Source organism: Geobacter hydrogenophilus (assembly GCF_018501225.1).
GTDB classification, from domain to species: domain Bacteria; phylum Desulfobacterota; class Desulfuromonadia; order Geobacterales; family Geobacteraceae; genus Geobacter; species Geobacter hydrogenophilus.
The window spans coordinates 170,690-228,360 of sequence record NZ_JAHCZI010000003.1 but is presented as its reverse complement, the minus strand read 5'-3'; the positions used below and the strand labels follow the sequence as shown (position 1 = coordinate 228,360).

General features: G+C 58.8%; 47 protein-coding genes, 3 tRNA genes and 1 pseudogene (2 of these 51 running past the window's edge). 39 read left to right on the top strand and 12 right to left on the bottom strand.

Going from position 1 to position 57,671, the window contains the following annotated elements:
* From KI811_RS07000 to KI811_RS06955, 10 genes are all read left to right on the top strand, one after another.
* Nucleotides 1-763, top strand: the 3' portion of a protein-coding gene (locus KI811_RS07000; protein WP_214185755.1) for an FG-GAP-like repeat-containing protein. 770 nt of this gene lie to the left of the window's left edge; 763 of the gene's 1,533 nt are visible here — the last part of the coding sequence; its start codon lies beyond the left edge, outside the window; its stop codon occupies nucleotides 761-763.
* Complete coding sequence (gene mntA / locus KI811_RS06995) at nucleotides 760-1,188, top strand: type VII toxin-antitoxin system MntA family adenylyltransferase antitoxin (protein WP_281874882.1); 429 nt, start codon at nucleotides 760-762, stop codon at nucleotides 1,186-1,188. The genes KI811_RS07000 and mntA overlap by 4 nt, the downstream gene beginning before the upstream one ends.
* The gene (gene hepT, locus KI811_RS06990; protein ID WP_214185754.1) at nucleotides 1,181-1,603 is read left to right on the top strand and encodes a type VII toxin-antitoxin system HepT family RNase toxin; all 423 of its coding nucleotides are present in this window, start codon (nucleotides 1,181-1,183) and stop codon (nucleotides 1,601-1,603) included. The genes mntA and hepT overlap by 8 nt, the downstream gene beginning before the upstream one ends.
* A 129-nt stretch (nucleotides 1,604-1,732) precedes the next feature.
* The gene (locus KI811_RS06985; RefSeq protein ID WP_214185753.1) at nucleotides 1,733-3,037 is read left to right on the top strand and encodes an ATP phosphoribosyltransferase regulatory subunit; all 1,305 of its coding nucleotides are present in this window, start codon (nucleotides 1,733-1,735) and stop codon (nucleotides 3,035-3,037) included.
* A gap of 13 nt (nucleotides 3,038-3,050) precedes the next feature.
* Nucleotides 3,051-4,343 (top strand): adenylosuccinate synthase, encoded by a 1,293-nt coding sequence (locus KI811_RS06980; protein ID WP_214185752.1) that lies wholly within the window; start codon nucleotides 3,051-3,053, stop codon nucleotides 4,341-4,343.
* Between the two features lie 71 nt (nucleotides 4,344-4,414).
* Nucleotides 4,415-4,490: transfer RNA gene (locus KI811_RS06975), tRNA-Lys, on the top strand.
* 50 nt (nucleotides 4,491-4,540) lie between these two features.
* Nucleotides 4,541-4,618 (top strand) — tRNA-Glu (locus KI811_RS06970).
* Between the two features lie 179 nt (nucleotides 4,619-4,797).
* Nucleotides 4,798-6,036 carry a tyrosine-type recombinase/integrase gene (locus KI811_RS06965; protein ID WP_214185751.1) on the top strand — a complete coding sequence of 413 codons (1,239 nt, stop codon included), beginning with the start codon at nucleotides 4,798-4,800 and terminating at the stop codon, nucleotides 6,034-6,036.
* Nucleotides 6,033-6,494 (top strand): hypothetical protein, encoded by a 462-nt coding sequence (locus tag KI811_RS06960; RefSeq protein ID WP_214185750.1) that lies wholly within the window; start codon nucleotides 6,033-6,035, stop codon nucleotides 6,492-6,494. The genes KI811_RS06965 and KI811_RS06960 overlap by 4 nt, the downstream gene beginning before the upstream one ends.
* A gap of 98 nt (nucleotides 6,495-6,592) precedes the next feature.
* Nucleotides 6,593-6,781: a helix-turn-helix transcriptional regulator gene (locus tag KI811_RS06955; protein WP_214185749.1), complete on the top strand. Its 189-nt coding sequence runs from the start codon at nucleotides 6,593-6,595 to the stop codon at nucleotides 6,779-6,781.
* A 1,305-nt stretch (nucleotides 6,782-8,086) separates the two neighbouring features.
* On the opposite strand, the gene KI811_RS06950 is transcribed toward KI811_RS06955, so the two are convergent.
* The 4 genes from KI811_RS06950 to KI811_RS06935 form a co-directional block, all read right to left on the bottom strand.
* Nucleotides 8,087-8,803 (bottom strand): HD domain-containing protein, encoded by a 717-nt coding sequence (locus KI811_RS06950; protein WP_214185748.1) that lies wholly within the window; start codon nucleotides 8,801-8,803, stop codon nucleotides 8,087-8,089.
* Nucleotides 8,804-9,325: a hypothetical protein gene (locus KI811_RS06945; RefSeq protein WP_214185747.1), complete on the bottom strand. Its 522-nt coding sequence runs from the start codon at nucleotides 9,323-9,325 to the stop codon at nucleotides 8,804-8,806. It abuts the gene before it with no gap.
* A gap of 50 nt (nucleotides 9,326-9,375) precedes the next feature.
* Nucleotides 9,376-10,194 (bottom strand): DUF932 domain-containing protein, encoded by an 819-nt coding sequence (locus KI811_RS06940; RefSeq protein WP_214185746.1) that lies wholly within the window; start codon nucleotides 10,192-10,194, stop codon nucleotides 9,376-9,378.
* 335 nt (nucleotides 10,195-10,529) lie between these two features.
* Nucleotides 10,530-10,871 (bottom strand): helix-turn-helix domain-containing protein, encoded by a 342-nt coding sequence (locus tag KI811_RS06935; protein WP_214185745.1) that lies wholly within the window; start codon nucleotides 10,869-10,871, stop codon nucleotides 10,530-10,532.
* A gap of 221 nt (nucleotides 10,872-11,092) precedes the next feature.
* On the opposite strand from KI811_RS06935, the pseudogene KI811_RS18965 reads away from it, so the two are divergent.
* The 4 genes and pseudogenes from KI811_RS18965 to KI811_RS06915 form a co-directional block, all read left to right on the top strand.
* Nucleotides 11,093-12,646 (top strand): annotated as a pseudogene (locus KI811_RS18965) (SNF2-related protein); the annotation flags it as partial.
* 1,276 nt (nucleotides 12,647-13,922) lie between these two features.
* On the top strand, nucleotides 13,923-17,192 hold the full coding sequence (locus KI811_RS06925; RefSeq protein ID WP_214185743.1) for a site-specific DNA-methyltransferase: 3,270 nt from the start codon (nucleotides 13,923-13,925) through the stop codon (nucleotides 17,190-17,192).
* A 4-nt stretch (nucleotides 17,193-17,196) separates the two neighbouring features.
* A complete protein-coding gene (locus KI811_RS06920; protein WP_214185742.1) occupies nucleotides 17,197-20,487 on the top strand; it encodes a DEAD/DEAH box helicase family protein in 3,291 nt (1,096 codons plus the stop codon).
* A 124-nt stretch (nucleotides 20,488-20,611) separates the two neighbouring features.
* Nucleotides 20,612-20,965, top strand: a complete 354-nt coding sequence (locus KI811_RS06915; protein WP_214185741.1) for a hypothetical protein — start codon at nucleotides 20,612-20,614, stop codon at nucleotides 20,963-20,965.
* A 494-nt stretch (nucleotides 20,966-21,459) separates the two neighbouring features.
* On the opposite strand, the gene KI811_RS06910 is transcribed toward KI811_RS06915, so the two are convergent.
* From KI811_RS06910 to KI811_RS06900, 3 genes are all read right to left on the bottom strand, one after another.
* Nucleotides 21,460-22,254 (bottom strand): sterol desaturase family protein, encoded by a 795-nt coding sequence (locus tag KI811_RS06910; protein WP_214185740.1) that lies wholly within the window; start codon nucleotides 22,252-22,254, stop codon nucleotides 21,460-21,462.
* 119 nt (nucleotides 22,255-22,373) lie between these two features.
* Nucleotides 22,374-23,153 (bottom strand): lytic transglycosylase domain-containing protein, encoded by a 780-nt coding sequence (locus KI811_RS06905; RefSeq protein ID WP_214185739.1) that lies wholly within the window; start codon nucleotides 23,151-23,153, stop codon nucleotides 22,374-22,376.
* 9 nt (nucleotides 23,154-23,162) lie between these two features.
* Complete coding sequence (locus KI811_RS06900; protein ID WP_214185738.1) at nucleotides 23,163-24,557, bottom strand: sigma-54-dependent transcriptional regulator; 1,395 nt, start codon at nucleotides 24,555-24,557, stop codon at nucleotides 23,163-23,165.
* Between the two features lie 457 nt (nucleotides 24,558-25,014).
* Here KI811_RS06900 and KI811_RS06895 point away from each other — a divergent pair, with 457 nt between their 5' ends.
* The 5 genes from KI811_RS06895 to KI811_RS06875 are packed head-to-tail and all read left to right on the top strand — an operon-like array spanning nucleotide 25,015 to nucleotide 30,223.
* On the top strand, nucleotides 25,015-25,509 hold the full coding sequence (locus tag KI811_RS06895; RefSeq protein WP_214185737.1) for a chemotaxis protein CheW: 495 nt from the start codon (nucleotides 25,015-25,017) through the stop codon (nucleotides 25,507-25,509).
* A 35-nt stretch (nucleotides 25,510-25,544) separates the two neighbouring features.
* Nucleotides 25,545-27,353, top strand: coding sequence for a chemotaxis protein CheA (locus tag KI811_RS06890; protein ID WP_214185736.1), 1,809 nt, complete (start codon nucleotides 25,545-25,547; stop codon nucleotides 27,351-27,353).
* Between the two features lie 44 nt (nucleotides 27,354-27,397).
* On the top strand, nucleotides 27,398-28,231 hold the full coding sequence (locus KI811_RS06885; protein WP_214185735.1) for a CheR family methyltransferase: 834 nt from the start codon (nucleotides 27,398-27,400) through the stop codon (nucleotides 28,229-28,231).
* Nucleotides 28,232-28,248: 17 nt separating this feature from the next.
* The gene (locus KI811_RS06880; protein ID WP_214185734.1) at nucleotides 28,249-29,142 is read left to right on the top strand and encodes an HDOD domain-containing protein; all 894 of its coding nucleotides are present in this window, start codon (nucleotides 28,249-28,251) and stop codon (nucleotides 29,140-29,142) included.
* Between the two features lie 7 nt (nucleotides 29,143-29,149).
* Entirely contained in the window at nucleotides 29,150-30,223 is a 1,074-nt protein-coding gene (locus KI811_RS06875) for a protein-glutamate methylesterase/protein-glutamine glutaminase (RefSeq protein ID WP_214185733.1), read from the top strand.
* Here KI811_RS06875 and KI811_RS06870 read toward each other — a convergent pair.
* The gene (locus KI811_RS06870; RefSeq protein WP_214185732.1) at nucleotides 30,220-30,552 is read right to left on the bottom strand and encodes a hypothetical protein; all 333 of its coding nucleotides are present in this window, start codon (nucleotides 30,550-30,552) and stop codon (nucleotides 30,220-30,222) included. The two genes, KI811_RS06875 and KI811_RS06870, sit on opposite strands and share 4 nt — an antisense overlap.
* A gap of 82 nt (nucleotides 30,553-30,634) precedes the next feature.
* Here KI811_RS06870 and KI811_RS06865 point away from each other — a divergent pair, with 82 nt between their 5' ends.
* Complete coding sequence (locus tag KI811_RS06865; RefSeq protein ID WP_214185731.1) at nucleotides 30,635-31,726, top strand: class I SAM-dependent methyltransferase; 1,092 nt, start codon at nucleotides 30,635-30,637, stop codon at nucleotides 31,724-31,726.
* On the opposite strand, the gene KI811_RS06860 is transcribed toward KI811_RS06865, so the two are convergent.
* Nucleotides 31,713-32,693, bottom strand: a complete 981-nt coding sequence (locus KI811_RS06860) for a beta-ketoacyl-ACP synthase III (RefSeq protein ID WP_214185730.1) — start codon at nucleotides 32,691-32,693, stop codon at nucleotides 31,713-31,715. The genes KI811_RS06865 and KI811_RS06860 overlap by 14 nt on opposite strands.
* A 117-nt stretch (nucleotides 32,694-32,810) precedes the next feature.
* Nucleotides 32,811-33,119: a hypothetical protein gene (locus KI811_RS06855; RefSeq protein ID WP_343213594.1), complete on the bottom strand. Its 309-nt coding sequence runs from the start codon at nucleotides 33,117-33,119 to the stop codon at nucleotides 32,811-32,813.
* Between the two features lie 193 nt (nucleotides 33,120-33,312).
* On the opposite strand from KI811_RS06855, the gene KI811_RS06850 reads away from it, so the two are divergent.
* A complete protein-coding gene (locus tag KI811_RS06850) occupies nucleotides 33,313-33,897 on the top strand; it encodes a HEAT repeat domain-containing protein (RefSeq protein WP_214185728.1) in 585 nt (194 codons plus the stop codon).
* 22 nt (nucleotides 33,898-33,919) lie between these two features.
* Here the strand turns inward: KI811_RS06850 and KI811_RS06845 are convergent, their stop codons facing one another.
* Nucleotides 33,920-35,266 (bottom strand): HD-GYP domain-containing protein, encoded by a 1,347-nt coding sequence (locus KI811_RS06845; protein WP_214185727.1) that lies wholly within the window; start codon nucleotides 35,264-35,266, stop codon nucleotides 33,920-33,922.
* Nucleotides 35,259-36,926 (bottom strand): HEAT repeat domain-containing protein, encoded by a 1,668-nt coding sequence (locus KI811_RS06840; protein ID WP_214185726.1) that lies wholly within the window; start codon nucleotides 36,924-36,926, stop codon nucleotides 35,259-35,261. The genes KI811_RS06845 and KI811_RS06840 overlap by 8 nt, the downstream gene beginning before the upstream one ends.
* A gap of 168 nt (nucleotides 36,927-37,094) precedes the next feature.
* Here KI811_RS06840 and radA point away from each other — a divergent pair, with 168 nt between their 5' ends.
* From radA to KI811_RS06750, 18 genes are all read left to right on the top strand, one after another.
* Entirely contained in the window at nucleotides 37,095-38,444 is a 1,350-nt protein-coding gene (radA, locus tag KI811_RS06835; protein WP_214185725.1) for a DNA repair protein RadA, read from the top strand.
* A gap of 101 nt (nucleotides 38,445-38,545) precedes the next feature.
* Complete coding sequence (dksA, locus tag KI811_RS06830; RefSeq protein WP_214185724.1) at nucleotides 38,546-38,902, top strand: RNA polymerase-binding protein DksA; 357 nt, start codon at nucleotides 38,546-38,548, stop codon at nucleotides 38,900-38,902.
* Between the two features lie 55 nt (nucleotides 38,903-38,957).
* A complete protein-coding gene (locus KI811_RS06825) occupies nucleotides 38,958-40,784 on the top strand; it encodes a GAF domain-containing sensor histidine kinase (RefSeq protein ID WP_214185723.1) in 1,827 nt (608 codons plus the stop codon).
* Nucleotides 40,785-40,866: 82 nt separating this feature from the next.
* Nucleotides 40,867-40,942, top strand: a tRNA-Ala gene (locus KI811_RS06820).
* Between the two features lie 284 nt (nucleotides 40,943-41,226).
* A complete protein-coding gene (locus KI811_RS06815; RefSeq protein ID WP_214185722.1) occupies nucleotides 41,227-43,203 on the top strand; it encodes a sigma 54-interacting transcriptional regulator in 1,977 nt (658 codons plus the stop codon).
* 383 nt (nucleotides 43,204-43,586) lie between these two features.
* On the top strand, nucleotides 43,587-44,381 hold the full coding sequence (locus KI811_RS06810) for an acyl-CoA dehydratase activase (RefSeq protein WP_214185721.1): 795 nt from the start codon (nucleotides 43,587-43,589) through the stop codon (nucleotides 44,379-44,381).
* Complete coding sequence (locus KI811_RS06805) at nucleotides 44,381-45,628, top strand: 2-hydroxyacyl-CoA dehydratase subunit D (RefSeq protein ID WP_214185720.1); 1,248 nt, start codon at nucleotides 44,381-44,383, stop codon at nucleotides 45,626-45,628. The genes KI811_RS06810 and KI811_RS06805 overlap by 1 nt, the downstream gene beginning before the upstream one ends.
* A 1-nt stretch (nucleotide 45,629) precedes the next feature.
* Complete coding sequence (locus tag KI811_RS06800) at nucleotides 45,630-47,720, top strand: acetate--CoA ligase family protein (RefSeq protein ID WP_214185719.1); 2,091 nt, start codon at nucleotides 45,630-45,632, stop codon at nucleotides 47,718-47,720.
* 65 nt (nucleotides 47,721-47,785) lie between these two features.
* Nucleotides 47,786-48,976, top strand: a complete 1,191-nt coding sequence (locus KI811_RS06795) for a thiolase family protein (RefSeq protein ID WP_214185718.1) — start codon at nucleotides 47,786-47,788, stop codon at nucleotides 48,974-48,976.
* Nucleotides 48,977-49,009: 33 nt separating this feature from the next.
* Nucleotides 49,010-49,792, top strand: a complete 783-nt coding sequence (locus KI811_RS06790; protein WP_214185717.1) for an enoyl-CoA hydratase/isomerase family protein — start codon at nucleotides 49,010-49,012, stop codon at nucleotides 49,790-49,792.
* A 30-nt stretch (nucleotides 49,793-49,822) separates the two neighbouring features.
* The gene (locus KI811_RS06785; protein WP_214185716.1) at nucleotides 49,823-50,689 is read left to right on the top strand and encodes a 3-hydroxyacyl-CoA dehydrogenase family protein; all 867 of its coding nucleotides are present in this window, start codon (nucleotides 49,823-49,825) and stop codon (nucleotides 50,687-50,689) included.
* Between the two features lie 35 nt (nucleotides 50,690-50,724).
* A complete protein-coding gene (locus tag KI811_RS06780; RefSeq protein WP_214185715.1) occupies nucleotides 50,725-52,068 on the top strand; it encodes an acetyl-CoA hydrolase/transferase family protein in 1,344 nt (447 codons plus the stop codon).
* A 90-nt stretch (nucleotides 52,069-52,158) separates the two neighbouring features.
* A complete protein-coding gene (gene iorA / locus KI811_RS06775) occupies nucleotides 52,159-53,904 on the top strand; it encodes an indolepyruvate ferredoxin oxidoreductase subunit alpha (RefSeq protein ID WP_214185714.1) in 1,746 nt (581 codons plus the stop codon).
* A 15-nt stretch (nucleotides 53,905-53,919) separates the two neighbouring features.
* Nucleotides 53,920-54,495, top strand: coding sequence for an indolepyruvate oxidoreductase subunit beta (locus tag KI811_RS06770; protein ID WP_214185713.1), 576 nt, complete (start codon nucleotides 53,920-53,922; stop codon nucleotides 54,493-54,495).
* A gap of 46 nt (nucleotides 54,496-54,541) precedes the next feature.
* Nucleotides 54,542-54,994: an ACT domain-containing protein gene (locus KI811_RS06765; protein WP_214185712.1), complete on the top strand. Its 453-nt coding sequence runs from the start codon at nucleotides 54,542-54,544 to the stop codon at nucleotides 54,992-54,994.
* 36 nt (nucleotides 54,995-55,030) lie between these two features.
* Nucleotides 55,031-55,972, top strand: a complete 942-nt coding sequence (locus tag KI811_RS06760) for a ketopantoate reductase family protein (protein WP_214185711.1) — start codon at nucleotides 55,031-55,033, stop codon at nucleotides 55,970-55,972.
* Nucleotides 55,973-56,080: 108 nt separating this feature from the next.
* Complete coding sequence (locus KI811_RS06755) at nucleotides 56,081-56,404, top strand: DUF485 domain-containing protein (RefSeq protein WP_214185710.1); 324 nt, start codon at nucleotides 56,081-56,083, stop codon at nucleotides 56,402-56,404.
* Nucleotides 56,401-57,671, top strand: the 5' portion of a protein-coding gene (locus KI811_RS06750; RefSeq protein ID WP_214185709.1) for a solute symporter family protein. 703 nt of this gene lie beyond the right edge of the window; 1,271 of the gene's 1,974 nt are visible here — the first part of the coding sequence; the start codon lies at nucleotides 56,401-56,403; its stop codon lies beyond the right edge, outside the window. Before KI811_RS06755 ends, KI811_RS06750 begins: the two co-directional genes overlap by 4 nt.

Sequence of the window (57,671 nt, the reverse complement as noted above, 5' to 3'; positions counted from 1 at the left end):
CGGCGACGGGACCCCCGAGGCCTACCTGACCGTTCTCAGCGGCGATTCGCTCGCTTCCCAGGTCTGGGTGGCGGAAAAAGACTCCCTCAAGCGGGTTGCGGCCAAGCTCCCCTATTACTTCCGCGGAATCGCCCTGAACGGCAAAGACTATAAGATTTACGCCCAGCAGATGAGCACCGACAAGGATTTCTACGGCGACGTGTACGAGGTGGTCAAAAACGGTGACCGCTTTGATCTGAAAAACCCCATCAAGCTCCCCCGCTTCGGCTATCTGTACAACTTCAACCAGTTCCGTGACGCGTCCGGGAGCGTCTGCACCGTGGTGCTCAATGATGACGGGTATCTCATCGTCTATTCCGCCGCCGGCGAAGAGCTGTGGCGGAGCAGCGACAAGTTCGGCGGTTCGGAGACCTACTTCAAGCGCGAGGATCTGGCCAACGTCCGCACGACCGGCGACCCCTTCCGGTGGGTCTTCCTGGAGCAGCGGATTACGGTTTCCCCCGCCGGCGAGGTGATCGTACCGAAGAACGAGGGCATGTTCGTCATCGGCAACAACCGCGCCTTCAAGAAGAGCAGCGTCTATGCCTTCACCTGGAACGGATCGTCCATGGACGAGGTCTGGCACACCAAGCAGAGCCAGAGCTACCTGGCCGATTATCTCTATGACAGTACCCGCAAGGAGCTTGTGGCCCTGGAAGTGGTGAAGAAGGAAGGGCTCCTGGACAAAGGAGCCAGCATGATGGTGGTGAAGAGGGTGGAGTGAGGGAACCGATGCCCGTGAACGATGCCATGATCGAAACAATCCGGGCGTTCTTCGCCGGCGACGAGACGGTGACGGCAGTCTACCTCTTCGGCTCACAGGCCACGGGGAAGGCCACGGCGAAGAGCGATATCGATCTGGCGGTCCTTCTCCGGGAAAAACCCGCGTATGACTACCGCCTGAGGGCGATGTCCGAACTTGCAAGCCTCCTGAAAACGGAGGTGGATGTACTGGTGCTGGACCAGTGCGGAATTCTCATGCAGCGACAGGTACTGAAGCACGGCATTGTCCTTTATGAACGGGACAGAAGGGCGCGCCAGGCATTCGAAATCCGTTCCCGCAAGATGTATTTCGATTTTCTCCCGGCCCACCGGCTCTTTGTGAGAAGGATGGAGGAGAGGCTTCTCAAGGGAGATTGCAATGGTTGACCGGGACGTTATGGAACGGCTGCTGGGGCTCCTGGAGGAATACCTGAACGACCTTGAGTCCGTGCGGGGGATCTCCCTTGATTTTTATGAATCGGACAAGAAGACGAGACGATATGTGGAGCGGACCTTACAGATAGCCATAGAAGCCTGTCTGGATATGGGGTGGCACATCATCGCCGACGAAGGGCTGCCGGAAGCGGAGAGCAATAGGGATGTTTTTTCCGTTCTAGCCGCGGCCGGCATTATCGAACCGGGTATCGTTTCGACTCTCAAGGAGATGGCATCTTTCAGAAACCTTATCGTGCATGACTATGGCAAGATCAACGACGAGATTGTGTACAGAATTCTCACGGAGAGACTCGGTGATTTCAGGGACTACGCACGGATGATCGTTGAGCATCTTCGGCGCCAATGACCACGAAGCATCTCCAACGGACGTGCCGTGGGGGGATTTGTCGTTGACATCAGCACCCTATACTGCTAGGATTTTCCGCGTTTTGCGCGTTTTTTCACTATCTTCCGCCATACCATACAGAGACAGCCGTTGACAAATCCCGCTCCCATAGAAGCGCCCCTCCCCAAGGGGGTAACCGACTTTCTCCCCGAAAAGGCCGACAAGATCGGCTACATCGAAGGGAAGATCCGCAGGGTGTTCGAACTCTGGGGCTTCCGGCGGATCATCACCCCGCTCCTGGAGTTCCAGGACGTCATGGCCGCGGGTCTCGGCGAGGATCTCAAGGAGCGGACCTTCCGCTTCGATGACCGCCAGACCGGCAAGCTCCTGGCCATTCCCTCGGACATCACCCCGCAGGTGGCCCGTATCGTCGCAACCCGCATGCGGGGCGGCCCCCTTCCCCACCGCCTTTACTATATCGGCCGGGTGCTCAGGCACGTGGAGCTCCAGTCGGGCCGGAGCCGCGAGACGTTTCAGGCCGGGGTCGAGCTGATCGGGCTCGATTCCCCCGAGGCCGATGCCGAGATGGTTGCCATGGCGGTGGAAATCCTGAAGGGTCTCGGGTTCGCAGAATTCAAGGTGGATCTGGGACATGCGGGGTTCATCCGCGGGGTCATTGCGGCTTCGGGGCTCGGCGACGATGCGCGCCGGCGGCTCCAGGAGGCAGTGGGGAAGAAGGACTCGTCGGCGGTCAAGGCAATCCTCGAAACCGAGCCCGTCGCGGACCGGATCAAGGAAGAGCTCGCCGCGCTGCCGCGCCTGTTCGGCGGGCGCGAGGTGCTGGCCGAGGCGGCACGGGTTGCGACCTCCGATTCATCCCGCCGGGCACTGGACAACATCGCACAAGTGCTGGACATTCTGGATATCCACGGCGTTTCCGACCACCTGACCCTTGACCTGGGGGAGATCCGGGGCCTCGATTACCACAGCGGCCTCACGTTCGAGGGGTTCGTGACGGGAATCGGCGAGGCGGTCTGCAGCGGCGGGCGCTACGACAACCTGACACAGCGCTACGGGTATCCGGCCCCGGCCACCGGCTTCGCCTTCAATATACTGGCCCTACTGAACGCACTTGAAAAGCGGCCCGATGTGGAGGCGAGCAAGACCCGCGATCTCCTCATCTTCAACCTCAAGGACGACCGCCGGGAGGCCCTCGAAATCGCCCAGCACCTGCGGGCTCTGGGTTACTCCACCGCCCGCGACATCATCCACAGGGATTTCAACGACTCCCTCGATTACGCCCGGCGGATGAATATCCTCAGAATGATGGTGATCGGCGGCGACTACTGCGCAGCCGATGAAGCATACGTTGTACGGGTGGCAGACAAACAGGGGACGGTCGTGAAGAAGGCCGATCTCATGCGGAACGATTTTTCGCTCAATACCCTTCCCTGACAAGGAGAAGAACATGGCAAACGTGGTAGTGGTTGGCGCCCAGTGGGGCGATGAAGGAAAAGGCAAGGTTGTCGATATCTACACCGAGCATGCGGACGACGTGGTCCGTTACCAGGGCGGAAACAACGCCGGCCATACGCTGGTCGTAAACGGCGAGAAGACCGTCCTCCACCTTATTCCGTCGGGGATTCTCCACAAGGGGAAGCGGTGCATCATCGGTAACGGCGTGGTGCTCGACCCCGAGGTCTTCATCATGGAGATAAACCGGCTGAAGGAAAAGGGTCGCCTCCAGGACGACAGCGCCCTTCTGGTCAGCGAATCGGTCCACATCATCATGCCGTATCACAAGCAGATCGACCTGGCCCGCGAAGCCAAGAGCGGCGACAAGAAGATCGGCACCACCGGTCGGGGGATTGGACCCACCTACGAGGACAAGATCGGCCGCCGGGGGATCCGCCTCATGGATCTGCTCGATCCCGAAATATTCGCCCGCAAGCTCCGCGAGAACCTGGAGGAGAAGAACTTCATCCTCGAAAAGCTCCTGGGCGAAAAGCCCCTCTCTTATGACGAAATCTACAAGACCTTCAGCGGATACGCGGAGACTCTCCGGAAGTATGTAGCCAACACTTCCCTGATCCTTTACAAGGACATCACAGCGGGGAAGAAGCTCCTCTTCGAAGGTGCCCAGGGGACCCTTCTCGACGTGGACCACGGCACCTATCCGTTCGTGACCTCCTCGTCCACCTGCGCGGGGGGCGCAGCCACGGGAACAGGTGTGAGCCCCCGGGATATCCACGAAATTATCGGCATTTCCAAGGCGTACGTGACGCGTGTCGGCAGCGGCCCCTTCCCCACGGAGCTCCTCGATGCCGACGGGGAGAAGCTCCGCCAGACCGGCGGCGAGTTCGGCGCCACCACCGGCCGCCCCCGGCGCTGCGGCTGGTTCGACGCCATGGTGGTCCGCTTCGCCGTGCGGGTCAACGGCCTTACCGGCGTGGCGCTCACCAAGCTGGACGTGCTGAACGATTTCGACACCATCAAGATATGCACCGGCTACACCTACGAGGGGAAACCAGTTGAGGACCTGCCGGCCAACCTGGCGGTATTCGAGAAGTGCCAGCCGGTCTACGAGGAAATGCCCGGCTGGAAGTGCGACATCCGCGGCGTCAGCCGGTTCGAGGATCTTCCGGAGAAGGCCCGGCACTATGTCAATCGGCTCCAGGAGCTGATCGGCTGCCCCATTGTCCTTGTTTCGATCGGTCCCGGTCGCGACGAAACCATAACGATCAGAAACCCGTTTGCGTAAAAAAGTGGGCGATTCGGGATTTTTTTCTTGACGCACCGCATCAAGCCTGATAAAAGTTGTCTTCTCTTTGAGAGCCGCTAGCTCAGCTGGTAGAGCACCTGACTTTTAATCAGGTGGTCGTTGGTTCGATCCCAACGCGGCTCACCATTCAAAATCAAACGACCCGGTCGGATGCCTGACCGGGTCGTTTTCCCTTCGTCCCCTTCGTCTAGCCCGGCCCAGGACACCGCCCTTTCACGGCGGCGACGCCGGTTCAAATCCGGCAGGGGACGCCAATTCCATATCCGGCACCGTCCGGAACCATCCAAAAGGCCCTGAGAAATCAGGGCTTTTTCTTTTTCAGTTGTCCAATTACATCCAAGTTGGTATGGTCAAATCCAAGACATTTGGGGGCAGATTTGGGGACCAGCCCCCAACCCCTGGATTGGCAAGCCCCCAAAAGGAGGTAAAGCCCATGCCAAAGCGGATTCAACCACTCACCGAACTCAAAATCAAAAATGCGAAACCAGCCCCCAAAGACTATAAACTCTTTGACGGTGGCGGTCTTTTCTTATTGGTGACACCCGCCGGCGGCAAGCTATGGCACCTCAAGTACCGCTTTGCCGGCAAAGAACAGAAACTCACTTTTGGCCCCTACCCTACAACCTCACTTGCCGATGCACGACAACACCGAGAAGATGCAAAGAAACTCCTCGCCAGCGGAGTAGACCCCGGCGAGATCAAGAAGGCCAAGAAGGAAGAACTTGCAGCTGAGCAGAGGACCTTTGAAAGGGTTGCCCGTGAGTGGTTCACCAAGAACGAACCAGCATGGAGCGCCAGTCATTGCTCCACCGTCATGAGCCGCCTGGAGCGCGACATTTTCCCAGTTATCGGCAGCCGACCGATTACTGAAGTCAAGCGGGTTGAAATTATCTCTCTCCTTAAGGGGATCGAGGCGCGGGGTAAAATCGAGACGGCCAAACGAATCAAGATTTACTGCGGTCAGATATTCCGCTATGCCCTGAACCATGAATGGGTGGAGAGCAACCCCACTGCCGACCTGAAGATTGGAGATATCCTCACCAAGGCCGTAGAGAAGCACCACGCAGCGATAACCGAGCCGAAACAAGTTGCCGAACTGCTCAGGGCAATTGATGCTTACACTGGCACTTTCGTCGTCAAGTGCGCTCTTCAACTTGCCCCGCTCGTCTTCGTCCGCCCTGGCGAACTGCAGAAAGCCGAATGGTCGGAATTCGACCTCGACACGGCAGAATGGAACATCCCCGCATCCAGGATGAAATCTAAGCAACCTCATCTGGTACCCTTGGCAAAGCAAGCGATTACCATTCTTCGTGAGCTTCACAAACTGACAGGTGATGGAAAGTATCTCTTCCCTTCTCTACGCTCCCACAAGCGCCCCATGTCCAACGTCGCTATGCTTGCAGCCTTTCGCCGTATGGGATACGACAAGGAAGAGATGACCACTCACGGTTTCCGAGCCATGGCGCGGACGATCCTAGATGAAGTACTGCAGATTCGGCCTGACTTCATCGAACACCAACTTGCCCATGCGGTAAGAGATCCGCTTGGTCGCGCATACAACCGAACCTCCCACCTTGCCGAGCGAAAGAAGATGATGCAGCTATGGGCGGATTATCTGGACGGCCTCAAGGCTGGGGCGAAAGTGATAACGCTTACAAGGACAGCGTTGTGAATTCATTGGAAGAATTTCAACGCCACCGAATTGCATTATTAATACTTTCCGGTAAAAAACTCACCCAGCTTGAGCGAGAAAAAGCTGCCGAATGGATCGTCGGCAAACCAATCAAACACTCGCCTAAGCAAGTAAAAAAAAGGGGCAGACCCCCAAAAAGTATAGAGGCTGAGACGTTTGCGATAATTGAGCTATATCGTGAGATTAGGCCGAGACATAAGACAGACTCTGACGCTTTTCGAGAAATTCATGCAAGCTTGAGGCTCAGGGCGAAAAACGGGTCAAAAGATTTTGAAGACTGCAAGAGTCGTATTTGGCATGCAATAAATGACAATAAACAGGCGGTTGAAGAGATAGAGAAAAGTTACTGGGAAAGGTTTGACGAAGTCAGCAAATGGGTAAATGAGCGCCAAAGGTCGCGCAAGAAAAGCGCAGAAGGCAATATAGAGGAAAATTAACAATACCCCGAACGAATTAATCTCTAACGACAACATAAGCCTCCATTGTTAGTCTGACTGCATACGGTGCGGTACAGATTAGTTCTTGGAGGTTTTTTATGTCCGACAAACTCCTACGCTTGAACCAGTTCATTCCCGATATGCTGCCCATATCAAAAAGTCAGTGGTGGGAAGGTGTCAAATCCGGAAAGTTCCCGCAACCCGTCAAACTCGGGCCACGCACAACCTGTTGGCGCAAGTCAGATATCGAGCGACTTGTGGCGCTTGGTAATACGGATACGCAATAACAGGGGGCCTTATGATGACAAGTTCACGAGTATTCACAACAGAAAGCATAGACTTGGCTGCCTTTCTTGTCGCGACGATGCATGAAGTCACAGTGCTCCTGGCAGCCGGTGGCCGACGAGTATTATTCGAGTTCTCCGACACTGAAGAGCTCCGGAATGCGATAATTTCCTACGAGCTAAACGCGATATTACCTGCGAAGAGACTGCTCAACTCTCGCTCCTACCTTTTCCGGGAGGCATCGCGGGTGGTACGCTCACATACTCCACCCACAAAGGGGTGAATCGTGGGGAAAAAGCGAAAGTCTGGCAGAACAGGGCCAAAGTTTTCAATGGTAATGATGGACATGCAAAAATCTCCGGCTTTCAGGAGTCTTGCGCCATCGAGCCTGAGGCTCCTTATCTATCTGATTTGGCGGAACTCATTTACCGCTGCAACGCGAGACGATCGCGAAAAAGGAATGCGACCGTCTTTTAAGTGTACAAACGCCGAGGCAAAGTCAGAACTCGAAATGGGCGCGCAAACATTCACGAATGCCAAAGCTGAACTAGAGCGCAAAGGTTTTATCACAATCATTAAGCGAGGGGGCCTCAAAGGCTGTAATGGCGTCGCATCACAGTTTGCAATGTCAGGTGAATGGAAGCAATGGACTCCTCCGACACGAAGTCGTCACGCTGCTATGAACCATCCTATCAGTCAAAACAAGTAGCAAGTCCAGCGGGCTGGATTGGTACTGGTCCAGCCCGCTGGACAGCTCGCATCATTTCACGCATCCAACCAATCCACCTCGCTGGACAGGTTAAGTCGAAAAACCAATCCAGTGGGGTGGATACATTTATATTGTACCATCACTACCAATCGAACAGCAGAAGAGGGAGAAGCTGCGACTGCATAGCATTGTATGTCTGACCTAGATGAAGCCGCGCCGTATTTGTGCTCCAGCGTGCTGAATCGCGAATTTTCTGACGCATAATAAAGAAGAAACACGAATTTTCCGACGCAGTATTAAAGGAATCATACGGAGCCAAGAACGGAAATGCTCACCATCTGACAGACCCCAAAAGTCTCTTCTTTGCAGGAGATAAGCGAGCCATGCGAACAGGAAGTAAGCGTGCTCCGGAATAAGCAACTGAAATTGAAAAAAAATCAACAGAGAAATAGCCGAGAAGATGCACGAAAATAAGGACTATGCAAACTCTCTACTGCATCGCTGCAACCACCTAAAATGTAAACATAAAGTAGATATTGCACACCCGTCGCACACCCATGCACGCGTGCGCAATCAGAAGGCCGGGCCTGTGCATTCGTCAATACTGGGCATCGAATACTTTGTTAACCATGCACTCGAAATCCCGAAATAGCCTCGTCTTCACAAATAGCTCATGTCTAAAACTCTCCACCAGTCCCCAGTAATACCATGACTGATCTTCTCTGCCAGCCTTGAAACGACGCCATAGACCATCTCCCAGCATTTCATAGTCTCTGGATATGGCGGTGATATTATGCAACTTATCCGCACAAGACACGAATCGGATCTGCCGTGGCGCCGCGCTGAGATAGGAGATAGTGTGTTCCTTGCGCTCGCGCCAAGGTCTGTCCTTGAAGGGTTCCGAGCATCCCTCGACTATCGCTGCCACGTTCGGACCGAAGTCTTTCGCCAACTCCTCAATCGTATAATCGGTGTCTTCGATGGTGTCGTGAAGAAGCCCGGCAACAACCATATCGGGAGTGCATTCCTCACGCAGTAGCAGTGCTGCAGCGCCGAAAGGGTGCATGATGTAGGGGATGTCAGTTCCCTTGCGGAGCTGGCCGTGATGTAGGTCTTCCGCAACCCTTGCCGCAGCATGGATGGTCTCGCATTCCGCCATGGTGAATCCGGCCATTGCACTGAGCCGGTTGGGCTCCATGACAAAATTCTCGATGAAACGGATAAGTTCACCATCACCTTTCTGGGCATCCTCCGCAGCTTGACGAATCCCACCACCCAGACTGTTTCGACATGCCGTCTCCAAAAAACTTTCCATTTATGCCTCCCACTTGATCAGGTTATCCGGGACTATGACAGGGGAACCGTCTTCAAAAAAAAGCAATCCCTTCTCTGCCCGGAGATTTTCTTCTGCATAGGAGTCACCGTAAAGGTGGTCGATCTGGGGTTTGAGATCGCTATGTAGGTCATTGACGATCTTCTGTACGTCATCTTCAATCTGCCTGAGAATCTCTGTCGGCGCAAGCGATGCTGGAACGGGCTCGCCGTTCAGTAGGCACTCGACTTTATGCCCTGCAGGTGCAGGTTGGATGACGAAATGGCCAATGGTGCATCCCTGCATAAGCGGAGATTCTCTCGGGATCTCCCATGTGATTTCTACGCCGTCATCAGAGTATTCAAAGGAATCGAAGGCGTAGCCGCGCTGCTGTAAGTAATCTTCGACGTACTGGGCTACCATTGCGTCAATGCTGTCACGGTACCGCTCCTTTCCGCTGCCGATGGCGTTTTCTTTCGCCTCGGGGGAAAGCTCATCGAACTCATACAGGGTGATTGCAACCATGGGAAAACTCCTTTCAGGATCCTGCAAAATGTAACAGCATTCAAATGGAATTACCGTGTCTTCTTCTTGAGCTCCCGGGCCAAGGTCCAGAGTGCCCGGTTTAACCGGATGTCCTCTGAGACCGACTGAACCTCCCGTGTACGCACTCGCCGATTGGTCTTCGATTGAGAACGTCCCCTGAGCCCTCCCTTGATCAAGTTTTCCTGAACGACATTGAAGGTTGTCCAGAGGTCGTTCCCTTTATCAGCCAGACGGCGGGGCACAAGGATCTGGTCCGGCGTAATAGGAGCAAGTGAACGATCGTGTTCATCACTCTCATATTTCAGGTCGAGGGCAGCGGCGGCAAAGGAACGCTGGTGGCTGGACTGTAGTTCAATGGCCTGCATTCGCTTCACTTCACCTGCCAACCTCGGTGCATCTTTGGCAATATGCTTGGCGGCATACGCCACTTCTCCAATTACATCACCAGAATGCCGGATACTGATTCGTTCAATGCTTCCCTCGTCAACCGTAAGCCCATTCGAGCAGACAAGCCGAAAGAGCCCAGCATAGAGCTGAAAAGCTGCGCCACCATCGTGGGCGTTGACCAGAACTATCTCAGCCAAGGTTTCACCGACCATGACTGGAGCATCAGACTTGCGGAGGCGAATCATGTGTTTGGTAAAGCCGAGCTTTTCTTCGTTACGCGCTTTTTGCTCCCGCGCCTTGACCGGAAGCCACCCTTTGCCACGCAATTCATCGAGAACAGCGCTGGTGGGAATGAAGCTGTACTTGTCGCTCATCCCTTCGTAAGGCCGGGAGGCAAAGATGGAGGGTGCAATCCTCTTGAGGGATGCGTTGTCGAGAACTGCCGGGACGTGAACTGGCATGGTAATCTCCTTTCTGGGTTCAGTTCTGTCTGATCCTGCGCAGAAGAGATCGCGCAATCTGACGTATATAAAAGGAGATCGTCAAAAAATGACGCACAGCCCGAGGGATTGATGTAGCAGGTGACACAATTGGAAACGCCGCGCCCAGCAGCAAAAAGATGTGAAAAATCAGAGAGGAATGCAGGCGAAATATCTGATGGTTCTGCAGCTAGTCAAAGAAAGGATAAAGCGGATTGCGGGAAAGATGTGCCTATGAATTCTGCGGATATTCGGCATCCGTAAAAACAGATGCATGAATGAATTTGCCGGCCGGAGATAGTTCGGGCCGGCATTTTCTATTTTGTCTGCCTGGTGGCGTTGGTGGTGATTTTGAGGATACTCTCCTGAATCTCCTTGTTGTCGATTGCCCGGTAGGAATCAAGCAAGAGCTTTTCAGAAACCGCCAGAGGAAGGGTCCCGTCACTCTCAGAAAAGAACGATTGAATTGGAACATCAAGCGCATTCGCGACTTGCTGCAACCGGTCGGTGTTCATCTTGTTTGCACCGCTCTCGTAATTCTGAATCTGCTGAACACTCACTCCAATCTGCTCCGCAAGGTGTTCCTGCGTCCAGCCTGCCTGAAGTCGCAGTTTTCGTAGTTTCCAGCCTATTTCTCTACTGCTCAGGATTTTTTTCATGACGCGCTCCAGGGATCGAAGATTACAGATATCCCTGAGCCGTAAAACCAAGTAACGCTTTACTGCATTTCAAGTGATGATATATATTGATCCCGCCTTCCAGTTGCTCCCTGGCAGAAAAATGAATCGGCGGACCATCCTTGAACACCCCCTATCACGCCAAATACTTCGCTGCGGAACTGCTCCGCAGATCAGCCTCCAGCGAAATCGACAAGCTCTCCATGTCGTTGTTCGATGCCTCGGTCGATCTGAACCCCCATCAGATCGAGGCGGCGCTGTTTGCCTGCCGCTCTCCCCTCTCCAAAGGAGTGTTGCTGGCTGATGAGGTTGGCCTCGGCAAGACCATCGAGGCTGGCTTGGTGCTCTGCCAATACTGGGCGGAACGGCGGCGCCGGCTCATCGTCATCTGCCCGGCGGCGCTCCGCAAGCAGTGGAGCCTTGAACTTGAGGAGAAGTTCAATCTCCCATCGGTGATCCTTGAAGCTAAGTCGTTTCGTGAATCGCTGCGGGAAGGGAACGACAATCCCTTCCTGGCCAACGGCATCGTCATCACATCCATGAACTTCGCCACCCAGCAGAAGGAACTGCTGAAGCTGGTGGCCTGGGATCTGGCGGTAATCGACGAGGCCCACAAGCTGCGCAACGCCTACCGTCCCAGCAACCGCATGGGACAGGGCATCCGCTGGGCGCTGGAGGATCGCAGGAAGCTCCTCCTCACCGCCACGCCGCTGCAGAACTCCCTCCTGGAGCTGTACGGTCTTTCCACCCTTATCGACGATTACATCTTCGGCGACCTTGCCTCTTTCCGCGAACAGTACACCGGCAGTGACGCCGACCTGGACAGCCTGAAACGCCGGCTTGCCGGGTTTGCCAAGCGGACCCTCCGCTCCCAGGTGCTGGAGTATATCCGCTACACCGAACGGCGCGCCATCACCCGCCCGTTCCGCCCCTCCGACCAGGAACAGGAACTGTACGAAGCCGTCTCCAACTTCCTGCAACGTGCCGACACCTATGCAATCCCTGACCGCCAGCGCACACTGACGGTGCTCATCGTGCGCAAGTTGCTCGCATCGTCAACCCTTGCGGTGGCCGGAACTCTGGAGACTATCCGCAAGCGTCTTGAAGTCCTGCGTGCCGGTTTACCCGAGCCGGAGAACCTGCTCGAAGATCTGGTGGAAGGCGACGAACTGGGCGACGACTTCCTTGATGAAGAGGAAGAGATTGAGGAACCGGAAGGTGGATCCCCCCAGTTGGACCAACCACGGGGAACAGAGATCGACCGTGTCCAACTGGATGCCGAAATCGCGGAACTGGATGGTTACATTCGGCAGGCACGGCAGATATCCGTTGACACCAAAACCCGCACTCTCGGTGTAGCCCTGGAGATCGGCTTTGCCGAGATGGAACGGATGGGGGCTTCACGCAAGGCGCTCATTTTCACCGAAAGCCGCCGCACCCAGGAGTACCTGAAGGCGTTTCTCGAAGCCAACGGCTATGCCGGCCGCATCGTCCTCTTCAACGGCAGCAACACCGATGCGGAAAGCAGCGCCATCTTCGAGGAGTGGCTCCGGGACAACGCCGACACCGGCAGGATCAGCGGTTCAAGGACAGCGGACCGGCGCAGCGCTATCATCGAACATTTCCGCGACCGGGCCGACATCATGCTCGCCACCGAGGCGGCCGCCGAAGGGGTGAACCTCCAGTTCTGCTCCCTAGTCATCAACTACGACCTCCCCTGGAACCCCCAGCGAATCGAGCAACGCATCGGCCGGTGCCACCGCTACGGCCAGAAACACGACGTGGTAGTGATCAACTTCCTCAACGAGCGCAACGATGCCGACCGGCGGGTGTATGAGCTCTTGACCGAGAAGTTTAACCTCTTTTCCGGCGTCTTTGGCGCCTCGGATGAAGTGTTGGGGACCATCGAAACTGGGGTCGACTTCGAGCGACGCATCCTGCGCATCTACCAGGAGTGCCGGACCGCCGGGGAAATCGAGGCGGCCTTTGCCGCTCTGCAGGCGGAGATGGAGCAGACCATAACTTCCCGCATGACCGAAACCCGCCAGACCCTGCTGGAGCATTTCGACGAGGATGTTCACACCCGGCTGAAGGTCAGGCTGGACCAGACCCGCCATCATCTGGACCGCTTCAGTCGCCTCTTCTGGGCCGTCACCCGGTCGGTTCTCCACGGACAGGCCCGGTTTGACGACGAGGATCTCACCTTTGATCTGCATACTCCGCCAACCGGCTTTCCCCCGGGGCGATACCACCTCATCAGCAAGAACCGGGAAAATGTGGAAGGCGCGTATCTCTATCGCCTCTCCCACCCCCTGGGGGAACAGGTGCTCACCACGGCGCTGCACCATCACACCCCCGATGCAACCCTGCGCTTCGATATCAGCGACCACCCCACAAAGATCGCCATGGTGGAAGCCCTCAAGGGGAAGTCGGGCGTTCTGACTTTGGAGCGGCTCACCATCACCTCCTTCGACACGGAAGAGCATCTCCTCTTCAGCGCCTTCACCGATGACGGTAACCCGGTGGACCAGGAGCAGTGCGAAAAGCTCTTCCAGTGCCGGGCGGAAATCGATCCGGTGGAAGACCTGAGAGCCTTCAGCGGGCACCTGGCTGCAGAGACTGAACGCCATGCCGCCGCCACGGTCAGCAGAGCGCTGGAGACCAGCAACCGGCATTTCCAGGAAGAACGGGACAAGCTGGACAAGTGGGCCGATGACCTGATCGTGGCGGCTGAGAAGGAACTGAAGGACACCAAAGCTAGGCTCAAGCTCCTGAACCGGCAGGCGCGCCAGGCCATCACCACAGAAGAGCAGATGGAACTTCAGCGACAGATCGTGGAACTGGAAAAGAAACAACGACGACAACGCCAGCGCATCTTCGAGGTCGAAGACCAGATCATCGAAAAGCGCGACGCCCTGATCGCCCGCCTTGAGCAGCAGATGCAGCAGAAAACAACCAGAGAACGGCTGTTCACCGTGCAGTGGACGGTTGTGTGAATAGGGGAGAGGTTCAATGAGCAAATACGATGACCTTGTGGCCAAACTGAAGGAGATTTTCCAGATCGATCGCCCCGAACTGGATTTCGGTGTCTACCGCATCCTCAATGCCCGTGCGGGTGAGATCAACGATTACCTAGACAACCGTCTAAAGGCCCGCGTGCAGGAGGCGTTGGTCAACTCCGGAAACGCCAATCTTGAGCAGGTGCGCAAGGAATTGGACGAAGCGGAGAAGAACGCCCAGGCCCTTAGCATGAACCCGGATGATGTCCCCAAGGTCAGGGAACTGCGCCAGCGGATTACCGAGCTCTCGGCGGGCAGTGTCGAGCATGAGAGCGCCGTGTTTTCCCACCTGTTCACCTTTTTCTCCCGCTATTACGACAGCGGCGACTTCATCAGCCAGCGCCGCTACAAGGGGGATACCTACGCTATCCCGTACGCCGGTGAAGAGGTGGTGCTGCATTGGGCCAACAAGGACCAGTACTACACCAAAAGCGGTGAGAACTTCTCCAACTACAGCTTCCGGCTGAACGATGGCCGTACCGTGCATTTTCGCCTGGTGGCTGCAGATACAGCCAAGGATAACCGTAAGGACAGTGATAAGGAACGCCGATTTGTCCTGATCGAGCGGCAAACCCGTACCGTGACTGATGATGATGGGGATGAGTACGAGGAGGAGTTGCTGCCGGTCGAGGAGGCAAACGGCGAGCTCGTGCTCCGCTTCGAGTACCGGCCTATGCCCAAGGGGACCAAGCAGGACGATCTGGTGGGCAAGGCGGTGCAGGTCATACTGGGGAGCGATACCGTCAAATCGAGCTGGCTCGATCTCGCCAAGCGGGAGCCGACCGAAAAAAATTCCCAGCGCACTCTGCTGGAAAAGCACCTAACCACCTACACCCTGAAAAACAGTGCCGACTATTTCATCCACAAGGATCTCGGCGGGTTCCTGCGCCGTGAGCTGGATTTCTACATCAAGAACGAGGTGATGCACCTGGATGACGTGCAGAACGCCGAGCGCTTTGCCGACATCGAGAAGAATCTCCGGATGATCCAGTGCCTGCGGGCCATCGCTCTGGATCTGATCACCTTCCTGGCCCAGTTGGAGGATTTCCAGAAGAAGCTTTGGGAGAAGAAGAAGTTCGTGGTGGCCGCCCATTACTGCGTAACGCTTGACCGGGTACCAGAAGAGCTCTATCCGGATATCGTTGCCAACGGGAAACAGTGGCAGAAGTGGTTTGATCTTGGTATGCGACCCAATGCCGCCGCAGGTCAAAACGATGAACTGAAAAACCGGCCATATCTGATGGTGGACACATCCCTATACCCTGACTCATTCAAGGCAAAGCTGCTGAACGCTATCCCAGACCTGGACGATTCAACAGACGGTCTCCTCATCAATAGTGATAACTATCAGGCTCTTTCCCTGTTGGGCTCCCGGTACAAAGAACAGATCAAGTGCGTCTATATTGATCCGCCCTACAACACCAGCAGCAGCGCTATACCGTACAAGAATACATTCAAGCACTCTGCGTGGGCAACGATGATGCACAACCGTATTGGGAAAATCGCCCCTCTCATGCCCGATGATGGGGCAATTTTCGTCAGCATCGACAAGCATGAGCGGCAGTCATTGGAACACGTTCTAGACGAAACCTTTGGCGATGACAATCATGTCGAAGAGCTCATCTGGGCCATGAACACCAATAACAGTCAGGCACCAAATTACTCCACAAATCATGAATACGTGCTGGTTTACGCCAAGAATCGAGTGATCGCCGAGCAACAGAAGGATATGTTCCGCGAGCCAAAGCCTGGATACGCCGAGGTCATGGAGCTTGTAGCCAGCCTCAATCCCACTTATCCGTCGATTTCCGAGATTGAAGAAGAACTACGGAAACTCTACCAGCAGCATGTCATCGAATATCGCGAACAGGTCGAGGCAGAGGGGCTTGAGTGGGAGGAGGAGAAGAAGAATGACCCCTGGAAGGGTTTGTACAATTACAAGAACGCCGAATATCGAGATGCTGCGGGAAGACTAGTTCCAGAAAACGAGGCAAAGATACGACAGGCGATGATTTGGATATGGCAGGAGGATAATACTTCGATGCCAGCAACAAAGCAGTCTCCTACGGTCCACGATCCGCAACACAAAAACTGGCGGTGGTTCAAACCTGTCCATCCTGCCACAGGAAAACCATGCCCTCATCCGAAAAGTGGTTGGAAATTCGCCTATGAAGACGACCCTGAATCCCCCGGGAAGAGGAGTTTTGTTTCTCTAGACAGAGACGGACGCATAGCATGGGGACCTGATGAAACAAAAGTTCCACGCATAAAGCGGATGCTGCACGAGGTGGAAACCAATATCGGAAAGAGCGTATTTTCCGATTACTCCGACGGTGAGAAGCAGACCCACGCCTTGTTTAACCGGTCAGGGGTTTTCCTTGCGCCAAAGCATGCGAAATTTGTCTCCCGCTTTATCCAACATGCCAGCAAGAAGGACAGTGTTGTCATGGACTGTTTCGGTGGTTCAGGAAGTACAGGCCATGCAGTAATTTCGGTGAATCGTGAGGATAAGGGAAAGAGAAAATATGTCCTCGTAGAACAGGGTGAATATTTCTCAACAGTTATCAAGCCTCGAATGCAAAAGATTGTGTATTCCTCGGAATGGAAAGCTGGCAAGCCACTCGCTGAGGCAACAGGAGTTTCTCACTGCTTCAAAGTGCTCAAACTAGAGAGCTACGAAGACACTCTCAACAATCTGGAACTCCGTCGCAGCGCCGAGCAGCAGAGCCTTCTGGACAGCGTAAGCCAGGAAGCCAAGAACGACTACCTCCTCCGCTACATGCTCGACATCGAAAGCCGTGGTTCCCTCCTGTCGGTAAATTCCTTCCGCAAGCCCTTAGACTGTAAGCTGAAAGTGGCGGTGGACTCCGCCGGGGCGTGGGAGGAGCGGCCCATCGATCTCGTGGAGACCTTCAACTACCTGATCGGTCTCAAGGTCAAGCAGATCGATTCCCTGCGGGAGCGGGGGATCGTCATGGTGCAGGGAATCCTGCCGACGGGAGAGAAGACGCTGATCCTCTGGCGTGACTGCGAGCAGGTTGACTACGAGGCCCTCAACCGGTTCTGCGACAGCCACGACATCAACCCCAGGGACAGTGAATTCGAGGTGGTCTACATCAACGGTGACCACAATATCCCGTCAGTGCTGACGGCCACCGAAGAGGAAGGGGGCATCACCAAGGTCCTCAAGCTGCGCCAGATCGAGCCGGAATTCCTGAGCCGCATGTTCGACGGGGAGGTGTAAGCGAATGGGGAGCTTTCACAAGGAGCTGGTGCTCAACCGCTGGATGTACGGCTTCTTCCGGGGAGGGAACCTGCAGGCATTGAAGGCGCGCCTCGGCGACGACCGCCATGAGGGGATCGAAGAGGACGGCCAGACCCGCTACTTCCACGAACTGTCACGCAATCTGTTCGAGGTGGACCGGATCAGTGCCGACGATCTTCGTCGCTACGACCTGAATATCGTCCGGCACTGGCAGACCATCACCCGCAAACGCAACCGGCAGGAAGAAACCGAATTGCAGATGAAGTACTTCCAGTACCTGTCGCTGCTGTTCACCGAAATCTACCTGGATTGGTACTTCAACCGGCGGCAACAGCTTCTGGACGGACTGAATGAAGAGATGGCGGAGTACAATGCGAAGATCACCGCTGCCGACCGGCTGCAGCCGTTCGATGCTGATGAACTGAACAAGCTCGCCTTCTGGAACGCCACCGGCTCGGGGAAAACCCTGCTGCTGCACGTCAATATCCTGCAGTACCTGCACTACTTCCAGAACGGCAACCAGAACATCTACCCTGACAAGATCATCCTGCTGACACCCAATGAAGGGCTCTCCCGTCAGCACCTGGAGGAGTTGGACCTTTCCGGTTTCCACTTCTTCCAGTTCTTCGACAAGAACAGGAACGCCTTCCGTGGCACCGTCGAGGTCATCGACATCAACAAGCTGGGCGATGAGATGGGAGACAAGACCGTGGCGGTGGAGGCGTTCGAGGGGAACAATCTGGTTCTCGTGGACGAGGGGCACCGGGGAACCGGGACTGTCGCCGGCGCCTGGATGAGCCGCCGCGAGGCGCTTTGCCGGGGCGGTTTTGCCTTTGAGTATTCAGCCACCTTCGGACAGGCGGTGGCAAAGGGATGGGTGGTTACCAAGGCGGAAGAGGAAGCGCAGAAGAAAAAGGCGAAGATGCTCTTCGATACCACTAGTCTGAAGAAACTGACGGAAGAGCAGCGGCAGCAGCTTGCCCTGACCAGTGACGAAAAGCGAAAGGCACGGCTGCTGGCCACCCGGGAGATTTACGCCAAGTGCATCCTCTTTGACTATTCGTACAAGTTCTTTTACGAGGATGGCTACGGCAAGGAATCGCTGATTCTGAATCTTGCGGACGACCATGAAGAGGAGACGCGGAACCTTTATTTCACCGCCTGCCTGCTCTCCTTTTACCAGCAGCAGTATCTCTGGGCGCGGGATTGGGAAAAGTTGGACGAGTTCAACATCGAGAAGCCGCTCTGGGTATTTGTCGGCAACAAGGTGAACGACGATGATTCAGACATCCTGACCGTGGTTCGGTTTCTCGCCAACTTCCTCAACAATGATACCCAGTACAAAGCCTGGATCGACGATCTGCTCAAGGGAAAGGCGCGGCTCCTGGACAAGAAGAATCGCGACATTTTCGAGCGGCGCTTTACCCCGCTGATGGGGACACCCGCCGAAGTGGTCTATGCCGACACTCTGAAACGGCTCTTCAACAGCGAATCCCGCCAACGGCTGAAACTGGTCAACATCAAGGGGAGCAAGGGAGAGCTGGCGCTGCGGGTGGGAGACAACGAACCGTTCGGCCTGATCAACATCGGAGATGACGCGGCATTCTTCAAAATGTGTGAAGACGCCACAGAGTTTGACAATGAAGCCGATGAATTCGGGACGTCACTCTTCGGCAGCTTGAACGACAAGGAAAGCCGGCTGCATGTACTGATCGGCTCCCGCAAGTTCACCGAGGGGTGGAGCAGCTGGCGGGTCTCAACCATGGGGCTGCTCAACATGGGACAGGGGGAAGGCTCGCAGATCATCCAGCTCTTTGGGCGCGGAGTACGCCTCAAGGGAAAGGAGTACTCCCTTAAACGGAGCACTCCGGGACAACGCCCAAAAGGGCTCCATCTGGACAAGCTGGAAACGCTCAACATCTTCGGCGTCCGCGCCAGCTACATGGCCCAGTTCAAACAGTACCTGCAGGAGGAAGGGGTCTCGACCAGTGACGAAATCATCGAGCTGAACTTCGAGACCCGTCACTCACCCTGCTTCCTCAAGGACAAGCTGAAGTCCCTGGCCCTGAAGGACGGCTACAAGGACAACCAGAAGAACGGCTTCAAGCGGAAGCAGTTTCCGTGGCTGTACGAGATTCCCGCCGAATTTGCAGCCAAGATCAAACCGCCCCATATAGAGCTTGATCTTTACCCCCGGCTGGAGGCGCTGAGTACCCAGCCAAGGGGAGGAACTGCGGCAGCAACCACGGTGCGGCATACCGGCAAGATTGCTTCGTCCACGATGGCACTGTTCGACTTCGACCGGATATTCTTGGCGGTACAGGAGTTCAAACTGCAGCGGAGCTGGAGTAACCTGCGGCTTGACCGGCAGCGACTGAAGACATTCTGCAAGGATTCAAGCAGTTGGTACACCCTCCACATTCCCGCGTCGGAACTGACCATCCGAACTATTGCCGATATCCGGAAGCAGGAAGACATCCTCATCCGTCTCCTACAGGATTACACCGACCGGTTCTACAAGACCCTAAAGAACGCCTATGAGGGACAATTCTACGAAGTGGTGCCAGTGCGCGGCGACGACGACACCATGCTCAAGGTCTATCATTTTGAAATTGAAGACACCGATGACGGACAGGAATACAAGAAGCGCCTGGAAGAGCTGCAGAAGCTGGTTGTCTCAGGAAAGCTCGGCGAGGCAAGCACATGGGATGCACAGCAGATGGTTGCCATCTGTTTCGACCGGCACCTGTACTACCCACTCCTCTCCATCGACGGCAATGTGCCGCTCAAGATGCGGCCGCTGGCCTTTGAGGCCCAGAGCGAAATCGATTTTGTGAGAGACCTGGAGGCATTCTATGCCTCGGCTGTAGGCAAAGCTGCCATCGGCAACCGAAGCCTGTACCTGCTCCGCAATGCCGACACCAAGGCCAAGGGGCTCGGCTTCGCCCTGGCGGGGAATTTCTATCCAGACTTTCTTCTCTGGCTGGTGGACGACAGCACCGGCAAGCAGTGGCTTAACTTCATCGACCCGAAGGGAATCCGCCAGATCAATCTCACTGATCCCAAGTTCGGCCTGTATCAGGAGGTGAAGGTACTGCAAACGAAACTGGCCGATCCAAACCTGATCCTGAACGCCTTCATCCTCTCAAAAACCAAATTCTCGGACATTCTCAACAAGAACTGCACCGAGCAGGATCTTGAGGATCGGCACGTACTCTTCATGGAGCATGGCGGAACGTCGTATCTGCCGAAGATGTTCGGGAAGATGGTGTGATGTCAATCTTTTGTTGTCACGTAAGGCGGACCATGCGGGAACTCTGAGATCGACTTTTTCATCACACTATGCCGACGCCTTTATCTCTGAAATATCGGTGGAGATCAATGGACAGGGGACTCGAATGACTACGCAAGAAGAGATCCGAAGGGCGAAGCTCAAGCTGGTTCAGAATGCGATTGAGCAGGTGCGGGGAATGAAGGACACCCCACCCAAACGTAAGACCAGCCGGAAACATATTGAAATGAAAAATGAGCCCATTATTGTCTATGAACACGACGGCAAGACACCCCTTCCGCCCGGGGCAATCGACGGCATGGAAGAGTTCATCGAAGACGAGCCTCTAACCGGCTTTGAGTGGGACATCTCTTGCGAGAATCCGCCATACGTCGGCAAAGACTTTGACATGAAGAACCTGCCACATCCTGATAAGCCCCACCCAAGGCGTTTTGGTGAGGGTCATGACGACGATGAGTAGAGGCCGGATATGACCGCTCCCTGAATTATGCGTGGGAATTTCATTTGATGGGAAGTGCGCCGTGGGCAATTGAAGCCCTCGTGCTCACACCCATGCCAAGAATTGCCGCGTACGTCCGGGCTTTTCGCAGACCGTACACAGACCACCTTATGGAAGCGCATCCTCTGAGCGCCCCGTACACGGCTGGTGTGAGTCTTGCCCCTTGGTAAGCTCCCCAGATTGCCCTGCGGGGCGCTCTTTTACGCCCCCCTTTTATCACATTGACAGCACAAGAGCCCCATTCCATCTTCAGACTTAGCGCCACTACTGCCTTCAGCAATATGTTTTGGGGGCAGATTTGGGGGCACCACAAAACATGCCAGAGTGCAGCACACCGCTAATACACATTATTTTTGCATTGTACAAAGTCGGCAGGGGCCAAATGAAAAGCCCTTCCGCACCGCGGAGGGGCTTTTTTCGTTACTACAGTTCCCCAATGATCGGTTCTTCAAACCTCACGCCGGTTTGCGAGCAAACGGCTGGACGAGGAGACGGGAAAGGGTCAGCAGTGCCGGATCACGAAACTCCTTGAGCCCGATCGTCATTCCTCCATGGCCGCCTTCGGGCTGGGGACGATAGGTGCCGGCAAGGCGGTCCCACCAGGGGAGATTGAAGCCGAAGTTGCTGTTCGTTTCCCGGAGAATGACGGAATGGTGGACGCGGTGCATGTCCGGCGTGACGACAACGAGCCGCAGCCACCTGTCGAGAGTAAGAGGAAGCCGGATGTTGCCATGATTGAACATTGAGGTAGCATTCAGCGCCACCTCGAAGGCGACCACCGCCACAACGGGCGCGCCGAGCAGCGCAACCGCCCCAAGCTTGATCCCGGCCGAAAGAAGAATCTCGACGGGATGAAAGCGGTTGCCGGTCGTGACGTCGATGTCGAGGTCGGTGTGGTGCATCCGGTGGAGACGCCAGAAGACCGGAAGAAAGTGAAACAGGACGTGCTGCAGGTAAATAATCAGATCAAGGGCGATGAACGCCAGGAAGATCCCGGCCGGTGGCGGAAGGACGACGTTGTTCAGGAATCCCCAGCCGTGTTCGCGGGCCTGTACCGCCATGTCAGCGGGGAGGACGGTAAGGGTCAAGCGCACGACCGCAGTATCGATAGCTGCCAGGGAAAGATTGGTGTACCAGCGACGAGCCTTACTGTCAGTGAGCTGACGGCGCGGAGCCGCCACCTCCCCGATGGCAACCGCAGCCAGCACGCCGAAGAAAAAAGCGAGCCTGATCAACGCTTCGTCGTGCATGCCCTTGTTCCCTCCCCTACCCCAAAAGCGATGCTGCCCTACGCAAAATGTTTACCACGGAAAAGGCCCCTTCGCATCACGCGAAAGGGCCTTTGATCGACGGGGAGCAAGTGGCGTCATCAGGCGAACTGATTGTAGTAATCCTTCACCTTGACCAGATATTCGCGGGTTTCCCGGGGAAGGAGATGGGGCTTGCGATCGACGTTGCCCGGCCCCCAATTGTAGGCGGCAAGGGCCTTGTCCACATTCCCGCCATAACGGGCCAGGAGGTCCTTGAGAAACTTCGTGCCGGCCATGACATTCTGCTCGGGATCGAAGGAGTTGGTGACCCCGAGCCCCTTGGCGGTGGCAGGCATGAGCTGCATGAGTCCCTGGGCGCCCACCGGGGAGACGGCGTTGGGATTGAAGTTGCTTTCGGCCTTGATGACCGCCTTGATGAGTCCCACCTCGACGCCATGGCGGCGTGAAGCACGATTGACGACATCGTCCAGCCAGTTGCCACTGCTCTTTGCGGGCAGAGACTCGGGAGCAGCAGAAGCAACCGGGGCGACAGAGGATCCCTCGGCAGCCACGGGAGAGGATGGGTCAACCGGTTCCCGGCTGTTCTCGGCAAAGCTCTTGAGCATGAATTCCACGGCGCGCCCCATTGCCGGCGGGTTTCCCCCGCCTTCAGCGTCGCCGAGGGTAAAGGCGCTCCGCATCATGTCGAGTCGCATCAGCTCTGCCGCGGCGGCAGCGGTGGCACGTGCCCCGGCCCGCGGCGCGTCGGTACCGGCGCCGTTGGCCAGAAGCTCGTCGAAGACGAGGCCCGCGCCGGCCTCTCGAACGGTGGGGCGGTCATCAGTCTGCGGTTTGGCTTCGGATGGTGTGGGACGATTGATAAGAGTATCGATGATCATACCCACGTCTTATGCAAAAGACGTGGCAATTGTATCGAGTCTCCGTTTTTTTAATTTCTCGATGAGGGTGGTTCGCTTGAGGTTCAGAAGAAGAGCGGCCTCCTTCTTGTTGCCGCCGGTCTTCTTGAGGGCCTGGAGGATGAGATTGTTTTCGAACTCCTCCACCACGGTATTGAGGCAGATGCCCGAATCGGGAAGGGTCATGCTTTCCGAAGGGGGAGAAATGGTGACGCCGGAGAACTTTTCGGGCAGATCATTGACACCAATGGTGCCGAACCCCTTGAGAATCACGAGGCGCTCCACGAGGTTCTCCAGTTCGCGCACGTTGCCGGGCCAGTCATAGTGGACGAGGAGATCCATGGCGTCGGAGTCGATCCCCTTCACCTTGCTCTTCTTGTTGCGGTTGAAACGCTCAAGGAAGGAGTTGACCAGGAGGGGGATATCGTCCTTGCGCTCCCGCAGGGGCGGAATAAAGATGGGAATGACGGAGAGCCGGTAGTAGAGGTCTTCGCGGAACTGCTTGGTGGCGACCAGTTTTTCCAGGTTCTGGTTGGTGGCGGCAATGATCCGCACGTCGATCTTCTTGGAGCGAGTGGCGCCGACCGGTTCCAACTCGCGGTTCTGCAACACCCGCAGGAGCTTTACCTGGAGGTTCGGCTTCATGTCGCCGATTTCGTCGAGGAACAAGGTGCCGCGGTCGGCCATCTCGAAGCGGCCGATGCGGTTCGCCACGGCACCGGTGAAGGAGCCCTTGACGTGGCCGAAGAGCTCGCTTTCGAGGAGTTCGTCGGGAATGGCGGCGCAGTTGACCGGCACGAAGTTACGGGTCTTGCGGTTACTCAGGTCATGGACCGCCCGGGCGACCAGTTCCTTGCCGGTTCCCGATTCTCCCTGGATAAGAACGGTTGAATCGGACTCGGCAACCTTTTCGATCAGCTCGAAGAGGGAGAGCATCTTGGCGCTCTCGCCGATGATATTCGGAATGAGGGCCCGGTTCTTGATGGCCGGCTTGGCCCGGTAGGTCTGGCTCTGGAGAGACTGGTGCTCGAACCCGCGTTTCACGTGAGTTTCAAGCTCGTCCAGATTGAAGGGCTTTTCCAGATAGAAAAAGACCCCCGCCTTGAGGAGGTTGGAGGCCATTTCGTAGTTGCCAAAGGCGCTGTAGGCAATGATGACGGTGCCTGGACGCATGGTCTTCAGCTTCTTGACAAATTCGAGACCGTTCACCCGGGGCATCATCAGGTCGGTGATGACAAGGTGAACCTCTTCGGTTTCCAGCTTGTCGAGGGCGTCCTGACCATCACAGGCCTGGACCACGTCGTACCCCTTGTACTTGAGAAAAGCGGCTACAAAGTCACGGGTTTTCTTGTCGTCGTCGGCAATGAGCAGTCGCGGCGTATCCATGGTTTCCTCGAACAAACTGGGTATCTGGAGCGTGGTCCTCTCGATGCGGACGTCAGTGTAGTCATAATCCTGACAAAAGTCAACAAAATGACGACTGACAATAAATATTTTTTCCGAGAACCTCCTGAAACAACATTTGTATTCATCCGGCTCCCTCGCCAGCCCGATCCGTCCGGCGGCGCCCATTTCTGATTTTCTGTCGCACGGCGTGTCAATTTTTATCATGGACCCATAACCCACCGAGAAATCGTCGAAAAAAATTGTTAAAATTTTCACCGGTTGCGCCGATGAATATAAATGCACGGCCTTCGCTGCGAAAAAGTCCTCTATCCGCCAGATTCATTCGTGAATCGAGCGGCATGAGAACACTCCTTGCATCGAGCATTGAAGTGTTTCCTAGCAAGCGACCAGGGCGACGACTTCCGATCAGTCGGAACGGATAAGGAGGAAGAGGGCGATGGAAACTGCACTGCAGACCAAAGTAGAGGAATCGAGGAGCGAGCTGATCCAACTCGTGAGCTTCAAGCTGGAGCAGGAGGAATATGGGGTTAACGTCCTGAAGGTGCGCGAAATCATCCGGATGCCGAGCATCACCCGTGTTCCCAACACCCCCCATTACATCGAAGGGGTCATCAACCTGCGGGGAAAGGTAATTCCCATCATCTCCATGCGCAAGCGTTTCAGCCTCCCCGAGGGGGAGACAAACAGCCAGACGAGGATCATGGTCATCGACATGGAAGGGGAGCTGATGGGATTCGTGGTTGATGCGGTCTCAGAGGTGATCCGGATCTCCGAGAGCGAGATTCAGCCTCCGCCGGCCGTGGTCAACAGCGCCGTGGAGCAGGAGTGCCTCGCGGGGGTCATCAACCAGACCGACCGCCTCCTCTTCTTCCTCAACCTGGAGAAACTCATCTCCCGGGACGAGCGAAGCCTGTTCAGCGGCATGATGTGACACAAACTTTTATTCACATTCGCGAGGAATAGCAGATGGCGATTGAGTGCGAAGACCAGGAACTCCTGGATGGATTTTTGACCGAGACGGCGGAACTGCTCGAAAAGCTTGACGACGATCTTGTTGCCCTGGAAAAGGCCCCGTCAGACACGGAGCTCATGAATGGCATTTTTCGGTCGATCCATACGGTGAAGGGAGCGTCCAGCTTCCTCGGTTTCGAGCTTCTCGTGAAGGTCACCCACAAGACCGAGGATGTTCTCAACCGCCTCCGCCGGAGCGAGCTGGAAGTGACGCCGGAGATTATGGACGTGATCCTGGAGGCGGTGGACCTGGTGAAGCTCCTGGTGAGCGACATCAAGGGGGGTGACATCGTCGAGCGGGAAGTCGATGAAACCATCGGCAAACTCCTCCCCTTCCTCTCGGAGAACGCCAAGGAAGCAACGGTTCTCAAGCCGTCGGCGGCCCCTGTAACGCCGGCAGCGCCGGCCCCCCAGGCGACGGAAACGGAAACACAGCCCTCTGCCGAGCCGTCTCCGGCCCCGGAGGCAGCGCCGGTCAAGACACCCGAGCCCGCTCCCCGCGTCCAGGCGCCCCCGCCCCCCGCACCTCGAGACGACAAGAAGGGGGATGACCTGACGGACAACACCACGGTCCGGGTGGATGTGAAGCGGCTCGACGACCTCATGAACCAGGTGGGGGAACTGGTCCTTGAGCGCAACCGGATGATGCAGCTCAACACCGATTTCAACGGCGGCGGTGACGACACCTTCGGCGAAGAGTTCGGCAAGCTCTCCAAGCGGATCAGCTTCGTCACCTCGGAACTCCAGATGCAGGTCCTCAAGATGCGGATGATTCCGGTGGAAAAGGTCTTCAAGAAGTTCCCCCGCATCGTGCGCAACCTGGCCCGGGACTTGGGCAAGGAAGTGGATCTCCTTGTCTTCGGCGAAGAGACCGAACTGGACCGCTCGGTGGTGGACGAAATCGGCGATCCGTTGATCCACCTGATCCGTAACGCCATGGACCACGGCCTGGAGACTCCCGACGAACGAATGGCGGCCGGCAAGCCCCGCAAGGGGACCCTGATCCTCTCGGCGGCCCATGAGGGGAACCAGATCGTCATCAGCATCAAGGACGACGGCAAAGGGATCGACGCCGAAAAGATAGCACGCAAGGCCCGGGAGAAGGGGCTCATAACCGACGAGCAGCTGGCCACCATGGGGCAGCGTGAGATGCTGGACCTGATCTTCCTCCCCGGCTTCTCCACCAAGGAGAAGGCCACAGACCTCTCGGGGCGCGGCGTCGGCATGGACGTGGTCAGGACCAACATCAAAAAGCTGAACGGCATCATCGATATCAAGAGCGAACTGGGGCAGGGATCCGAGTTCATCCTGAAGCTGCCCCTTACCCTCGCCATTATCCAGTCGCTTCTGGTGGAGGTGGAGGACGAGACCTACTCGCTCCCCCTGGCGGCGGTGCTGGAGACACTCCGGGTGGAGGAACGGGAGTTTCACACCATCGGCGGCCAGGAAGTGCTCAAACTCCGGGATTCGGTGCTCCCCCTCATGCGGCTGCAGAAGATTTTCAACGTCGCCCCGAGCGAGCGGAGCCGCGTCGCCTGCTACGTGGTTGTCGTGGGGGTTGCCGAGAAGCGGGTCGGGCTTGTGGTTTCACGGCTTCTGGGGCAGCAGGAGGTGGCCATCAAGTCCCTCGGCAAGTACCTGGCGAATCTCCCCGGCATTGCCGGCTCCACCATCCTCGGTGACGGACGGGTCACCCTCATCATCGACCCCGCGGGGCTCATGGAGAACAGCGACGGAAGCGGTGGCGGCCGCATTGCCGCCTGAACCGCCGGCCGAAGGCACGATACTCAACCGAAGAAGGGACGCCAGTGACAATCTCTGACAAGGATTTCGAGGTTCTCAGGGACTTCATCTACAATCACTGCGGGATATATTTCCACACGAGCAAGAAGTATTTCCTGGAGAGCCGCATTACTCGACGGATCGAGGCGACCAACTCGCCGAACCTCATGACTTACATGGGGCTCTTGAAAAGTGGCCCCGGGAAATCCGATGAACTGCTTAAACTCCTGGACGAAATAACCACGAACGAAACCTGCTTTTTCCGCAATCCTCCCCAGTTGAAGGCCCTGGAGAACGTCTTTCTTCCCGAGATCGTGGCGGCCAAGGGAAAAATCGGCTTCCGTAAGCTCAGAATCTGGAGCGCAGGCTCCTCTTCCGGCGAAGAGGCCTACACCATGGCCATGATCCTCCTGGAGAAGCGGGCCACGATCCTCAAGGACTGGATCATCGAGATCGTGGGGACCGACATCAGCGAGACGGTCCTGGCCCAGGCCCGGGAAGGGGTCTACAGCGCCTACTCCGTGCGCAACACTCCCGACTATTACAAAAAGAAATACTTTCGTCAGGAACCGGGGGAGCGCTATGTCCTCTCCCCCGACGTAAAGAAGCTGGTGAGCTTCAATCACCTGAACCTCTACGAAGACGCGAAAATGGTCTTCATGAAGAGCTTCGATTTCATCTTCTGCGCCAACGTCCTGATCTACTTCGACCTGGCATCCAAGACCAAGGTGGTGCAGCACTACTACAACAACCTCCAGCCCTACGGCTACTTCTTCGTGGGGCAATCGGAATCCCTGCACGGCGTGAACGACAAGTTCAAAACGGTCCACTTCCCCGGCGGATTTGCCTACAAAAAGTGAAAGGTGGAATGGATAGCGTGGAACAATTGAGCAAAATGGAAAAAGCCGCCGCTCTGATCCGCGGCATGACTGATCTCCCCACCATCCCCGCCGTGGCCACCCAGGTCCTGTCGCTCCTGGACCAGCCCGACGTGGAGATCGACCAGGTGGCCGAGCTTCTCCTCACCGACCAGGTCATGGCGGCCCGGGTCCTGAAGATGGTCAACTCTCCCCTCTACCGGCCGGCCACCGTCATCACCTCCCTCAAGGGGGCGCTGGTCTATCTGGGGCTTCGGCACATCCGGGAGTTCATCCTCACCTGCTCCTTCATCCAGAGCTTCGAGGGAAAGGAGGGAGTGCTCGGGGTAAAGCCCTTCTGGGAGCACTCCTTCGGCGTCGGCATCGTAGCGCGGCTCATCGCCGCGAAGGTGGGATACCACGATACGGAAAAGGCCTACATCGGCGGCCTCATCCACGATATCGGCGAGGTGTTCCTGAGCTATTACCTGAAGGACGAATTCCAAAAGGTGGTAGACGCCATCAGGGAGAACCCGGTGCAACTGGTGGAGGCCGAGGAACGCATTCTCGGCACGACCCACTGCGAGGTGGGGCTCTGCCTGGCCCGGGAGTGGCATTTCCCCGAGGACTACTGTGAGATCGTATCCTGCCACCACGCCCCCCGCGAGGCCAAGAATGCACCGCGCCTTACCGCCATCGTGAACCTGGCGGACCTCTTCTGCACCGTCCGGAACCTGGATTACGGCGGGAAGGAGTGGACCAGCTTTTCCTTGGCCGATGAGCCGGCTTGGGCCATGGTTCAGGAGCAGGGGAAGAAGCTTGCGGAATTCGACGTGGAACGGTTCTGCTACGAACTGGACGACCAGGTGGAGGAGATCCGGGAACTGGTCACGAACATCTTCAAGGACAGGTGACAGAGCCATGCTTCCGAATCAGGAAAGAAAACTGCGCGTGCTCGTCGTGGACGACTCGTCGTTCATGCGGATGGTCATCCGGAGCGTACTGGAGAAAGATCCCGCCATCGAAGTAATCGGCGTGGCCATGGACGGGGTCGAGGGGGTGGAAAAGGCCCTGGCCCTCAGGCCTGACCTGATCACCATGGACATCGAGATGCCCCGGCTCGACGGCATCTCGGCCCTCAAGGAGATCATGGCCAAGGCACCGACCCGGGTGCTCATGGTTTCCACGCTCACCTGTGAGGGAGCTAAGGCCACCTTCGACGCCCTCGATGCCGGCGCCATCGACTACATCCCCAAGAACGTCACCGACAGCATTGATGCCCAGAAAGCCTTCAAGGAGGAGCTCCTGCGGAAGGTGAAGGGGTCCGGAATCTCGATCCTCGGCAGGAGCACGGCCTCTCCCTTTCCGCGCATCGTGGTGCCGCCCCGCCCCATCGCGGTTCCCCGCCCGGCAGGGCAACGGTACCAGTACGTGGGGATCGGCGCCTCCACCGGCGGGCCGGTGGCCGTCCAGGAGGTTCTCGGCCGCATCCCGGGCAACTTCCCCCACGGAATCGTGGTGGCCATCCACATGCCCAAAGCGTTCACCGGCCCCTACGCAGAGCGGCTCAACACCAAGTGCTCCCTCCAGGTGAAGGAGGCGAAGGCCGGCGACATCGTCCAACCGGGGGTTGTGCTCGTGACCCCCGGCGGGATGCACACGGCGCTGGTCCGCCAGGGAAGCACCGTCGCCATCCGCACCATCGCCACCGCCGAGTGTCCTCAGTACATCTACGTCCCATCGGTGGACCACATGCTGACCACCTTTGCCGACGCCTGCAACGGTTCGCTCCTGGGGGTCATCCTCACGGGGATGGGGGCTGACGGTTTCAAGGGAATGAAGCACCTGAAGACCAAGGGGGGGGGAACCATCGTCCAGGATGAGGCCACCTCCACCATCTACGGCATGCCGCGGGCCTGCATCGAAGGAGGAGTGGCCGACACGGTCCTGCCGCTCACTCAGATCGGCACCGAGATCACGAAGATAGCGGGTTAGCGCCGGGCAGTAAGGGCAAGGCCTTCGGGAAGGAGACGAACGCGGCACCGGGAGAATCCGAGCCGTTTGAGGCGAAAGAGGAGAAACGGGGCAGCCAGGGCCGGGCAGCCGGGGAAAAAGAGCGAAAGATCCCCCTCAGCATTCACGGCCCGTCCGGGGTCAGCCAAAATGGGGGGGATGCCGGCAGGCGCCACGGGGGTGAATCCCGGGGGAGCGAAAGGAAGATGAGGGGCGGCGTTCCGCAGAGGGGGGCCGCCCCTTTTCGTCTGGGGCCAGAGGGCATTGAGCGCAATGATGAAAAAGAGTTTCATTCCGGAGAAAGGGGCCATGCCGTCACCTCCTGCATCCTCTCTGGACAGGGGAAAATCCGTTGCATAGAATGGCTTCCGAACAGAGCCCCACGGGAGCCCGATGAAAAACTCTCACCCATTGCCACTGCCGCACCCGCCAGCATGTATCCGCCCCGTCACCGATCCGGACGAGACGCGGAAGGCCCTGCGCCGCCTCCTGGTCCCGGGGGTCCTCGACGACCATGACCTGCAGCGGCACATCACCCGCCTCGGAGAGCGGTTTCGCGTCTATGCCGGGACGGTTCCCTTCGGCCTCTGGGGTGAGGGGCTTGCCATCACGGCGGAGATGCGCGCAACCACCGATCTCCTTCTTCCCCTGAAAGAGGTGCGGCGCGCCTTCCGGCTGCTCCTCCGCCGTGCCCTCCCCTTCCCCCCGGACATGGGCGGCACTCCCCTGCAGACGGCCCCCTCGTGGCCCGACTGCCTGGAGCGCCTCGATCCACCCTTTCGGGAACCAAACCCGGCCCGGCTCCTTGCAAAGCTTGCGGACGACGCGGAGTTCCGTACCCGTTGTATCTTCTCCCTCTTCGTTCCCCGCCGCCACGGGGCCAACGCCGACCGCTACCCCGCCCAGGGTGATTTTCTCCGCCAATGGCTCGCGACAAGGGGCAGAAGGTGCGACAAGCAACTCAGATGCCTCGACGCCGCATGCGGGGCCGGCGAAGGGACCTACGGTCTGGCCCGTCTCCTGGCGGAAACGGGATTGGAGCCCCACAGCTTCTGCATCGTGGGCGCCAGTCGGGATCCCCTCGAAATCTTCGCGGCGGCCCACGGCTTTTTCCCCCATGATCCGCCACGGCAGGAGGCCTTCCGCCTGCTCAGGGACGAACTCCGCCCAACCGGCGCCCTCGGGCGCATCCGGTTCATCGCCGCAGACCTGACAGCCGATGCCGGTGGCACTGAAACCTTCGATGTCATTCTCTGCAACGGGATTCTCGGCGGGCCGTTCATGCACGAGCGGCGGATTCTGGAGCGGGTCGTGGCGGGGTTGGCGAACCGTCTGGCAAGGGGGGGGATCATCCTGGCGGCCGACCGCTTCCACGTCGGATGGAAGCGGATCGTGCCGCCAGAGTTGCTCGTTGAAATCCTTGCCGGCAAGGGGCTGTCGGTGGTAACGGCCGGCGAAGGAATAGCGGGAATCAGAGGCGGATAAGGGCGCCTCCCCAGGAGAGCCCGCCGCCGAATCCCATGATGAGGACCAGCTGCCCCGGCTTGAGGGTGCCATTGCGGAGGTTCTCGTCCAGGGCAAGCCCCACCGATGCTGCAGCCGTGTTGCCATAGCGGTCCAGGTTCAGAAGGAACCGCTCCTTGCCGAGGCCGGTCTTCTTGGAGATGAAATCGATGATCCGGACGTTGGCCTGGTGGGGGATGATGTAGTCGAGGTCGCCGACGCTCACCCCTGCCCTGGTGGTGACCTGCTCGATGATCCGGGGGATCACGTCGGTGGCGAAGACGAAAACCTGCTTGCCCGACATTTTGAAAGTGTTGTCGTGGGCGGCGATAGTCTCCGTAGTGACCGGACACCGGGAACCCGACGAGGGAACCTGGATCAGCTCCCACCCGCTGCCGTCGCTGAAGATCATGCTCTGGAGGATTCCCCGCTTCTCCTCGGTGGCGCCAAGGATGACGGCGCTGGCGCCGTCGCCGAAGAGGGGGCAGGTCCCCTTGTCATCGAAGTCGAGGATCTTCGAATAGGTGTCGGCGCCGATCACCATGACCCGCCGGTACTTGCCGGAGCGGATGAAGTTGTCGGCCGTTTCCACGCCGAAGATGAAGCTGCTGCAGACAGCGTTCATGTCGAAAGCAACGGCGTTCTTGGCGCCGATGTTTTTCTGGACCATGCAGGCGGTGGCGGGGAGGTACATGTCGGGGGTCGAGGTGCCGACGATGATGCAGTCGAGCTCGACCGGTTCCATGTTGGCCCGGGCGAGGGCACTGCGGGCCGCGGCGGTGGCCAGGTCAGAGGTGGACTCCTCGGGAGCCGCGAAGCGGCGCTCCCGGATTCCCGTTCGGGATGCGATCCAGGTGTCGGCGTCATCCACGAGGTAGTTGAAAAAATCATTGGGAACGACCCGCTCGGGAACGCACCCACCCGTTGCCACGATTTCGGCATGAATCATCGCACTGCTCCATTCTGACCAGTGATACACATAAGCCCCCTGAACGGGGGCTCCATGCTAACTCGTTATTTTATCTCACAGTTTACATGATTTTGTCAAACGCAATTATAAACCGGCCTACTCCCCTTTTCGTCGGCCCACAAAGGCGTCGACCACAGCGAAGCACCAGAGAGCCGCGAAACAGGCAAGGAGAATACGTGCTGCCGGCGCACCGGCGGCGAGCTTGCGGGTAACGGCGTTCGGATCGACACTGCCGGCCAACTGGGCCTCAAGGAGCACCGGTCCCATCCCCTTGAGGACCAGGAAAAAGGCTCCCAAGAGAAAAATGTTGGCGAGGGCGATGAGTATCCCTCCCTTTATCCGCTCGCCGCGGACGACCTGGCCGAGACCCGGCAGGACAAACGCGGAGAGAAGGGCAGCTTTCACGTCCAGTTTCATCGTGTTCCTTTCAATCTAAAGAACGGCATTCGGAATGAAGACGGAGAGACGGGGAACTGCTTCTTGAACAGCGTATCCCCGGTGCTGCTCCGTTTTCTCTGTTTCGCAGTGTTATCGAATGCTTTTTCCTGGATTAATGGGGTTGTTGATCCGGGGGAATTCTGCTACTAATGCCACAGTCATGGAGTCTAACGCAACGGGAAAACGGCGCGAGCGGCTCGTTCCGCTCCTGAAGGATCCGGCCGGCGACGTGAGGGAAGCGGCGGCAGCGGCCTTGGAGCGCCTTGAAGGGATCGGCAGCTTTGCCGAGGTGGCCGAGCTTCTGAAAAAGGGAGACCGGGGAACCAAGGTGAAGGCCATCTACGCCCTCGGCAAGATCGGCGGCGAGCGGGTCCTTCCCCCCCTCATCTACTGCGCTTCCCGCCCCGAAGAGGACATCAAGTCGGCCGCCATCGAGGTTCTCGGCGCATTGGGCCATCCGCGGGCGTTTCCTGCCCTGGCCCAGGGACTCAAGGAAACCAGTACGGCGATTCGGGCGAAAGCAATCGCAGCCCTTGGCAATTACCCGACCCCGGAGGCAACGCGCCTCCTCATCCCCTTCCTCGACGCCGGCGACGGCCTTCTCGATGCCGAAGCCGCTTTGGCCCTCGGCAGAATCGGCGATCCCGACCAGGAAGAGCGGCTCCTGGCCCTTCTCGACTCACCCCACCCACAGACCCGCAAGGCGGCTGCCACGGCCCTCGGCCTGCTACCCCTCCCGGAGTGACCGGCCCACAGGGCAGCACGCCTCACTCAAGGTAGCGGGACACCTCGACCGCAGCCAGAGCGGGATCCACCACGGCGACGATCCCCACCCCCCCCTCATGGGCCAGATCCTTCACCACCGGCAACGGCAGCACCCTCCCCAGGCCGTCCTTCACCACCTTCACCATGGGCCGCTCCCCCCCGGGGGGAGGAGGACGGAAGACCACCGCAAGTTCGTTCGTGTCGAGCCGCACCAGGGTGCCGACGGGATAGCGCCCCATCATTCCCGTGAAGGTCTCCACCAGATCCGGGTTAAGCTGGGTTCCGGCAAGTTCCCTGATCATCTCCACGGCTTCCCGGGGAGTGAGGGGAGGCTTGTAGACCCGCAGCGTGGTGATGGCGTCGTAGCAGTCGGCCACGGCGATGATCTCGCATGAGCGGCCGAAGGGAAGCTCCTTGGCCCAGCCGGGGTAGCCGGTGCGGTCGAAACCGAGGTGGTGCCCCAGAACCGCCCGGGCAACACCGGAACTTATCCCTTCCATCTCATCGATGATCCGGGCGCCGTCCTCGGCATGCCGCTTCATTACCTCGAACTCTTCGGGGGAAAGCTTCCCGGGCTTGTTGAGTATCTTCTTCGCCACCCTCGTCTTGCCCACGTCATGGAGAAAGCCCGCCATCCCCAGCTCCCGCAACTCCTCCTTCCCCATGCCGAAGGCGGCCCCCAGGGCCATGGCAAGGATCCCCACGTTGACACTATGGAAAAAGGTGTAATTGTCGTAATCCTTGATCATGGCAAGCCCCAGGAGCGTCGACGGCTCCCGGATGGTGAGGTCGGCCACCCGGTCCACGACGCCGTGGAGCATCTTCGTGCTGGGGATCCGTCCGTTCTCGATATCCTCGAAGAGTGCGCTGACGGCGGTGATAGCCTGCCGGTAGGTGGCCGAGGGATCAAACTCCTCCGCCTCCTCCTGACGGAGCTCTTCCAGCTCCAGGGCCACGTGGACACACCCCCGCCGGGCAAGCTCCGCCGCCAGGCTCCCCCCCTTGAGCTCCCGCCGGGACAGAAGGGCCACGAGTGCCGCCAGTTCGTCAGGGACAAGGCCCCGCAGGAAGGTGACGGCCCGGATTTCCCGTGCCGTGAGAATCCCTGCCAGTTCATCCACTGAAGCGGTGGGGGTGAAGAAGAGGTGCTGCTCCAGGAAGAGAACCCCGTCGTGGATGCCAAGGCGAACATCGTTCCTCCCCCTGAGAATTTGCTCTAAAATCGTGCAGATCTCTCGCAGGGGCTGGGCAATGGCAGGATGGGCCTCGGGATAGAGGGAGTACCCCTTCACGGTGCCCGCCAGGAGAAGAACCACCCGTTGCGCCTGGGCCAGGGACAAATCAATCATGGGCTCCCTCCTGCTGTCGCTGCTCTATGGCGCCGACGGCCCCGCCGCAGGCCGCGCCGAGGCGCCCCCCCTTGGCGGCCAGCTCCGAAAGGAGGGGAAGCGTTGCCGAATCACCAATCTGGCCGAGGGCGGCGGCAGCAAGGCAGCGCAGTTCCTCCCCCTGCCGCCGGAAAAACCAGTGCCGGCTCCTCAACAGCGCCACAAGGGCGGGAACGGCCCGACGGTCGCCAATCCTGCCGAGGGCGGCAAGGGCAACCTTCTTGAGGGAGAAAATGCTCGCAAAGAGATCCCTCCTGGCCACGACGGCAAGGAGCGGCTCCACCGCCCGGCCGCTCCGCAGCACCCCAAGGGAGACTACTGCAAGGTGCCGCAGGGCCGGATCGCGGGACGAGTCGAGACAGGCAATGATCGCCTCCTCCGCTTCGGGACCGCCGATGCGCACAAGGCTTCTGAGGACCTCGCGACGCACCCCCTCATCGCGATGCCCAAGGCATTGCCGCAGTTCCGCCAAGCAGCCACCCGTGCCAATCTCGCCGAGAATCTCCGCCGCTGCCTGAACCACTGGATCGCTCCCGTCGGCAAGAAGTTCAAGCACGGGCTCGACCGCCTCGTCCCCCACGGCCATAAGCCCCGAAGCAAGATTCTTGAGGGGACGAACCCCTTCGGCACAACGAAGCCGCGCCGCCAGGGGAGCCGCTGCCCGGGAGCCCAGTTCGGCGAAGAAGGGGAGGAGGCGGTCCCCCTCCGTGGCCCCGTGTTCCTCCATCTGCCGCACGAGAAAACCGACCATCCCCTCCCCCACCGTCTGGTCGAAGGCGAGGAGGGCGCTGCCGCGCCGGGCAAGTCCCATCTCCCCGTCATTGGCCTGCTGCAGGAGACGCTCAAGGATCGGAAAGAGCCGCTCGAACTCGCTATCGTCCTGAAGGCGGAGGCATTCTTTCACGAAAGCCCGGCTGAGCTCACGATAACGTTCATCATCGGGCTCCCGCGCCATGAGGTCGATGAGCTCTTCAGGAGTCATCGTTTGTTGCTCCCGGGCACCGTCGGCATGGAACTCCGCCGCAGGGATCACGGAAAGCGCCGTATCTATCTCTGCCTCCTCCACTTCTTTCAGAAACGCCTCGCCAGCCTGCCATTCCCCTGGCCCATGCCCCGCCGCGGCAAAGGAGTCCTGAATTTCCTGCCGCTTGCGGCCGATGGCGTCCAGATCGATCTCATTGGCCCAGATGGTGGTGATCCCCCGCTGCGCCATGAGCGCCTCCATGCCGCCGGCAGAGGGAATGCTCCGATAATCGAGGGAAAGAAGGGAAAGAAAGGACTCCAGGTCCGTCAGGGTGAGGTCGGCCAGAAACGCGATGCGGCGAACCCGCCGGATGAAGAGCTCCCGGGCGAGGGCCTGGGCCATGGGATTATCCTCCACGGCCGCTTCCCCGTCGGGAACGGCAAAGCCCCCCTTGCCCACCGCCAGCAGAAGATGCTCCTCCCCCACGGCCTCGCGGAGGGCGCCGAAGGCAAGACGGAGGCTTTCCGCCCGGAGCGGATGCCCCTCAGGATAAAATCCCATGGCCTTGAGTGCCTTATGGAGTTCGGCCAAGGCAGCACCGCGCCGGCGTGAGGCGGCATTATCACGCCGGTTGTGCTGCTCCTCCCGATTAACCATCCCTGTCTCCTTTATGGTCGGGACAACGCCCACGCACCTGTCAAAGGGAGCACGCCGGCGACAACTTCCTGACACGGATTGTCCTGTGGCTCCGTTGACAGACACTCCGAATCGGTTTAGAACTGAGCATTGCGCCACCTCTCGAACCCGTTGCGGAGGATGATCCGTTTGAAAACCATGACATTGTATGTCTGCCAGAACTGCGGATACCAGTCGGCCAAGTGGCTCGGCAAGTGCCCCGACTGCTCCGCCTGGAACAGCCTCGTGGAAGAGGTGCGGGGCAAGGGGAAAGGCCCCTCGGCCCCCCTCTCCGGCGTGGCGCCGGTCCCCATCTGCGACGTGGCGGGGGAGGCGGAGGAGCGGCTCCCCTGCGGCATATCCGAGTTCGACCGGGTTCTCGGCGGAGGGCTCGTGGCCGGCTCCGTCATCCTCATCGGCGGCGATCCCGGCATCGGCAAATCAACCCTTCTCTTGCAAGTGATGGACCACCTGGCGCGCACCGCCGGGCCGGTCCTCTACGTTTCGGGCGAAGAGTCGGCCCGCCAGGCGAGACTCCGCGGAGAGCGGCTCGGCATCCGGGCGAAGGGACTCCTCATCCTGGCCGAGACCGCCCTTGAGACGGTGCTCGCCCAGATCGGCGCCGTGGCCCCCCGGGCCGTGGTCATCGACTCCATCCAGACCATGTACGCCCCGGGGCTCGAATCGGCCCCCGGAAGCGTGAGTCAGGTAAGGGAGTGCGCCGGGCGTCTCATGGTGGCGGCGAAACGGAGCGCCATCCCCACCTTCATCGTGGGGCACGTCACCAAGGACGGCTCCATTGCCGGCCCCCGGGTCCTGGAGCACATGGTCGACACGGTCCTCTACTTCGAGGGGGACCGGGGACACGCCTTCCGCATCCTGCGGGCGGTCAAGAACCGCTTCGGCTCCACCAACGAGATCGGCGTCTTCGAAATGAAGGAGGGGGGGCTCTGCGAAGTCCGCAACCCCTCGGAAATTTTCCTCTCTGAGCGCCCCCTGGGGGTATCCGGCTCCGCCGTCGTCACGACCATCGAAGGGAGCCGCCCCCTCCTGGTGGAGCTCCAGGCCCTGGTCACCCCCTCCTCCCTGGGGGTCCCCCGCCGCACCACCCTGGGAGTCGACGCCAACCGCCTCGCGCTTCTCGTGGCTGTCCTCGACAAGAAGGTAGGACTCCACATGGCGGGGCAGGACATTTTCCTGAACGCCGCCGGGGGTGCCCGGGTGAGCGAGCCGGCCGCCGACCTCGGCATGGTGGCCGCCCTTGCCTCCAGCCACCTGGACAAGGTCATCGACCCCCAGACGGTCGTTGTCGGCGAGGTAGGCCTTGCCGGCGAGGTGCGGGCCATAACCCAGCCCGAGACCCGGGTGCGTGAGGCGGCCAAGCTCGGTTTTACCCGAGCCGTCATCCCCGCCGGAAGCCTCAAGCAGGTGACGTCCGTGGAGGGAATGGAAGTAATCGGCGTCAAATCGGTGGAAGAGGCCCTGGACCGGCTCCTGTGAGCCCATCCCCATTACCGGCGTCACATACTTTTTGCTTTACTTGACCGTCCAATCCCTTTATTATCTGTACGATTAAGCGCATAAAAAGGGAGATGAGTGGCATGGACAAGGAGAAGCTTGAATATTTCAGATCGATCCTCAACGATGAGATCCGATCGCTCCAGGAAGAGGCGGGAAAAACCGTCTCGGAAATGACCGTCGACTCCACCAGCTTCCCCGACCCCACCGACCGGGCGACCCAGGAGTCGGACCGCAACTTCGAGCTCCGCATCCGGGACCGGGAGCGCAAGCTCATCAACAAGATCCGTGAGGCCCTCGAACGGATCGATGATGGCAGCTTCGGCACCTGCGAGGTCTGCGGAGAGGATATCAGTGAGGCGCGCCTCAAGGCCCGTCCGGTTACCACCCTCTGCATCGACTGCAAAATGGAACAGGAGCGGAAAGAAAAACACCCGTAGCCCCCCTTTCCGTCCCGCACACCTCCCGTAGCATCTACCCGAGCCCGGAGTCCGGATGGCTGCTCAGAGTCAGTTCAAGATAGTCAGCAATGCGATTCGGATAGCCAATTCCACCGAACAACCCCATTATGTCCGGCTGAAATCCTTCGCCCACCTCATTACCGAAGCCTTTCACTGCTCATCGGCGACCATCTACCTGGTTAACGAGAGAGACAACCTCCTCCACCGAAAGATCTCAACCCTCCTCCCCGACGAAATCAGCGACTGCACCATCCTCTTCGGCAAGGGGATCGCGGGACGGTGCGCGGCGCATGCAAAGCCCATCCGCCGCGGCATCTCGTCATTGCACCCCCATGAGCCATCCCTGGGCACCGAGCGCCAGGTGGACGCCCACCCCATCATTGACGGAGAGCGACTGCTCGGGGTGTTGACCATTGGCCTCCCCGATACCACCCTTCTCAGCGGTGACGACCTCGAACTTCTGCAGATCCTTTTGATCGAGGTCGCCGGCATCATCCGCTGCAAGCGCTCCCTCGATGACATGGAAAAGCGCCTTGAGGAATTTTTTTTCCTCTTCCGAATCAGCAACACGATGCTCTCCACCATCAAACTGAACCGGCTCGTGCACCTGATTCTTTCTGCCATCACATCGGGAAGCCCCCCCCTTTTCGACCGGGCCATGCTTTTTCTGGCCAATGAACGGACCGAAACCCTCCAGGGGATGACCGGCATCACCCGGGTCGACGGACCTGAACCGCAGACGGACCTGCCGATCTCATCTACGCAGGATTCCTTGAATGTATCCGACGAAGATATTGCCCTCCTACAGCAAACCGAATTTTGCAGACTTGTCAAGGCGACGCGGCTTCCCTTGGACAGCACCCAGAACCACATCTCCAAAGCGGTGCTCGACAGGATGCTTGTCCTTGTTCGCGCCCCCCGCCGGGAGCATCCCATCGACCGCTCTTTCAACCGGAGGTTTGGCGGGACCCCCTTCGCCATCGCCCCGCTCATCGCCCACGATCAGGTCATCGGCGCCATCGTCGTCGACAACTGCACAAGCGGACGCCCCATCACCCCCGATGAACTCAACCTGCTGCAACTGTTCACCAACCAGGCGGGAATGGCCGCGGAAAACTCCATCCTCTACAACCGGCTTGAAGAAACCAACCGTAACCTTCACGAGACCCAGGAGCGCCTCCTGCAGGGAGAAAAACTGGCCGCCATCGGCCAGATGGCGGCGGGAATCGCGCACGAGATCAAGAACCCTCTCGTTTCGGTGGGGGGCTTTGCGGGACGACTGAAGAAACGATTTTCCGCCGACACGGAAGAATGGCAATACGCGGATCTCATCACCCGTGAAGTCCAGCACCTGGAAAACATGCTGACAGACATCCTCTTCTTCTCGAAGAAAACAACCATCTGTTACAGTCGGTGCAGCATTAACCAGATTATCGAAGACGCCCTCTCGGTGGTCGCTCTCCCCATCGAGGAAAAAGGAATTAAAGTCGAAAAAATCCTGGCCTCGCGCCTCCCCTCGGTCCTGGGCGACTACCAGCAAATCCGCCATGTCTTCATCAACCTGCTCAGCAACGCCAATGACGTCATGGAGCCGGGGGGCGTCCTGGAGATCGAGTCCCTCCCCGCCCAGATCGACGGAGGCCGAGCTGTCTCCGTCAAGGTCTCCGACACCGGAGCAGGGATTCTCCTTGAGCATATCCACACCCTCTTCAGCCCCTTCTTCACCACGAAGGAAAAGGGGACCGGCCTCGGCCTTGCCATCGCCCACAAGATCATAACGGCCCACGGAGGCACCATAACGGTTAAAAACCGCGAGACCGGGGGAGCTGAATTCACCGTTGTCATCCCGGTATCCCCCTAACTTTACCCTTTTCAAGGGAATCAGTTTACGGTATAAAACTGATGGTGTGTTCTCCTAAACAGGAGCATTTACAATTCATAATGGGGATGTAGCTCAGCTGGGAGAGCGATGCGTTCGCAACGCATAGGTCGACGGTTCGATCCCGTTCATCTCCACCAGTAAAACAAGGGCTTACAGCTAATGCTGTAGGCCCTTTTCTCTTTCCCTGCGCTTGCGTAACCTCTGGCGCAACCTCTTGGGGGCGCGCTGGCATGAAACAGAATACCAAAACCCGCCACCAGTGCTCTTCTCCCTCCTGATATTCTTCATCCCCATCAAGCTTTGGATCTCGTCCTCCACCCCGGCAAGCTCACGCATCGTGCTCTCGAACTAGGAGATTGCATAATTAAAATCAGCGTGCTACAAATAAAACAATATTTTATAGATATAAACGAGCGACGATATGAGTTCAAGCGGCAACTTAGCATTAAACAATTCCGACTTCTTTCTGGGGAAATTCAGCAACCTTGAACAGTTGTTTGAACAGGCCCAGTTCGGAATTTCGATTATTGATCAGGACTTACGCTTTATATATGTCAATAAGCGAATGGCAATCATTACCGATCTCCCCGCCAGGGAACACATTGGCAAGACACTTAGAGAAGTCGACCAAATGATTGCCTCTGTTGTGGAGCCGGTGCTGTCTCGCACCATTGCCGAGAAATGTTCCTTTATCGACCTGGAAATCGTTGTCCGCAAGCTGCTTCCGGACAGATCAACCCAAGAGAGAATCTGGCTGATCTGCTCGTACCCGCTCAAGGAGAGCGATGGATCTGTCATGCGCTGCGGGCTGGTGGTCCAGGACATAACCGAGCAAAAGATAAAAGAAGGCATCCAGGCAGAACGCATACAGGTGGAGGCGTTTCTATCAAACCTCTCTTCCACTTTTATCAACTTGTCCGTGAGCAAGGTGGACCAAAAGATTGAACGGGGGCTACGGGAAGTCGTCGAGTTCCTGGGGTTTGACCGAAGCAGTATCTGGCACATCTCAAACGATGGCGCAAGCCTGCAGATCACCCATTCCTACGCCAAGCCAAGCATCAAGCCGCCGCCCCCCGTCGTCGCCGACCAGATACCAGTCTGGATGAGCATGGTCCTCGATGGAGACATTTTCCGCGTTTCCGATATCGACGAATTGCCTGACCGATTCTGGAGAGAAAAACAATACGCCAAGGATCAGGGGGGCATAAAATCCATCATGTTTATCCCGGCCCGCATTGGCGGCATTATCGTCGGCGCCATCACCTTTGTCTCTTACAGGGTGAAGAGAGATTGGCCGGACGAGCTTACCCAACGACTTCGTCTTTTGTGGGAGATTTTTTCCAATGCCCTGGAACGGAAACGGGCGGACCAGAAAATTCAGAATGCCCTGGCGGAAATAAAGGAGTTGAAGGACCGCCTGGAAGCCGAGAACGTCTACCTCCGAGACCAGATTGACGTTGAATACAAGCACGAGGAGATCATCGGCAAATCCAAAGCCATCAAGGATGTCCTCCTCCAAATTAAGCAGGTGGCAGCAACCGGCTCAACCGTGCTTATTCTTGGCGAAACCGGCACCGGCAAAGAGCTGATAGCCAGGGCCATCCATAATGCCAGTCCCCGCAAGTCGCGGGCCATGATCAAAGTAAATTGCGCCGCACTGCCGGCATCGCTCATCGAAGCCGAGTTGTTCGGCCACGAAAAAGGGGCCTACACCGGCGCGACGTCGAGCCAGATCGGCCGCTTCGAGGCGGCCAACGGCTCCACGATCTTCCTGGACGAGATCGGCGAACTGCCCCTGGAGCTTCAGTCCAAACTCCTGCGGGTCATCCAGGAAGGCCAGTTCGAGCGACTGGGCAACCCAAAACCGATCTCGGTCGATGTGAGGGTGATTGCCGCAACCAACCAGAATCTTGCTCAGGCTGTCAAAGACGGCAGTTTTCGCGAAGATCTCTACTACCGGCTCAATGTGTTTCCCATTTCAGTCCCGCCGTTGCGTGAGCGGCGAGAGGATATCCCGTTGCTCGTATGGGCAATGGTCGAGGAGTTCGGGAAAGTTTTCGGCAAGGCGATTGAGCGTATCCCCAAGAAGAACATGGAAGCCATGGAGCGTTACCGCTGGCCGGGGAACATACGAGAATTGAGAAACCTGGTGGAAAGGGCCATGATTCTGAGCAATGGCACCACGCTGGTGGTGGAAATTCAGGATGGTTCCGCCACAATCACCGACGAGCCCATGACTATGGAGGGGGTAGAGAGAATGCACATCAACGCTGTCCTGGAACAAACCGGCTGGCGCATCAGGGGCCGAAACGGAGCAGCTGAAATCCTCGGATTGAAACCGACAACTCTCAACTCTAGGATGAAGAAGTTGGGAATCAAGCGAAAAGAATTCACTTAAACCGGCATGAACAGCAGGGCGCCCTGTTCCTCCCTTACCCAATCCCACCTACCGACGAAATATCGCCTCACCAACGAAATATCGCCTCACCCCAACCCCACCCCAATCAAAGCCTTGATCAACCCCTTATTAATGAAGTTTTGACCCTTTCACCAGGCAATCCAGTTTTTAATTAGGGATTATCGGATCAGCCCCCAACGAAATATCGTCGGCCTCAACCGTTCATAAAACAATGTATTTTTTTTAATGTGTAAGTTATGCCTTCTAATTCAATATGTTACAAACATCACACTCCGTTATTATCGTTCGGCATGCGCAATGCAAAACATTATTTTGAAATCGAGAGCACTCACTGTCTTCTCCGTAATGAGGAGCACGAACGAATGACCAATCCGCTTTTTATCGGCCTGGACATAGGGGCATCAAGAACCAAGGTCGCCGTCATAGATATGAACGGCAGCTTGATGGGCCATGCAGTAAATAAGTCCGGAACAGACTTTTCCCTGACGGCCGCTGCCTGCCTCGACAGAGCGTTGGAGATGGCGGGGGCAACTCGTTCCCGCGTGCTACGGGCCGTGTCCACCGGTTACGGAAGAACCAATGTCTCATTTATCACCAACACAAGCAAGACCGAGATCGGATGCCTCGCCAGGGGATGCCACCACGCCTTCCCCGAGGCGATCACCGTCATCGACATCGGCGGCCAGGACAACAAGATCGTCAAGCTGGACAGCGCCGGCCGGCGGAGCAGCTTCAAGATGAACCGCAAATGCGCAGCAGGCACTGGCGCCTTTCTGGAGGAGATGGCGAGCCGGCTTGACCTTCCCTTGGAGCGGATGAACGACCTGGCCCGGCAGTCGGACGATATGGTCAAGCTGGGGAGCTACTGCACGGTCTTCTCCGCCACCGAAGTCCTGGAAAACATCCGCCACGGCAAGAAGGTCAGCGACATCGTCAAGGGGATTTTCTACTCAGTCATCAAGAGGGTGCTGGAGATGGACTCCCTCACCGAGCGGGTCGTCATGAGCGGCGGGGTGGTTGCCCACAACCCCTACATCGTCGAGATGGCGGCAGAGATGATCGGACGGCCGGTCCTGCTCCCCGAATTTCCCCAACTGGCTGGCGCCATCGGCGCCGCCCTCTATGCCCGGGACGACAAATCGCAAGGAGAGAGCTGATGGCGGACGAAAGCAAGACTGGGCGAAAGAAGATCCAGGCCACCGACACCATGAACCGGCTCATGGCCGACTACTTCTACGGCCTGAACGAGGCGGCGAAGAGCGGCAGACAGAAAGTCGCCTGGTGCACCAGTGTCGGTCCGGCTGAACTGCTCCGGGCCATGGGGTTCGCCGTTCATTTTCCGGAAAACCATGCGGCCCTGCTCGGCGCCACCCGCATGTCCACCGACCTGATCCCGGCGGCGAACGCCATCGGCTACTCCCCCGACATCTGCTCGTACCTGACCGCCGACGTCGGCGCCCACCTGACGGGGATCACCCCCCTAGCCAAGGCCTATCCGGGAATCGAGGCAGTGCCGCGGCCGGATGTCCTGGTCTACAACACCAACCAGTGCCGGGACGTGCAAGACTGGTTCGCCTGGTACGCGCGGGAGCTGAACGTCCCGTGCATCGGCATCAGCTCTCCCAAGAACATCGGCGCCGTCACCGACGCCCATATCGACGATGTTGCCCGCCAGATGGAGGCGCTAATCCCGACCCTGGAAGAGATTGCCGGCGCCAGGCTGGACATGGATCGTCTCCGGGAGACGGTGTCACTTTCCCGTGAGTGCACCGAACTCTGGAAGCGGGTCCTGGAGACGGCCACCGTCACCCCCGCACCGCTCACCTTCTTCGACGGGACCATCCATATGGGGCCGGCCGTTGTGCTTCGGGGAACACGGGAGGCAATCGACTACTACACGGTTCTCCTTGCCGAGTTGGAGGAGCGGATCGCCGAAGGCGCGGGGGCCGTGGATGGCGAACAGTACCGCGTCTACTGGGACGGCATGCCGGTCTGGGGGCGGCTGCGGCAGCACTCGGAACTGTTTGCCGGCCTCGGGGCCAACGTGGTCGCCTCTACCTATTGCAGCAGCTGGATCTTCCCCGCCTTTGACGGGAACGATCCGATCCGGAGCATGGCCAAGGCGTACCTGGAGTTGTTCATCGTCCGCTCCGACTCTTACAAGGAACAGTACATCCAGGAGATGCTGCGGAAGTTCCGGATCGACGGAATCATCTACCACGACGCCAAGACCTGCCCCTGCAACTCCAACAGCCGTTACGGCCTGCCCCAACGGCTGGAGACGAAGACCGGCATCCCCAACCTCGTGATCTCCGGCGACCTGAACGACCTGCGCTGCGTCTCGGACGAGCAGACCAAAACCAATGTCGAGGCATTCATCGAACTGATAGAGGAGGGGAAATAGGATGTCACATCTTAACGCACTGTTCAGCCCAAGGGCCGTGGCCATCATCGGCGCCTCCACCAAGGAACTGTCCATCGGCAACGTCATCACCAAGAACCTGCAGACCTACGGCTACCGGGGGGCGATCTACCCGATCAACCCGAGCGCCCCCGACATCCGCGGCATCACGGCGTACAAGAGCCTCGCGGAGATTCCCGGCGAGGTGGATCTGGCCCACATCATCATCCCCAGCAGCCAGGTCCCCCAGGCCATGGAGGAGTGCGGTCGCAAGGGGGTAAAGGCGGTGATCATCAACTCCGCCGGTTTCAGCGAGATGGGGGAGGATGGGGCCCGGCTCCAGACGGAATTCCTCGCCACGGCGCAAAAATACGGGGTACGGGTCTTCGGCCCCAACTGCCAGGGGATCATCAACTCCGATCCCCAGTTGAAGGCGTACTGCAACTTCACCTTCACCTACCCGGAGCCGGGGTACATTTCGGTCGTTGCGCTCTCGGGGGGAGTCGGCGCCCTGATCATGCAGGCCCTGGCCGACCTGGGGATCGGCCAGCGGCTCTACGCCTCCAACGGCAACGCCTCCGACGTCTCCATCTCCGAAATCATCCGGTACTACGGCCAGGACGAGGGGACCAGAGCGGTCATCCTCTACACCGAAGGGTTCTCCAATCCCCGGGAGTTCCTGGAGGTGGCCAGAGAGGTGGCGGCCAAGAAGCCGATCCTGGCCATGAAGGCCGGACGGACCGAGCAGGGGGCCAAGGCAGCTTCATCCCACACCGGGTCGCTGGCCGGAGTGGACATCGCCACCGAGCTGATCTTCGAGAAGACCGGCATCCTCTCTTTCACCGACGAAGGCGAGATGGCGCGGGCCGCCATGGCCTTCGCCACCCAGCCGATCCCGAAGGGGAACCGGGTCGGGATCATCACCAACACCGGCGGCCCTGCGGTCATCGCCACCGATGTGCTGGTCTCCTGCGGCCTGGACGTCCCCAAGATCTCCGAGAGCTCCATCGAGCGGCTCAAAGGGACCCAGCTCCCGGAGGCGGCCCTGGAAAATCCCATCGACGTCGTGGCCACCGCCGGCGGCCCCCAGTTCCGCGGCGCCCTGGACGTGCTCATCGATGAGGAGAGTGTCGACAGCATCTTCATCAACTTCGTCACCGCCCCCTTCACCGACACCCAAGAGGTTGCCCGCCAGATCGTTGAGGTGAGCAGACTGGCCAGAAAGCCGATTGTCTGCAACTTCATGACCGACCTGAGCCAGGAGCGGTTCCAGATCACCCGGGACATCCTGAAACAGGGAGGAGTCCCGTTCTACGCCAACCCAAGCGACGCGGCCAAGGCGCTGGGGGCGCTGACCAAGTACGGCCGTATCAGGCAGCGGGAGATCGGGCGGGCCGAGACCTTCGCCGTGGACGCTGCCCGGGCGAAGAGGATCATCGACCAGGCAAAAGAGGCCGGACGCAGCGTCCTTTCCGCCACCGACGTCTACACGGTCTTCGAGGCCTATGGCATTCCGGTTGCCCCCTGGCGGGTGGTGGACAGCGCCGATGAAGCGGTCGCCGCCGCCGGGGCGATCGGCTTCCCCGTAGTGGTGAAGGTGGACTGCGAGGAGATCGACCACAAGAGCGACATGGGGGGGGTGGCCATCAACCTTAAGGATGGCGCGGCGGTCCGCGCCACGGTGGAGGATATGCGGAGCCGCCTCGGGAAGTTCGGTCGGCTCAGGTTCTTCGTGCAAAAGTTCCTCCCCGGCGGCCGGGAGTTGATCATCGGCGCCACGGCCGAGCGGGAACTGGGACACCTGGTGATGTTCGGCTTGGGCGGGATCTACGTGGAGGTACTCAAGGACGTGGCGTTCAAGATCGCGCCCGTGACCCGGCTGGAGGCAGGCGAGATGCTCTCCTCCATCAAGACCGCGGCACTCCTGGACGGGGTCCGGGGTGAGAAGGGCGTCGACAAGGAAGGGATCGTCAACCTGATCCAGCGGGTCTCCCAACTCCTGACCGACCTGCCGATGATCCAGGAAATGGACATGAACCCGATCATGGCCTTTGAGGATGCGGTCTATGCCGTTGACGGCAGGATCAGGATCTGAGCCGGTCAATAACCTGTCAATCGCTTCGGTGACTCAATAATTAACCAAACAGAGGAGGTTCACCCATGCTGAACAAAGCGTATATCCCCTACCGCGGCTACTATAGCACCCCCTTCGCCAAGTGGCAGGGGACCATGGCCAACGAGAACTCAGTGGTCCTTGGCGCCGCCACCAGCAAGCGGTTTTTCGAGAGCAAGGGGTGGGACCCGAAGGCCATCGAGTATGTCGTGGTGGGGAGCACGGTCTACCAGAAGCAGTGGTTCTACAGCGGCCCCTGGGCCGCGGCCCTGATGGGGGCCGAAGGGGCGCCCGGCATCCTCGTCAGCCAGGCCTGCTCCACCTCCACCTTTTCCGTCTTCCAGGCGGCAATGGGGATTGAAACCGGCCTGTTCGAGAACAGCTGGTGCCTCCTGGCCGACCGGCTGTCCAACGGCCCCCATGCCGTCTGGCCCAACCCGAGCGGCCCGGGGGGGCAGCCCACCACTGAGGACTGGGTCATGGACAACTTCGGCAAGGACCCGTGGGCCGGCGAGGCGATGATCAAGACCGCCGAGAACGTGGCCAAGGAGTACGGCGTCACCCGCGAGGAGTGCGACGCCATCACCCTGCGGCGTCAGGAGCAGTACCTGGAGGCCCTAGCCAATGATCGGGAGTTCCAAAAGCGCTACATGTTCCCGGTGGAGATCCAGCTCTCCAAAAAGAAGACCATCACGCTCGAAGCCGACGAAGGGATCACCACCAGCACCCGGGAGGGGCTGGCCGCCCTGAAGCCGGTCCTCCCCGACGGGGTGCACACCTTCGGCGCCCAGACCCATCCAGCCGATGGCAACAGCGGCATCTGCGTCACTACCCGTGACAAGGCCAGGCAGCTGAGCGCCAACCCCAGCATCGAGATCCAGGTGGTCTCCTTCGGCTTTGCCCGCACCAAGAAGGCCCACATGGCCGCCGCCGTGGCCCCCTCGGCCCAGCAGGCCCTGGAGAAGGCCGGCATCACGGCCAAGGACCTGGGAGCGATCAAGACCCACAACCCCTTTGCCGCCAATGACCTGGTGATGGCCAAGGTCATGGGGCTGGATGTGAACGCCATGAACAACTACGGCTCCTCCCTCATCTTCGGCCATCCCCAGGCTGCCACCGGCGCCCGGCTGATCGTCGAGGGGATCGAGGAACTGGTCCAGAAGGGTGGAGGCTACCTCCTCTTCTCCGGCTGCGCCGCCGGCGACACCGCCGCCTCCATCGTCCTGAAAGTCAGCTAGACCCTGAACCAATACTGAAGACGGAGTGACCCAATGGCCTATCAATTCATCACCATGCAGCAGTACGAGCGGATCCTCACCATAACCCTCAACCGCCCCCCCACCAATCCCCTGAACGGCGAGTTCGGCCTTGAGCTCTTCCGGGCCTTCAGCGAGGCGGAGCAGATGGACGACGTCACCGTGGTGGTCATCGCCAGCGCCCTGGAAAAGGCCTTCATCGCCGGCGCCGACATCAAGGAGATGGCCGCCCAGGACCCGGCCGAAGCCGAGAACTTCTCCAAGCTGCTGCAGGGGGCCAACGACATCCTGAGCCGGATGAAGAAGGTGGTGATCGCCGCCATCAACGGCCACGCCCTCGGCGGCGGCTGCGAACTGGCCATGGCCTGCGACTACCGGCTCATGACCTCCGGCAAAGCCCTCATCGGCCTCCCCGAGGCGGGGCTCGGCATCATTCCCGGCGCCGGAGGCACCCAGCGGCTGCCGCGCCTGGTCGGCCTTTCCAAGGCCCTCGACATCCTGCTGCGCGGCAGGACCATGGGCCCCCAGGAGGCCCTGGAGATAGGACTGGTGGACCGGCTGATCGCTCCGGAGAACTTCCACGAGGAGGTCATGGCCTTTGCCCGGGAACTGGCCGCCGGAGCCGGGAAAGCCCTTGGCTACATCAAGGCGGCCGTCCGCGAGGGGATCGACCTCCCCCTGGAAGAGGCCCTGGCCGTGGAGCGAAAGTACTCGGCGGAAAACCACCGGACCCACGACGCCAAGGAGGGACTCACCGCCTTTATCGAAAAGAGAAAGCCGAACTTCTTGAGCAAATGACCCCGACTACACATTAAAGGAGAAGACACGATGAAACTCGACGATATCAAGACAGTGGGGATGGCAGGGGCCGGCAGCATGGGGGCGGGGATCGCCCAGGTGGCCGCCATGGCCGGACTGCAGGTGAAGGTGGTCGACGTCAGCGAAGATGTCTGGGGCCGGGCCAAAAAGACCATCGTCAAGAGCCTGGAGCGGATCGTCAAGAAGGGGGCCATGACCGAAGCCGAGATGGAGGAGACCCTCGGAAGGATCAGCTTCTCCACGGACGTTGCCAGCCTCGCCGGCGTACCCTTCATCTTCGAGGCGGTGTTCGAGGACATCACCGTGAAGAAAGAGCTGTTCGCCAAACTGGACGCGGTCTGCGGCGACGACACCATCTACGCCACCAACACCTCCTCCATCGCCATCACCGAAATGGCCGCCCTGGTGAAAAACCCGGCCAACTTCGTCGGCATGCACTTCTTCAACCCGGTGCCGATGATGAAGCTGGTGGAGGTGATCCCGGCCCTGCAGACCGCCGAGGCGACCAAGAACCTCACCCTCGAGATGGCGAAAAAGATCGGCAAGACCGCCATCACCTGCAAGGACACCCCCGGCTTCGTCGTCAACCGGCTGTTCGTCCCCTACATCATCGACGCGGTGCGGCTCCTGGAGGAAGGTGTGGCCTCGGCCGAGGACATCGACACCGCCATGAAGCTCGGCTGCAACATGCCCATGGGCCCCCTGGAGTTCCAGGACTTCGCCGGCGTGGACATAGGGTACCACGTCACCAACATCTTCCACGACTACATGAAGCAGGAGCGCTTCGCCGCCCCCGGCCTGCTGCGGAACATGATCAAGGCAGGCTACCTGGGAAGAAAGTCCGGCCGGGGATTCTACGACTACTCGGAACAATAAATTCAGCGTTAATTCACGCGAAAAGGAGAACTGTCATGGCCGCAACCATCTGGAAGGAAATCAAGAATTGGCGCGAAATTTACAATTCACGGGTGACGACCGCTGATGAGGCGCTCAAGTCGGTCAATTCCGGCGATCGTCTCTACCTGACGGGGAACGCTTCCGTTCCTCTCCAGTTGCTGGAAGCGCTGGTGCGCCGGGCGCCGGACCTCCATGACGTGGAAGTGTCCCAGGTGCTGACCATCTGCCCCCAGGACTACGTTGCCCCCGAGATGCAAGGACACGTGCGGGTCAACACGATGTTCATCAGCCCCAACGTCCGCCAGGCAGTCAACGATGGCCGCGCGGATTTCACCCCCGTGCTCCTGTCGGAATTTCCGCTGTTGTTCAAAAACGGCCACCTTCCCCTTGACGTGGCACTCCTCAATGTCTCGCTTCCCGACGAAAACGGCTTCTGCTCCCTGGGGGGAGAAGCGGGGCTCACCATGACGGCCGCGGAATCCGCCAGAATCGTCATTGCCCAGGTAAACAAGAGAATGCCGCGGACGCTGGGGGATACCTTTTTCCACGTCTCCCGCATGACGCACATCGTTGAAGTGGATGCGCCCCTCACCGAAAGGCACATGGCCGAAGAGGGGGACCCGGAAATCGTCGAACAGATCGCCGGGCATATCTCCACCCTCATCCCCGACGGAGCCACCATGCAGCTGGGGATTGGCGCCATCCCCGATGCCGTCCTCAAGCACCTGTTCAGCAAAAAGGACCTGGGCATCCATTCAGAACTGATTTCCGACGGCATCATCGATCTGGTGGAGGCGGGTGTCGTCAACTGTTCCCGCAAGACGCTCCATCCCGGCAAGATCGTCTGCGGTTTCCTCCTGGGCACCAAGCGCCTCTACGACTGGGCCCACAACAATCCCATGATCGAACTGCACCGCACCGAGTACGTCAATGACCCGTTCGTGGTCGCGAAGAACGACCGCATGGTCTCGGTGAATGCGGCGATCGAGGTGGATTTCACCGGGCAGATCTGCGCCGACAGCATCGGCCCGAGGATGTATTCCGCGGTGGGGGGACAGATGGACTTCGTCTATGGTGCGTCCCGCTCCAAGGATGGCGTGGCCGTGATCACGATGCCGAGCACCTCAACGATGAAGGACGGAACCGTAGTCAGCAAGATCACTCCGCTCCTGAAACACGGCGCCGGCGTCGTTACCAGCCGCAACCATGTCCGTTACCTCGTAACGGAGTACGGGGTGGCGGATCTGTACGCCAAGAGCGTCCGTCAGCGCACCCAGTCGCTGATCAACGTAGCCCATCCCCGATTCCGGGACGAACTGACCGAAAAGGCAAAGGAGCTGAAGTACCTGCCGGCATAATGATCGGGAGGGATCTCCCTCCGGCTTGCCGGAGCTTCCCGCGACAACAACTTTGCGTAACTACAGCCAGAACGAGAAGGAATATCGCCTATGAAAAAAATTATCTCCGGCAACGAAGCAATAGCCCTGAGCTTTGAGGACTCGGGCGGTGTCTTTGCCTCCGGCTATCCCGGAACGCCCAGCACCGAGACCCTTGAAGAGGTGGCCCGCCTGGGCAATGTGTACTGCGAATGGGCACCCAATGAAAAGGTCGGCCTCGAATCGGCAATCGGCGCATCCCTTGCCGGCGGCAGATCGTTGGCCACCATGAAGCATGTGGGGGTGAACGTAGCCGCCGATGCGCTCATGACCCTGACCTATACCGGAGTGAATGCCGGCCTGATTCTCATGGCCGCCGATGATCCGGGGATGCATTCGTCCCAGAATGAACAGGACAGCCGGAATTACGCGAAGTTTGCCAAGATCCCGATGCTGGACCCGGCCGATTCCCAGGAGGCGTACGACTTTGTCCGGGCCGGGTTCGAGATCTCCGAGCAGTTCGACACCCCGGTCATGCTCCGCACCACCACCAGGATCTCCCATGCCAAGGGGATCGTGGAACCGAAGGGGAAAATCGAGCCGAAGGTTGGCGCGTGGGAGAAAAACGTCCCCAAGTACGTGATGCTCCCCAACTTCGGCAAGATCAAGCATGTGACGGTCGAAGAGCGCCTGCTCAAACTGCAGGAATTCGCCGAGACCTCGCCCCTTAACCGGGTGGAGATGGGGGACACCGACCTCGGCATCGTCACCTCCGGCATTTCCTATCAGCACGTGAAGGAGGCGTTTCCCGCCGCCTCGATCCTCAAGCTCGGCCTGGTTCACCCGCTGCCGGAGAAAAAAATCCGGGAGTTTGCCGGCAAGGTCAAACGCCTGATGGTCGTCGAGGAGATGGACGCCATCTTTGAGGAGCAGATCCGGGCCATGGGGATACCGGTCCATATCGGCAAGGACAGGATTTCCCTCTGCGGCGAGGTCAGCGCCGACATCGTCCGGGCCGCGGCAGGAGCGCCGATTACGGCCGCGGCCACGGCTCCCGTGGAGAACCTCCCGCAACGCCCCCCCACGTTCTGCCCCGGCTGCGCTCACCGCGGATTGTACTCCATCCTGAGCAAGCTGAAGGTCTACGTTTCCGGCGACATCGGATGCTATACGCTGGGGGCCCTCCCCCCCTTGAGCGCCATGCATACCTGCATCTGCATGGGGGCGAGCATCAGCGCCGCTCACGGCATGGCCAAGGTCAACGAGATTGCCGGGCGAGCGGAAAAACCGGTTGCCGTCATCGGCGATTCGACGTTCTTCCATTCAGGGATCACCGGCCTGTTGAGCATGGCCTACAACAACGGCAGTGCCCTGGTCATCATCATGGATAACCGCACCACCGGCATGACCGGCGGCCAGGAAAATCCCGGCTCCGGTCAGATCCTGCAGGGGGAGCCGGCCAAACAGGTGAACATGGTGGACCTGGTCAAGGTGCTCGGGATCGACAATGTCGTCGAGATAAACTCCTATAACCTCGAGGAGACCGAGGCGGCCATCAGGAAAGGGCTGGAAACCCCCGGCCCCTACGTCCTCGTGGACAGAAATCCCTGCATCCTCCGCTACCGGGTGAAAAAGCCCCTGTACGCAGTTGATCAGGACAAATGTACCGGGTGCCGCGCCTGCCTCAAGGCCTCCTGTGTGGCGCTGGGGCTGACCTCATCCGGCGAAAAGCCGAAAGTGGGCATCGACCCCAATATCTGCAACGGATGCGGTGTGTGCGCACAACTCTGTAAATTCGACGCGATGTCAGAAGCCTGAGAACTGGAGGAGATGATGAACGTTTTCAATATCGTTATTGCCGGTGTCGGCGGGCAGGGGGTCCTGATGGCCTCCAAGGTGCTTGCCGAAAGCGCCCTCGCGAGCGGCATGGATGTCAAGCAGAACGAGGTGCATGGCATGGCCCAGCGGGGGGGGAGCGTGATTTCCTTCGTGCGCATCGGGGACAAGGTGTATTCGCCGGTGGTTATGCCGGGGAGCGCCGACATCCTGATTTCCTTCGAGCCGCTGGAAGCGTTGCGCTACGTGCACTATCTCAAGCCCGGCGGCATGCTGGTCTACAACAAGGGCACCATCAATCCCAGTACCGTGGCCTCCGGGCTGGCGACCTATCCCGCCGATGTGGAGGAGCAGATTTCCAGGGCATGCGGCGGGGCCCACGGCATTGATGCGCTTGCCATTGCGCAACAGGCCGGCAACGCCAAGGCGGTCAACATGGTCATGGTCGGCTCCGTGCTGAAAAAGCTCCCCATCGATGCGCAGGTCGTCGAAGGGGTCGTTTCAGCCCTCTCCAAGGATAAAGGGGTCGAGGTCAACCTGAAGGCGCTCCGTGGCGGAGGTGCCGCTGCCTGATCATCGCGGGGCGGTCCGCGCCGCCCCGCGCACCCGGGAGGTTCCCATGAAGTTGAAACAGCTTTCCGTATTTCTCGATAACGCCCCGGGCCGTCTCCATGAGGCCACCCAAGCACTGGGCGACGCGGGGATCAACCTGAGGTCACTCAGCATCTGCGATACCGCCGGGTTCGGTATCCTCCGCATTCTGGTCTCCGATGTGGCCAAAGCCCGCAAGGTGATGATGGAAAAACAGATTCCCGCGCGTGTTGACGATGTGGTTGCCGTGGAGATCGAAGATGTCCCGGGCAGCCTGTCCGGCACGGTCCTCAAGCTGTTTCTGGATAGCCAGATAAACGTGGACTACATGTACGCCTTTGCCGGCACCGGCCCGTCGGCGGGAAAGGCGGTGATGATCTTCCGCTTCAGCGACAATGACCGGGCAATCAGGATCATGCAGGGGAGCAACATCAAGATCCTCGATGCGGAGTCCTTCGGCATGCTTGAAAATCCCGGTTAGTCGCCCGTGGTTCAGACCGGTCTCAAGGAGTCACCTATGGAAACAAGCAATTACAAACCAACGAAATTTGCAGTGATCGGCGCCGGACCGGTGGGGGCGACCGTGGCCGCCTTTCTCGCCAAGGGGGGGTATGACGTCACACTCTGCGATGTAATCCCGAGTCTTCTCGAACCGGCCCTGGATCGGGGGATAATCCTGGAAGGGGTCGACAACCTGCAGGCCAAGGTGACACGGGTTACCACCAGCGTGGACGATCTCGTCAACGATCCGCCCGATGTCATAGTCGTTACGGTCAAGGCCACGGCGTTGCCCCTGATCGCTTCCGCCCTGGAAGGATTTGTGGCCGAGGGGCGCTACGTCATCAGCTGGCAGAACGGTATCGACACCGAACTGGTGCTGGCGGAGCATCTCGGCCGCAAGAACGTCATGCGGGGGGTCGTCAATTACGGCTGCGTTCCGGTGGGCCCGTGCCATATCCGGCTTGCCTTCCATCATCGCCCGCACTTTATCCAGGAACTCGACCCCCAGTCCCGGGATGCGGCCGTCGGCATCTGCAACGTCTTCACCGCCTGCGGGCTCGATACGGGGCACACCGACAAGATCACGGACATGGTCTGGCGCAAGTCGGTGATGAACTCGTGCATGAACGCCATCTGCGCGGTAACCCGCAAAACCATGATCGAGATCACCATCGACCCCATGCTCTCCGATCTGGTCGATGCCCTGATCAAGGAAGGCGTTGCCGTGGCCCGGGCCAACGAATTTTCCCTCGGTTCCGACTTTTACCCGTACTGCATCAATTACCTCAAAAGCGCCGGAAACCATAAGCCGTCCATGCTGCAGGATCTTGAGGCCGGCCGTAGGACGGAGATCGACTTCATCAACGGCAAGATTATCGAATATGGAGCCCAGGCCGGGATGCCGACGCCGTACAACAACATGATCCGCGGCCTGGTAAAGGCCCTCGAATCCAAATAGGCGGAAGCCCAGGGACGGAATAATGACGAGGAGGTGCGGGTAGTTTCAAGGGGTGTAATGAATAACTGATAGGGAATCGTGGACGTTCAAAGAACAAGGGGGAGACCAATGGCAGAAATGGAAATCAATTGGGCAGCCATCGCCAGTCATCCGAAATTTGTGGAACTGCACCGGGCAAAAATGCGCTTTCTGGTGGGATTATGGGTTGTGGGGGCGACGTCGTACTTTCTCTTGCTTATCGGAGCAATTACCGCGCCGGGACTCTTTAATACGAAGGTAATCGGCAGGCTGAATTTCGGTTATCTGTTTTGTCTGTTCCAGTTCGTTTTGTCGTGGGCCATCGCCGTTTACTACACCCGCAAATCGAATAAGGAATTTGATCCTCTCACGAAAGAACTGGTCGAATTGATCATTAAGGAGAAATCTCAATGAGAACACTACTTTTTTCTTTGGTGATCGGTTCCGTTTTCGGTTCATGGGCCCTGGCGGCAACTCCTCCGGCCAAGCCAACTCCCCAGACGGTGGCGGTTGCCTCGACACAGACGCCCGCAGTTGCTGCTCCTTCGGCCCTCCCCGCCACTCCGAACAACCCCGGCGCCACGGCTGCAAAAGCCCCGGCCGCCGCGCCCAAAAAGATGCAGACCAACCGGGGGTTCACCATCAGCATGTTCCTGGTGATCATCGCCGCCACGGCGGGGATTGTCGTCTGGGCGTCGAAGAGCACCAGTACCGCTGCCGATTATTATGCCGCCGGCGGCGGCATCTCGGGGATGCAGAACGGCTGGGCCATTGCGGGAGATTTCCTTTCCGCCGCCACCTTCCTCGGGATTACGGGGCTGATGTCGCTCTTCGGCCCCGACGGCTTCATGTATTCGGTGGGAATCATCATCAGCTTCCTGACCATCCTGCTCATCATTGCCGAACCCTGCCGCAATGCCGGCAAGTATACCCTCGGAGATATCCTTGCCTTTCGCTCGTCATCAAAAGCGGTCCGTGCGGTCGCTTCCCTCTCTGCCGTGGTCGTCTCGATTTTCTACCTTCTCGGGCAAATGGTCGGGGCCGGCAAGCTGATGCAGCTGCTGCTGGGCATCCCCTACAAGGCTTCGATCATCGGCGTCGGCGCCCTGATCATCGTCTATGTGGCCCTGGGAGGGATGAAGGCCACCACCTGGGTGCAGATCATCAAGGCCGCGCTCCTCATGTTCACCGGTCTTGTGCTGAGCATCGCAATCCTCTGGAAATCCGGATTCAACCTGCTCGGTTTCTTCGACAGCGTGGCAGCGAGCCAGGCGATTCAGGACCATGTGCGGGGGGTCATGAAACATACCACCGCCGAGCCGGGTTTCGACTACGGCCAGCGGTTCCTGGAGCTGGGGCTGTTCTTCAAGAACCCGCTGGACCAGATATCGCTCGGCCTTGCCTGGATTCTTGGGGCCGCAGGTCTGCCCCATGTGATGATGCGCTTTTTTACCGTCCCCAACGCCAAGGAAGCGCGAAAAAGCGTGGTCGTTTCCATGTTCCTGATCGGCGCCTTCCTGATCATGGTTTCGTTCCTGGGATTCGGCGCGGCCCTCTATGTTACCCCCCAGCAGATCACCGCCCTTGACAAGGGGGGGAATATGGCGGGGCTGATGATTGCCCAGTATGTGGGGGGCGGCGCCGGAACCATTGCCGGTGACCTGCTGCTGGCGTTCGTCTG

What these genes read in the sequence shown, in the direction of transcription:
- KI811_RS06875 (WP_214185733.1), top strand. Translation starts at nt 29,150, where the DNA reads ATGCTTCCGAATCAGGAAAGAAAACTGCGCGTGCTCGTCGTGGACGAC.
- KI811_RS06910 (WP_214185740.1), bottom strand. Translation starts at nt 22,254, where the DNA reads ATGCACGACGAAGCGTTGATCAGGCTCGCTTTTTTCTTCGGCGTGCTG.
- KI811_RS06935 (WP_214185745.1), bottom strand. Translation starts at nt 10,871, where the DNA reads ATGAAAAAAATCCTGAGCAGTAGAGAAATAGGCTGGAAACTACGAAAA.
- hepT (WP_214185754.1), top strand. Translation starts at nt 1,181, where the DNA reads ATGGTTGACCGGGACGTTATGGAACGGCTGCTGGGGCTCCTGGAGGAA.
- KI811_RS06770 (WP_214185713.1), top strand. Translation starts at nt 53,920, where the DNA reads ATGAACGTTTTCAATATCGTTATTGCCGGTGTCGGCGGGCAGGGGGTC.
- KI811_RS06865 (WP_214185731.1), top strand. Translation starts at nt 30,635, where the DNA reads ATGAAAAACTCTCACCCATTGCCACTGCCGCACCCGCCAGCATGTATC.
- KI811_RS06780 (WP_214185715.1), top strand. Translation starts at nt 50,725, where the DNA reads ATGGCCGCAACCATCTGGAAGGAAATCAAGAATTGGCGCGAAATTTAC.
- dksA (WP_214185724.1), top strand. Translation starts at nt 38,546, where the DNA reads ATGGACAAGGAGAAGCTTGAATATTTCAGATCGATCCTCAACGATGAG.
- KI811_RS06805 (WP_214185720.1), top strand. Translation starts at nt 44,381, where the DNA reads ATGGCGGACGAAAGCAAGACTGGGCGAAAGAAGATCCAGGCCACCGAC.
- KI811_RS06785 (WP_214185716.1), top strand. Translation starts at nt 49,823, where the DNA reads ATGAAACTCGACGATATCAAGACAGTGGGGATGGCAGGGGCCGGCAGC.
- KI811_RS06965 (WP_214185751.1), top strand. Translation starts at nt 4,798, where the DNA reads ATGCCAAAGCGGATTCAACCACTCACCGAACTCAAAATCAAAAATGCG.
- KI811_RS06850 (WP_214185728.1), top strand. Translation starts at nt 33,313, where the DNA reads ATGGAGTCTAACGCAACGGGAAAACGGCGCGAGCGGCTCGTTCCGCTC.
- KI811_RS06980 (WP_214185752.1), top strand. Translation starts at nt 3,051, where the DNA reads ATGGCAAACGTGGTAGTGGTTGGCGCCCAGTGGGGCGATGAAGGAAAA.
- KI811_RS06810 (WP_214185721.1), top strand. Translation starts at nt 43,587, where the DNA reads ATGACCAATCCGCTTTTTATCGGCCTGGACATAGGGGCATCAAGAACC.
- KI811_RS06800 (WP_214185719.1), top strand. Translation starts at nt 45,630, where the DNA reads ATGTCACATCTTAACGCACTGTTCAGCCCAAGGGCCGTGGCCATCATC.
- KI811_RS06920 (WP_214185742.1), top strand. Translation starts at nt 17,197, where the DNA reads ATGGGGAGCTTTCACAAGGAGCTGGTGCTCAACCGCTGGATGTACGGC.
- KI811_RS06825 (WP_214185723.1), top strand. Translation starts at nt 38,958, where the DNA reads ATGGCTGCTCAGAGTCAGTTCAAGATAGTCAGCAATGCGATTCGGATA.
- KI811_RS06895 (WP_214185737.1), top strand. Translation starts at nt 25,015, where the DNA reads ATGGAAACTGCACTGCAGACCAAAGTAGAGGAATCGAGGAGCGAGCTG.
- KI811_RS06845 (WP_214185727.1), bottom strand. Translation starts at nt 35,266, where the DNA reads ATGATTGATTTGTCCCTGGCCCAGGCGCAACGGGTGGTTCTTCTCCTG.
- KI811_RS06905 (WP_214185739.1), bottom strand. Translation starts at nt 23,153, where the DNA reads ATGATCATCGATACTCTTATCAATCGTCCCACACCATCCGAAGCCAAA.
- KI811_RS06860 (WP_214185730.1), bottom strand. Translation starts at nt 32,693, where the DNA reads ATGATTCATGCCGAAATCGTGGCAACGGGTGGGTGCGTTCCCGAGCGG.
- KI811_RS06760 (WP_214185711.1), top strand. Translation starts at nt 55,031, where the DNA reads ATGGAAACAAGCAATTACAAACCAACGAAATTTGCAGTGATCGGCGCC.
- KI811_RS06755 (WP_214185710.1), top strand. Translation starts at nt 56,081, where the DNA reads ATGGCAGAAATGGAAATCAATTGGGCAGCCATCGCCAGTCATCCGAAA.
- KI811_RS06890 (WP_214185736.1), top strand. Translation starts at nt 25,545, where the DNA reads ATGGCGATTGAGTGCGAAGACCAGGAACTCCTGGATGGATTTTTGACC.
- KI811_RS06815 (WP_214185722.1), top strand. Translation starts at nt 41,227, where the DNA reads ATGAGTTCAAGCGGCAACTTAGCATTAAACAATTCCGACTTCTTTCTG.
- iorA (WP_214185714.1), top strand. Translation starts at nt 52,159, where the DNA reads ATGAAAAAAATTATCTCCGGCAACGAAGCAATAGCCCTGAGCTTTGAG.
- KI811_RS06840 (WP_214185726.1), bottom strand. Translation starts at nt 36,926, where the DNA reads ATGGTTAATCGGGAGGAGCAGCACAACCGGCGTGATAATGCCGCCTCA.
- KI811_RS06900 (WP_214185738.1), bottom strand. Translation starts at nt 24,557, where the DNA reads ATGGATACGCCGCGACTGCTCATTGCCGACGACGACAAGAAAACCCGT.
- KI811_RS06955 (WP_214185749.1), top strand. Translation starts at nt 6,593, where the DNA reads ATGTCCGACAAACTCCTACGCTTGAACCAGTTCATTCCCGATATGCTG.
- KI811_RS06795 (WP_214185718.1), top strand. Translation starts at nt 47,786, where the DNA reads ATGCTGAACAAAGCGTATATCCCCTACCGCGGCTACTATAGCACCCCC.
- KI811_RS06940 (WP_214185746.1), bottom strand. Translation starts at nt 10,194, where the DNA reads ATGCCAGTTCACGTCCCGGCAGTTCTCGACAACGCATCCCTCAAGAGG.
- KI811_RS06870 (WP_214185732.1), bottom strand. Translation starts at nt 30,552, where the DNA reads ATGGCCCCTTTCTCCGGAATGAAACTCTTTTTCATCATTGCGCTCAAT.
- KI811_RS06915 (WP_214185741.1), top strand. Translation starts at nt 20,612, where the DNA reads ATGACTACGCAAGAAGAGATCCGAAGGGCGAAGCTCAAGCTGGTTCAG.
- KI811_RS06950 (WP_214185748.1), bottom strand. Translation starts at nt 8,803, where the DNA reads ATGGAAAGTTTTTTGGAGACGGCATGTCGAAACAGTCTGGGTGGTGGG.
- KI811_RS06765 (WP_214185712.1), top strand. Translation starts at nt 54,542, where the DNA reads ATGAAGTTGAAACAGCTTTCCGTATTTCTCGATAACGCCCCGGGCCGT.
- KI811_RS06945 (WP_214185747.1), bottom strand. Translation starts at nt 9,325, where the DNA reads ATGGTTGCAATCACCCTGTATGAGTTCGATGAGCTTTCCCCCGAGGCG.
- KI811_RS06790 (WP_214185717.1), top strand. Translation starts at nt 49,010, where the DNA reads ATGGCCTATCAATTCATCACCATGCAGCAGTACGAGCGGATCCTCACC.